General features: G+C 58.4%; 51 protein-coding genes (1 of these 51 running past the window's edge). 33 read left to right on the forward strand and 18 right to left on the reverse strand.

Features of this window, described 5'->3' with window-relative positions; genetic code table 11:
• The first annotated feature begins 150 nt into the window (after positions 1-150).
• The 3 genes from B0E48_RS16845 to B0E48_RS16855 are packed head-to-tail and all read left to right on the forward strand — an operon-like array spanning position 151 to position 5128.
• Entirely contained in the window at positions 151-558 is a 408-nt protein-coding gene (locus B0E48_RS16845) for a DUF6375 family protein (protein ID WP_056388798.1), read from the forward strand.
• Between the two features lie 11 nt (positions 559-569).
• The gene (locus B0E48_RS16850; protein ID WP_077519320.1) at positions 570-4598 is read left to right on the forward strand and encodes a hypothetical protein; all 4029 of its coding nucleotides are present in this window, start codon (positions 570-572) and stop codon (positions 4596-4598) included.
• The gene (locus B0E48_RS16855) at positions 4595-5128 is read left to right on the forward strand and encodes a GNAT family N-acetyltransferase (protein ID WP_139350345.1); all 534 of its coding nucleotides are present in this window, start codon (positions 4595-4597) and stop codon (positions 5126-5128) included. Before B0E48_RS16850 ends, B0E48_RS16855 begins: the two co-directional genes overlap by 4 nt.
• 191 nt (positions 5129-5319) lie before the next feature.
• Here the strand turns inward: B0E48_RS16855 and B0E48_RS16860 are convergent, their stop codons facing one another.
• From B0E48_RS16860 to B0E48_RS16885, 6 genes are all read right to left on the reverse strand, one after another.
• On the reverse strand, positions 5320-5631 hold the full coding sequence (locus B0E48_RS16860) for a hypothetical protein (protein WP_077519322.1): 312 nt from the start codon (positions 5629-5631) through the stop codon (positions 5320-5322).
• Entirely contained in the window at positions 5628-6254 is a 627-nt protein-coding gene (locus B0E48_RS16865; protein WP_077519323.1) for a hypothetical protein, read from the reverse strand. Before B0E48_RS16865 ends, B0E48_RS16860 begins: the two co-directional genes overlap by 4 nt.
• The gene (locus B0E48_RS16870) at positions 6254-6739 is read right to left on the reverse strand and encodes a JAB domain-containing protein (RefSeq protein ID WP_077439557.1); all 486 of its coding nucleotides are present in this window, start codon (positions 6737-6739) and stop codon (positions 6254-6256) included. The genes B0E48_RS16865 and B0E48_RS16870 overlap by 1 nt, the downstream gene beginning before the upstream one ends.
• Before the next feature lie 134 nt (positions 6740-6873).
• A complete protein-coding gene (locus tag B0E48_RS16875; RefSeq protein ID WP_077439558.1) occupies positions 6874-7074 on the reverse strand; it encodes a hypothetical protein in 201 nt (66 codons plus the stop codon).
• Positions 7075-7504: 430 nt separating this feature from the next.
• The gene (locus B0E48_RS16880; RefSeq protein WP_254424007.1) at positions 7505-8860 is read right to left on the reverse strand and encodes a divalent metal cation transporter; all 1356 of its coding nucleotides are present in this window, start codon (positions 8858-8860) and stop codon (positions 7505-7507) included.
• A gap of 45 nt (positions 8861-8905) precedes the next feature.
• Positions 8906-9496: a universal stress protein gene (locus B0E48_RS16885; RefSeq protein WP_254424008.1), complete on the reverse strand. Its 591-nt coding sequence runs from the start codon at positions 9494-9496 to the stop codon at positions 8906-8908.
• 328 nt (positions 9497-9824) lie between these two features.
• Here B0E48_RS16885 and B0E48_RS17680 point away from each other — a divergent pair, with 328 nt between their 5' ends.
• The 3 genes from B0E48_RS17680 to B0E48_RS16895 are packed head-to-tail and all read left to right on the forward strand — an operon-like array spanning position 9825 to position 11380.
• Entirely contained in the window at positions 9825-10010 is a 186-nt protein-coding gene (locus tag B0E48_RS17680; RefSeq protein ID WP_139350346.1) for a hypothetical protein, read from the forward strand.
• A gap of 32 nt (positions 10011-10042) precedes the next feature.
• Positions 10043-10480, forward strand: coding sequence for a universal stress protein (locus tag B0E48_RS16890; RefSeq protein ID WP_077439560.1), 438 nt, complete (start codon positions 10043-10045; stop codon positions 10478-10480).
• Between the two features lie 21 nt (positions 10481-10501).
• A complete protein-coding gene (locus tag B0E48_RS16895; RefSeq protein ID WP_077439561.1) occupies positions 10502-11380 on the forward strand; it encodes a universal stress protein in 879 nt (292 codons plus the stop codon).
• A gap of 233 nt (positions 11381-11613) precedes the next feature.
• Here the strand turns inward: B0E48_RS16895 and B0E48_RS16900 are convergent, their stop codons facing one another.
• Together B0E48_RS16900 and B0E48_RS16905 are read right to left on the reverse strand one after the other, a co-directional pair.
• Positions 11614-12498: a universal stress protein gene (locus B0E48_RS16900; protein ID WP_077439562.1), complete on the reverse strand. Its 885-nt coding sequence runs from the start codon at positions 12496-12498 to the stop codon at positions 11614-11616.
• A gap of 33 nt (positions 12499-12531) precedes the next feature.
• Entirely contained in the window at positions 12532-13080 is a 549-nt protein-coding gene (locus B0E48_RS16905) for a GNAT family N-acetyltransferase (protein WP_077439563.1), read from the reverse strand.
• Between the two features lie 223 nt (positions 13081-13303).
• Between B0E48_RS16905 and B0E48_RS16910 the strand changes: the two genes are divergently transcribed.
• Positions 13304-14107: a universal stress protein gene (locus tag B0E48_RS16910; RefSeq protein WP_077439564.1), complete on the forward strand. Its 804-nt coding sequence runs from the start codon at positions 13304-13306 to the stop codon at positions 14105-14107.
• Between the two features lie 158 nt (positions 14108-14265).
• Here B0E48_RS16910 and B0E48_RS16915 read toward each other — a convergent pair whose 3' ends face one another.
• Positions 14266-14697 (reverse strand): CBS domain-containing protein, encoded by a 432-nt coding sequence (locus B0E48_RS16915; protein WP_168170400.1) that lies wholly within the window; start codon positions 14695-14697, stop codon positions 14266-14268.
• Between the two features lie 87 nt (positions 14698-14784).
• On the opposite strand from B0E48_RS16915, the gene B0E48_RS16920 reads away from it, so the two are divergent.
• Positions 14785-15633 carry a helix-turn-helix domain-containing protein gene (locus tag B0E48_RS16920; RefSeq protein WP_139350347.1) on the forward strand — a complete coding sequence of 283 codons (849 nt, stop codon included), beginning with the start codon at positions 14785-14787 and terminating at the stop codon, positions 15631-15633.
• 6 nt (positions 15634-15639) lie between these two features.
• Here the strand turns inward: B0E48_RS16920 and B0E48_RS16925 are convergent, their stop codons facing one another.
• Positions 15640-17673, reverse strand: coding sequence for a PAS domain-containing hybrid sensor histidine kinase/response regulator (locus B0E48_RS16925; RefSeq protein ID WP_077439567.1), 2034 nt, complete (start codon positions 17671-17673; stop codon positions 15640-15642).
• 9 nt (positions 17674-17682) lie between these two features.
• Positions 17683-18438 carry a response regulator transcription factor gene (locus B0E48_RS16930; protein ID WP_254424009.1) on the reverse strand — a complete coding sequence of 252 codons (756 nt, stop codon included), beginning with the start codon at positions 18436-18438 and terminating at the stop codon, positions 17683-17685.
• Positions 18439-18606: 168 nt separating this feature from the next.
• Here B0E48_RS16930 and B0E48_RS16935 point away from each other — a divergent pair, with 168 nt between their 5' ends.
• The 6 genes from B0E48_RS16935 to B0E48_RS16960 all read left to right on the forward strand — a co-directional run bounded on the left by B0E48_RS16935 (position 18607) and on the right by B0E48_RS16960 (position 24305).
• The gene (locus tag B0E48_RS16935) at positions 18607-19302 is read left to right on the forward strand and encodes an ABC transporter ATP-binding protein (RefSeq protein ID WP_077439569.1); all 696 of its coding nucleotides are present in this window, start codon (positions 18607-18609) and stop codon (positions 19300-19302) included.
• A complete protein-coding gene (locus B0E48_RS16940; protein ID WP_077439570.1) occupies positions 19299-20384 on the forward strand; it encodes a biotin/lipoyl-binding protein in 1086 nt (361 codons plus the stop codon). Before B0E48_RS16935 ends, B0E48_RS16940 begins: the two co-directional genes overlap by 4 nt.
• The gene (locus B0E48_RS16945) at positions 20362-21867 is read left to right on the forward strand and encodes an efflux transporter outer membrane subunit (protein ID WP_077439571.1); all 1506 of its coding nucleotides are present in this window, start codon (positions 20362-20364) and stop codon (positions 21865-21867) included. The genes B0E48_RS16940 and B0E48_RS16945 overlap by 23 nt, the downstream gene beginning before the upstream one ends.
• Positions 21864-23006, forward strand: a complete 1143-nt coding sequence (locus B0E48_RS16950) for an ABC transporter permease (RefSeq protein ID WP_077439572.1) — start codon at positions 21864-21866, stop codon at positions 23004-23006. The genes B0E48_RS16945 and B0E48_RS16950 overlap by 4 nt, the downstream gene beginning before the upstream one ends.
• A gap of 132 nt (positions 23007-23138) precedes the next feature.
• The gene (phbB, locus tag B0E48_RS16955; RefSeq protein ID WP_077439573.1) at positions 23139-23885 is read left to right on the forward strand and encodes an acetoacetyl-CoA reductase; all 747 of its coding nucleotides are present in this window, start codon (positions 23139-23141) and stop codon (positions 23883-23885) included.
• 87 nt (positions 23886-23972) lie between these two features.
• Complete coding sequence (locus B0E48_RS16960; RefSeq protein ID WP_077439574.1) at positions 23973-24305, forward strand: hypothetical protein; 333 nt, start codon at positions 23973-23975, stop codon at positions 24303-24305.
• A gap of 75 nt (positions 24306-24380) precedes the next feature.
• On the opposite strand, the gene B0E48_RS16965 is transcribed toward B0E48_RS16960, so the two are convergent.
• The 4 genes from B0E48_RS16965 to B0E48_RS16980 form a co-directional block, all read right to left on the reverse strand.
• Positions 24381-25580 carry an acetate/propionate family kinase gene (locus B0E48_RS16965; protein WP_077439575.1) on the reverse strand — a complete coding sequence of 400 codons (1200 nt, stop codon included), beginning with the start codon at positions 25578-25580 and terminating at the stop codon, positions 24381-24383.
• 3 nt (positions 25581-25583) lie between these two features.
• On the reverse strand, positions 25584-27011 hold the full coding sequence (locus B0E48_RS16970; protein WP_077439576.1) for a bifunctional enoyl-CoA hydratase/phosphate acetyltransferase: 1428 nt from the start codon (positions 27009-27011) through the stop codon (positions 25584-25586).
• 99 nt (positions 27012-27110) lie between these two features.
• Positions 27111-27938 (reverse strand): universal stress protein, encoded by an 828-nt coding sequence (locus tag B0E48_RS16975; RefSeq protein ID WP_077439577.1) that lies wholly within the window; start codon positions 27936-27938, stop codon positions 27111-27113.
• Between the two features lie 178 nt (positions 27939-28116).
• Complete coding sequence (locus B0E48_RS16980; RefSeq protein WP_254424010.1) at positions 28117-29505, reverse strand: cytochrome C; 1389 nt, start codon at positions 29503-29505, stop codon at positions 28117-28119.
• Between the two features lie 229 nt (positions 29506-29734).
• Here B0E48_RS16980 and B0E48_RS16985 point away from each other — a divergent pair, with 229 nt between their 5' ends.
• A complete protein-coding gene (locus B0E48_RS16985; RefSeq protein ID WP_077439578.1) occupies positions 29735-30067 on the forward strand; it encodes a high-potential iron-sulfur protein in 333 nt (110 codons plus the stop codon).
• A 66-nt stretch (positions 30068-30133) separates the two neighbouring features.
• Here B0E48_RS16985 and B0E48_RS16990 read toward each other — a convergent pair whose 3' ends face one another.
• Entirely contained in the window at positions 30134-32506 is a 2373-nt protein-coding gene (locus B0E48_RS16990) for a phosphoketolase family protein (RefSeq protein ID WP_077439579.1), read from the reverse strand.
• 288 nt (positions 32507-32794) lie between these two features.
• On the opposite strand from B0E48_RS16990, the gene B0E48_RS16995 reads away from it, so the two are divergent.
• The 5 genes from B0E48_RS16995 (at position 32795) to B0E48_RS17015 (ending at position 38760) form a co-directional block, all read left to right on the forward strand.
• Entirely contained in the window at positions 32795-33445 is a 651-nt protein-coding gene (locus B0E48_RS16995) for a BON domain-containing protein (protein ID WP_077439580.1), read from the forward strand.
• Positions 33446-33628: 183 nt separating this feature from the next.
• Positions 33629-35173: a thymidine phosphorylase family protein gene (locus tag B0E48_RS17000; RefSeq protein WP_077445423.1), complete on the forward strand. Its 1545-nt coding sequence runs from the start codon at positions 33629-33631 to the stop codon at positions 35171-35173.
• The gene (locus B0E48_RS17005; protein ID WP_077445422.1) at positions 35170-36090 is read left to right on the forward strand and encodes a ribose-phosphate diphosphokinase; all 921 of its coding nucleotides are present in this window, start codon (positions 35170-35172) and stop codon (positions 36088-36090) included. Before B0E48_RS17000 ends, B0E48_RS17005 begins: the two co-directional genes overlap by 4 nt.
• The gene (locus B0E48_RS17010; RefSeq protein ID WP_077445420.1) at positions 36087-37514 is read left to right on the forward strand and encodes an MBL fold metallo-hydrolase; all 1428 of its coding nucleotides are present in this window, start codon (positions 36087-36089) and stop codon (positions 37512-37514) included. The genes B0E48_RS17005 and B0E48_RS17010 overlap by 4 nt, the downstream gene beginning before the upstream one ends.
• A 208-nt stretch (positions 37515-37722) precedes the next feature.
• Positions 37723-38760, forward strand: coding sequence for a zinc-dependent alcohol dehydrogenase family protein (locus tag B0E48_RS17015; protein WP_077439584.1), 1038 nt, complete (start codon positions 37723-37725; stop codon positions 38758-38760).
• Positions 38761-39475: 715 nt separating this feature from the next.
• Here B0E48_RS17015 and B0E48_RS17020 read toward each other — a convergent pair.
• Both B0E48_RS17020 and B0E48_RS17025 read right to left on the reverse strand, forming a co-directional pair.
• Positions 39476-40042, reverse strand: a complete 567-nt coding sequence (locus B0E48_RS17020; protein ID WP_254424011.1) for a TlpA disulfide reductase family protein — start codon at positions 40040-40042, stop codon at positions 39476-39478.
• 63 nt (positions 40043-40105) lie between these two features.
• Entirely contained in the window at positions 40106-41176 is a 1071-nt protein-coding gene (locus tag B0E48_RS17025) for a transporter (protein ID WP_139350353.1), read from the reverse strand.
• A gap of 569 nt (positions 41177-41745) precedes the next feature.
• Here B0E48_RS17025 and B0E48_RS17030 point away from each other — a divergent pair.
• From B0E48_RS17030 to B0E48_RS17090, 13 genes are all read left to right on the forward strand, one after another.
• Positions 41746-43077, forward strand: a complete 1332-nt coding sequence (locus B0E48_RS17030) for an NAD(P)/FAD-dependent oxidoreductase (protein WP_254424012.1) — start codon at positions 41746-41748, stop codon at positions 43075-43077.
• A gap of 62 nt (positions 43078-43139) precedes the next feature.
• On the forward strand, positions 43140-43442 hold the full coding sequence (locus B0E48_RS17035; RefSeq protein ID WP_077439587.1) for a high-potential iron-sulfur protein: 303 nt from the start codon (positions 43140-43142) through the stop codon (positions 43440-43442).
• 68 nt (positions 43443-43510) lie between these two features.
• A complete protein-coding gene (locus B0E48_RS17040; RefSeq protein ID WP_077439891.1) occupies positions 43511-44578 on the forward strand; it encodes an FAD:protein FMN transferase in 1068 nt (355 codons plus the stop codon).
• Between the two features lies 1 nt (position 44579).
• A complete protein-coding gene (locus tag B0E48_RS17045; protein ID WP_254424013.1) occupies positions 44580-46796 on the forward strand; it encodes a NosR/NirI family protein in 2217 nt (738 codons plus the stop codon).
• Positions 46797-46843: 47 nt separating this feature from the next.
• A complete protein-coding gene (nosZ, locus tag B0E48_RS17050) occupies positions 46844-48820 on the forward strand; it encodes a TAT-dependent nitrous-oxide reductase (RefSeq protein ID WP_077445419.1) in 1977 nt (658 codons plus the stop codon).
• Between the two features lie 67 nt (positions 48821-48887).
• The gene (locus tag B0E48_RS17055) at positions 48888-50177 is read left to right on the forward strand and encodes a nitrous oxide reductase family maturation protein NosD (protein ID WP_077445417.1); all 1290 of its coding nucleotides are present in this window, start codon (positions 48888-48890) and stop codon (positions 50175-50177) included.
• Complete coding sequence (locus B0E48_RS17060) at positions 50170-51108, forward strand: ABC transporter ATP-binding protein (RefSeq protein WP_077439590.1); 939 nt, start codon at positions 50170-50172, stop codon at positions 51106-51108. The genes B0E48_RS17055 and B0E48_RS17060 overlap by 8 nt, the downstream gene beginning before the upstream one ends.
• Positions 51105-51938 (forward strand): ABC transporter permease subunit, encoded by an 834-nt coding sequence (locus tag B0E48_RS17065; RefSeq protein ID WP_077439591.1) that lies wholly within the window; start codon positions 51105-51107, stop codon positions 51936-51938. The genes B0E48_RS17060 and B0E48_RS17065 overlap by 4 nt, the downstream gene beginning before the upstream one ends.
• Before the next feature lie 2 nt (positions 51939-51940).
• Positions 51941-52669 carry a nitrous oxide reductase accessory protein NosL gene (locus B0E48_RS17070; protein WP_139350355.1) on the forward strand — a complete coding sequence of 243 codons (729 nt, stop codon included), beginning with the start codon at positions 51941-51943 and terminating at the stop codon, positions 52667-52669.
• Positions 52670-53769: 1100 nt separating this feature from the next.
• Positions 53770-55758 carry a pyridoxal-dependent decarboxylase gene (locus tag B0E48_RS17075; protein WP_077445415.1) on the forward strand — a complete coding sequence of 663 codons (1989 nt, stop codon included), beginning with the start codon at positions 53770-53772 and terminating at the stop codon, positions 55756-55758.
• Positions 55751-56869 (forward strand): PLP-dependent cysteine synthase family protein, encoded by a 1119-nt coding sequence (locus tag B0E48_RS17080; protein WP_077439594.1) that lies wholly within the window; start codon positions 55751-55753, stop codon positions 56867-56869. Before B0E48_RS17075 ends, B0E48_RS17080 begins: the two co-directional genes overlap by 8 nt.
• A gap of 67 nt (positions 56870-56936) precedes the next feature.
• Positions 56937-57185, forward strand: a complete 249-nt coding sequence (locus B0E48_RS17085; protein WP_139350349.1) for a hypothetical protein — start codon at positions 56937-56939, stop codon at positions 57183-57185.
• Positions 57182-57671, forward strand: the 5' end (the start) of a protein-coding gene (locus B0E48_RS17090; RefSeq protein WP_077439596.1) for a UbiD family decarboxylase. Its footprint extends 992 nt past the window's final position; only the first 490 of its 1482 coding nucleotides appear in the window; the start codon lies at positions 57182-57184; its stop codon lies off the right edge, out of view. Before B0E48_RS17085 ends, B0E48_RS17090 begins: the two co-directional genes overlap by 4 nt.

The following is a 57671-nucleotide window of genomic DNA, read 5'->3' on the forward strand; positions in this document are numbered from 1 at the left end:
CGCCGTGTCGGCTTCTTCTTGGACTCGAAACTCAGCGAGGCAAAGGAACGCTGCTTCATCGGCGATGGGCTTCCTGGGAACGGCTGGCTATGATGCCGCAGACGGGAAATAAATCAGAGTGTCCCTAGGCGAGATGAGTCGAGGTGTACATTGAAAATTTGGAACGCATATGGATCAGAGCACTCAATGAACTTGGTGTTGATAGGCACGTTCAAACAGGAGCGCGACGCCGATAATGTCAACACGTTCATTGACAAAATTGTCGAGCAGGCGGCTAAGGACGAGGCCTACGATATTTCGAGGTCAGCGCCAGAGGATCAGCGATTCTCGGACGATATGCTTTCGTTGCTTCGTGCCAATAGGGCTTATTCGCTATCACCCACTGATCTCGAACAGTTTGCGTTGGACCATAGCATCGACAGAGACGGCAATCGAATAACAGTTCGGACTGAAGAAGCTGATCTATCGGCTTTCATCAAGGTGTTCGTCGAAGCAGGCGCGCGGGTAGAAATCTTCTCCGCACATGACTACCCGGAAGACAAATCCAAACAGGATTGAGGCGGAACCTGATGCCCGCAGTGAATTGGGAAGCATTCGCTCGCCTGCCAGGCGCTGCGGACGTCAACTTCGAGAAGCTCTGCCGCGCAGTCATGCGGCGACACTACGGGCAATTTGGAGATTTCCAAGAGCTCGCCAACCAAGCCGGAGTTGAGTTCCACCTCAAGTTGCACACGGCCTGCGATTTAGGTGACCCACCGCGCTGGTTCGGTTGGCAGTGCAAGTGGTACGGGATCAGCAATGGCCAAAACCTTGGAAAGACTAGGCGCGACAAGATTGTCGACGGATTGAACAAGTCCAAAAAGTATCTTCCAGGACTAACAGACTGGGTCTTATGGACGAAGCACACGCTGACGAAAGCTGACCAGGAGTGGTATTACGGGCTTGCATCAGCCTATCCAGGTGTAAAGCTCGCATTGAATACGTCGGACGACGTCGAGCTACTGTTGTCGGGTGTGGCCACCAATCTACGGGAATCATACTTCGGTGAGCTCGTAATCACTCCTCAAACGCTTGCCGACCAGTACAAGGTCGCGGCCGCGCCATTTCGACATCGATACCAGCCCGAAGTGCACCATGTTGTTCCAACTGAGGAAGCCCTACTGCGGTGTCAGCTTAGCCATACAGTGTGGAGTAGCCTTTCTCACCTAGTCGACCGGTTGAACGCTCAAGCAGGTGAGATCAATGCAGATTTCGGAAGTGTTCCGACGAAACTGCATCCGGGTCTGAGCGAATTGCTTACGCAGAGCGCAGCTGCGGCTAGTGTTTTGAAGGATGTTCACGATGCCATTCGTCTCGGCGACATTGCGGCTATAAAGCAGTTGTCCGCAGAAGGCATTGACAACCCCCAAAGGCATCGTCAGCTTGTTGCAAGACTGCGATCTGCACGATCCCCATGTGCTCTTGTTGGCGCGAACCTGCTTGCAGACATCTATGCAGCAGATTCGGAGCTTGCTGCGCTGCGAGACTTGGTTGAGATTCGCGCAGCGGCCGTCCTTGCGCCTGCAGGTGCCGGAAAGTCTGAGCTATCACTGAGATTGACTTGTCCTACTGCAGAGCTGTTCGGTGGTGTCGTCCTATTTGGAAAGGACTTGCACGCCGGGCAGGATCTTGATGATCTAGTACGTAGTTTCAAGATTGGAGGAAAGGCCGCTCCGAGCTTCGAGCAATTTGTTGAAGCGGTCGATGCTGCTGGAGAGAGGGCCGGAAAACGACTGCCGGTGGTGATTGACGGCCTGAACGAGGCCGAGGATCCGAGAGATTGGAAAGAGCCGCTGTTCAGGGCCGACGAGATCCTGAAGCGCTTTCCCCACGTCCTGCTCATAGTGACCCTTCGAGACCAGTTTTCTGGCGACTGCCTTCCCGAAGGCATGTCCTCCTTCGCAATGAATGGGTTTGAAGACAATCCAAGGGCGGCGATTGCCAAATATTTTGAGCACTACAAGATCGATGCCACTGACGAAGATCTACCTCTGGAATTCCTCCAGCATCCACTTACGCTTCGCATCTATTGCGAGGTCGCAAATCCAGATCGTAAGCACCTTGTCGGCGTAGAAGCGCTTCCTCGCTCAATGAGCGCGCTTTTCAGCGAGTACTTCCGGCGACTGGTTGTACGAATTGCAGATCGGTCGCCTTCCTCTAGGCGTCTCTATCAGGACGAAGTGCAGGATGCCCTTCGCAAGCTTGGCGAGCTGCTGTGGGAGCGAAAGACTCGTGGAATCGAGCAGCAATTTGCCCGCGAGACTATCAAAGACGCTGGTTCTTGGAACGAAAGTCTACTAAGGAGCTTGGAATCGGAGGGCGTGCTCGTACGATTGTCAAATGGCACCGGGCGATTTGGGGTTGCGTTCACTTACGACTTGATGGCTGGTCACGTAATCGCGGAGTATCTCCTCCACCGTGATGACATCGACGAATGGCTCTGTTCCCCAGCGAATATCTTGAAGTTGTCATCCGGTGGCCTGGATTCTCACCCGCTCGCCACGGACATCTTTGGTGCTATGGCCGGGCTGTTTCCAGTTCGTAAGCGCGGGCGTCAGCTATGGCAGGTGCTGCCTACAAGTCTTGTTTCTAGCGCGCTGCTTCTTTCTGCGAAAGGGGACCCGGCCCATATCAACCGGGAGACTGTTGACCGGTTCCATGACGAAATGATCACTTCATCCGGGTTCGCTCATGCTGCGTACCCGTTGCTTCGAATGACGCGCGCGGCCAGTGCTCACCCATTTGATGCAGATTTCTCGGATGGGGTACTTCGCCGCATGACCAATTCGGCGCGCGATCTGTCGTGGTCCGAGTGGCTGCGTAAGAATGAGGAGATTTGCAGAAAGGATGTGATCGATCTCGATGTGAAGTGGGCGCGCGGCGGCGTAGATCGCAAGGAGTTGGCGCGGGCTCGTTGGGTCATGTGGATGTTGACAACAACCTCAAGGTACCTACGTGACCTTTCAACGAAAGCACTACATACGTTCGCCCTAGTGATGCCAGATGGCTTTTACGAGCTTGCGCTGGAGTCCAGCACAATTTCGGATCCTTACGTGCCGGAACGAATGTTCGCGGCGGCCTACGGAGCGGCATTGTCTACGTGGTCGGATGAGTCAAACGCGACTACCAGATCAATACTGCCGACAGTAGCCAGAAATATTTTCAGTTCGTACTTTTCTGATCACGCGGCGACGCCTACTCGGCATGCACTGCTGCGTCAGTACTGCTTGGGCATCATCACGTTAGCTAGGAGGATTGATTCCTCCTGCATTTCTCACGAAGAGGCAAATTATCTCAAGCCGCCATTCAGCCATCTGCCGTCTCCGTTTGACAAGCTGCCGCGTACAAGTGCGAAGAGAATTGATGCAGCAGATCAAGCGGCCATATCTATGGATTTTGGCAACTACACGCTCGGCAGGCTGGTAGCCAACCGATCCAACTATGACTTCGAAAACACAGAGTATGTAGGGGTTAGGAAAGCGATCGTGGTCAGAATGCTTCAGTTGGGCTACGACCCGGAGTTGTTTCGAGAAGTCGACAAGACTATGCGGTCCTCCTCACGCCATGACGAAGAAGGCACGAAAGTCGACAGGTACGGCAAGAAGTACGGATGGATTGCCTACTTCGAGATGTGGGGGGTGAGGAGCGACAAAAACCTCCTGTCCGAATGGCGTGGCGACGAACGAACCGTAGACGCAGATATTGATCCGACCTTTCTCGGCGCGGTCAAATCGTGGGACCCAGTGCTTCCCGAACTGTTCGTGGGGTCGCCGCAGGACATTGCCCAGTGGATTGTTGACGGCCCCGTGCCGGACTACGGCAGCTTGCTGCAACCAAGCGTCGTCGACGACGTGGTGGGGAACTGGGTGCTGCTTGAGGGGTTCTTGGAAGAAACCGCAAAAACAGACTATCGAAATGTTTTTACCTTTATGCGAGGCATGTTGGTTGAGCGGGATCAGGTCAGCAAACTCAGGAAGGTCTTCGATTCCATGGAGTATCCGGGCAACGATGCCATCGCGAAGGTTCGCGAGCAGTACTACAAGTACGCCGGAGAGATGCCATTCGAATCGGTGCCAGGCGTCCCACCGCCGGTGTCCGATTCAGAGCAAGAGGTGGTCTCTTCGGATCGATGGACCGGAATTGGTGTACCTGTCGAAGTGCCTGTACACGTCTACTCCTGGGAGAGTTATCACAGCAAGTTGAACCATGGGAGTGGCGCATTTTTCCCCTCACCAGCGATCTGCCAGGCAACGGGATTGGGTTTTCGACCGTATCATTGGGATCTCTACGAGCAAGAGGGAGTTGGTTCGCTCTATCGCCGACTCAAAGGTCGAGACGAGTCGGTGCGAGGGCACATCGCTTACGTGCGAGCGGATCTGCTTGACCAGTACTTGGAGGCGTCGAACAAGGCGTTGGTTTGGCTGATCTGGGGCGAGCGAGGGGAGCACTACCGTGGCCGATCAGGGATCGACCGTGATCTGCATCATGTGTACGACAAGCACAAACACATTCACAAGTATTCCGAGATCCGAATACCGAGGAAATCTCGGGCCAAGTGAATCTAAGCGGCCGTACCTTTGACATGCATGCCAGAAACGCAATTGTGATAGCCGAGAAACCGTCCGCGTTCGATTCGAAGGCGATCGATGAGTTCGTTGCGCTTGTGCTGGTTGGCGGCGAAGTGCTGGCTCAAGGACTCAGGGATCGCGTGCTTCAGGCGGAAAGCATCGCGTTGCTCAAGAAGGACGACCAATTGTTGGGGGTCGCTGGCCTGAAGCGACCCACACGGAGTCATCGTGCGCAAGTCTTCGAGCGATCCCGCACAGTGCTTGATGCGAAGGAATTTCTACTTGAGCTCGGGTGGGTCTACGTCGTTCCTATCGCAAGGGGACAGGGGCATTCCTTGCCCCTGTGCAGTGCAGTAGTCGATGCCGCTACAGGGAGTGGCGTCTTCGCAACGTCTCGCGTCGAGAATCACGGTATGCACCGGACCTTAGCCCAGTTGGGCTTTGATCGCGTTGGCAGAGAATGGCCATCGCAGCAGAATCAAGGCAACTTGGCGCTATTTGTGCGTCCGGATGGCGCGTAACCGTGGGAAAGTCATTCGAGATGGTTAGTGGAGAAGCAGTTTCCTCAAGCTACATACACTGAGTGACCGCTTCTGGCCGAACTGAGACATTCCTGGCATGTCAAACGAGATGACGGCACCACCGGAATGGACATCCGCATCAGGGGCGACGCGAAAGAGGGCGTCGGCCACCCGGAGATAGCCGACGCCACTCAGGGCTCGTCTCGCGCCAGGATTCGACCGAGTCCTGCAAGTACCACTTCGTCTACCTTCTCCCGTGTGAAGTACTCGCATCGTTCGCGCCAGGAGTCTTCGTCCCACTCACAAGACGCGACACGATCGTCATACAACGCCTCGAACTCTGCCGCCCAATTCTTCGCGAGGTTGTGGAACTCGTAACTGTCGTTGGGCCGGAAGCGGGCGAGCGCCATGTTCCATGCGATCTCCACGACCGTCTCGATGAGCTTGCCGTGCATGTGGAGCGTGGCCCTGTTCTCGGCCAGCCGTTCGCTGCAGTTCTTCATGTGCGTGCCTCCCGTGTGCGCAGGTAGTCGTGAACGCGATAGAGCCGCTCGATCCCGGGCGTGTTGTCCTCAATCCACTCCTCAGGCCTTCCGTTTCCTCGTGCGCTCTCCATCAGGCCGGTCTCATCCAGTTCACCATGGGTGTCGAGCACATACGCTTCAATCAAGGTTTGAAGTTGGTTGTGATCCCAGCACGTCACGTCACCCCACGTTCTCCAGTCGGGCGAGTAGAAGGAGATGAAGCCGCTGCGGGACGTGTGGCGCTCACCGGCCACCTGGGCGAGTGAGGCCGTCGATGTCTCGCGCATCATCCGCTGTGCATCTTCCAGCGGCAGTTCGATAAACAGGCGATCTGTCTCGAAGTTGTAGAACTTTGGGGAATCCATCGACTCGAAACGCGCGTGGTGGATCCCAGCTTCCTCGCAAAAGCATTCCGAAAACTCCTTGGCGTACGCGCAGTGGACTGCCGACCAACAGCAGGCGCTGCTTAAGCGATCGGTCAAACCCTGATTCGGATGACCCTGGTCGTTTGAGAACATCGCCGTCATGGCGTAGTCCAGCTCAGCATCGTGCTGGGAACCGTAGAACCCAGCAAAGGGTAGGGCAGCAGTGAGCATCTGCATCACATCAGCCCTCTGCCGGCCATGCTGACGCACTCGGCACCCACAACAATGTGGTCAAGAATCCGCACGCCAATTAGCCGCAAAGCATCCCGAAGCTCGTGGGTAATTGCACGGTCCGCCGCACTGGGCTCGGCAACGCCGCTGGGGTGGTTGTGCGCAAAAATGGCGGCGCTGGCATTGATGCTCAACGCGGCCCGCACGACTTCCCGGGGATAGATGTTGGCGCCATCGACGGTGCCGGTAAAGAGCTTCTGACAGTCGAGAATGCGATGGCGGTTGTCCAGCCACAGGACGTGAAACTCCTCGTGAAAAAGAGCACCCAAGCGCATGCGAAGAAAGTCGTTGGCATCGGTTGGATTGCCGATGCTGCCTTGACGTTCAAGCCTTCCTTTCAGGATGCCTTCGGCCGCGGCGAGAACGTCCTGCTCTGTCGTTTCGTCAGTGAGCTTGTAGCGAGTGTAGGTCAATGATCGAACAACTTTCATAAGGTGCTCCTTGTGATGTGCACAAACGCATAGAGCCCGGCCGTGAGGCCGGGCTCTATGCGAAGTCGTCAGGAAAGATGAAAAGAAATGGGGGCCCGAGCCCGGTTGGCTCGATGCGGCTGGCTTTTGGGGCGCTACGTCAAAACCGGATCAGTGCGATTGGCATCAAATACATGGCCGCAGGCCTGGCAACGAAAGTTGTCGGGTAGGGCTTGGTCAATCGGCGCACCGATTGCCGAACCTGCTACACAGCCCGCTGCGCCGCCGAGCAGGCCGCCGAGGATCGCGCTAGCAATGACACCCAGCGGATCATCGTTTTCCTTTGCGTCCGTCATCGCGCTGGAGGCACCTTGGATAGCACCAGCGATGCCGCCGATGGCGGCTGCCGTGGTTTGCGCGCGACGTCGAGGGACGACGAACGCGGTGTGGCACTGGGGGCATGGTGGCGTCATATGTGAGCCACTCCGTTCGGCAACGCCACGGCGTCACCGTTATGGTTGCTCTTAGCCAACAAAAAGCCGATCGAAAATACGATCGCGAATGCAAGAAGACATTCGAGTACTGGATAGTTGTACATCACGATTTCTCCCATGGAGTTGGTGCAAGACTGACGGCGTCAGCTCATACGCGAGAGCTCCTGCTGCTCTCTATGGGGTGATGTAGGGCTGAAATTATTTTCGATCGACCGAGCGCCCACGATTCACTGACTAACAGAGTTGTGTGCGAATGGAAGTTGGGCCAATCCGACCTCTGTTGAGTGATGATCTAACTGGCGATCAACATCCATATGGCTGCAACGCCCATAAAGACGGTAGAGATCCAGCCGATCCTGATGATGAGCCTTGGGGCGGTAAACGTGCCCATGACCGATTTCCTTGAAGCCAGCAGAATAACCACCACCATCAGTGGTACGGCAACGACGCCATTAATCACAGCGCTCCAGAACAGGGCCTTCATCGGCGGAATGGACGAGTACTGAATGACCAGGGCCGCAAGTACACTGACGGCGATCACGCCGTAGAACCCACGTGCATCCTTGGCCTTGCGTTCCAGGCCCCATTGCCAGCCCATCGCTTCGCAAAGAGCATAGCTGGCGGAGCCTGCGAGAACCGGCACGCCGATCAGGCCGACTCCGAGGATGCCGAGTGCAAACAGAAGATAGGCAAGATCGCCGGCGAGTGGTCGAAGCGCGCTTGCCGCTTGTGCGGCAGTCGTGATGTCGGTGATGCCTGCGACATGCAACGTGACCGCCGTGGCAAGAATGATGAAATAGGCAGCGATGTCCGAATAGAACATGCCATTCCAGGTATCCCACTTGATGCGGGTTAATTCTGACGCCGCGGCACCGGGATCTTGCGTCAACGGTCGCGCTTCGCCTTTCAGGCGCATGTCCTCGACTTCTTCGGACGCTTGCCAGAAGAAAAGATAGGGGCTGATGGTTGTGCCGAAAATGGCGACTGCCATGGTAGCGGTGTCCGTGTTCGGCACGAAATGCGGCCAAAGCGTGTGCCAGATGACTTCTTTCCATGGCACGTGGACGGTAAAGAGCACGGCAGCGTATGCAAGCAACGAAAGCGTCAACCATTTCAGATAAAACACATAGCGGTGGTACGGCACGATGATCTGTAGAGCGAGCATGCCGACAACAAAGCCGACCGTCATGACGTGCCGGTCGACCGTGGTGACCAGTTCTGCCGCCTCACCCATCGCGGCAATGTCCGCGGCGATATTGAGCGTGTTTGCGATCAGCAGCAGCACTACAACAGCTTTGAGCACATAAGGCGGAAACGTCGTTTTGATGTTCGCGGCCAGACCTTTGCCAGTCACGCGTCCGATCCGAGCGCACATGGATTGAATGGCCGCCATCATCGGGAATGCTAGTGGCATGGTCCACAACATGTTGAGACCAAACTGTGCGCCGGCCTGTGAATAAGTAGCGATGCCACTCGGATCGTCATCGGCGACACCGGTGATCAGTCCGGGGCCAACATGTGCCAACGGGTGCTGCTTCAGGCGATGCCACAAGGTTTTGTACAAGGACGTGCCGCCAGGATCGACAGCGGGGGTGCTTTCCGATGCGACGTCTTTCCGTATGACCGGCTTGAGCGGTGCTTGGTCCACGCGGGTGTTAGGATCCCATCGAAAAGGCATGCTCTTGCCCTTAGGTTACCGGCAAACCAGTACTGGGATCTTGCTTTGCAGCAGTACCTTTTGCGTTTCGCTACCCAGCATCAACCGATTCAAGCCATGCCAGCCATGGGTGGCCATGACGATGAGGTCGCAATGATGCTCGTTGACGGCGTCCAGAATAGCTTGATGGGGGCGCTCGCCAAAGGCGTAGTGGCACTCGCAGGGCACTTGTGCAGCCTTGGCCAGTGCTTTGGCCTCGTCCAGGTAGCGTGAAGCGGTTTGAACTGCTTGCTGGCTAAAACTCAGCTCTGTAGCAGCAAGAAGTTCAGTCATGTAGGCGAAGGAGTTGAATGGTGGCACGACGTGCAGCGCTAGCACTTTGGCGTCAAATGTCTTCGCCAGTTCGAGGCCCATACTGAAGGCTCGCAGCGAGAGATCCGATCCGTCGATCGGAAGCAGCAAGTGCCGGAATAGCGACTTCGGTTGCGCTTCGGTGGATTCCCGGTGCATGGCGGTTGCGGCGAACATGGGTAGAGCCTCCAGAGTCTTAGGGATGCCGCGCCTACGCTCAGGCACGTCGAGTTTCATGATGCCCGGTGCAATTGCCGCGATATTGATCGTGGTCAAGTCGTTGAGTAATCCCGTGCCGCGTCGAAAAAGAGGAAATGGTGATGATCAGTTGATCAACATCAAGATGAGCCGTGCCTGCTTGCCTAAGCTGTCAGCGAGTTGATTGAAAAAGGAGCACCGCTTTGAACTTGCTGAAGCATCGGGTACTCGCAAAACGTACCGTCGTAAAGATTGAGCGTTTTTGTGGGCAGCTTCGTGCAGGTACGAGCGATTTCTTTTGTCTGAAAAGCGATGGACACGCGCTCAAACGGATGCCGGTAAGAAACGATGACGTGTCATGTGACAGTTCGCATGCCGTTGCACCAATATCCAAGCGAGGTGTGCGATGAAAAGCCAATCAACTGCGCCAGCGTTTTCGATGCTCTCGACCGGTCTTTTGCTTATTGCTGTAGCCAGCGCCCTGATCAGCGTAGTTAGAGGCAACGAATTCACCTGGACAGCGACGGACTGGATCGGCGGCATCTGTTCGGTGGCACTGGTGCTCAGCCTGATCAACGACGCACGCAAGTAATCCAACGGTCCACCCAGCCTCGGAGGTGCGCGATGTTCAAGAATATCCTCCTGCCCATCGACGGATCGGATCAGTCGCTACGGGCTGCCCGCCTTGGCATCGCAATGGCCAAACAGATCGCCGCGCGCGTCCATGCCTTTCACGTATTGGCGCCACTGGCGGCCGTTTCCTATTTTTCCGATCTGATTCGGCACGCTTCAGATGACTATCACGAGGAAGCGATCGGTCGCGCGCAGCAGCAGCTTGAGGCGATCCACGTACTGGCCAGGGAGGCCGATGTGCCGTTTAAAGGCAACTACGCATTCGACGAACGCCCCTATAGCGCCATCATTGGTGCGGCCCGAAAGTACGATTGCGATCTGATCGTGATGGGGACGCATGGTCGCACGGGATGGGACCATCTGGTACTCGGTAGCGAAACCAACAAGGTGCTGAGCTGCGCCGAAATTCCGTTGCTTGTTTGTCGCTGATGTCAGAAAAGGAGAGACGTTATGGCTGAACTGCTAGAGATGCCCATTTCCGATCATGATAAATCGCACGTGCGAGGCGCGATGACGATCCCAAATATCGTGGCTTTTCTGACGGCGAGTACTCCCTGGAGCTCAGCGGCGGTGATGGGCGCTTCGTTGGCTTCACGCTATGGGTCCGTGCTGACAGGCTGCTACGTCGACCCCATGTTGCGCGATTTCAGTGTGTTGGATGTCGAGTCGACGATGCACGCACTGGGATGCGACGATGTTCTTTTCAGTACACCGACTGCAGCCGACTTCACGCTTTTTGCTAACCAGAACGGCGTCGCCAAGACGAACTGGGCTGCCGTGCAAGCCGATGTTGGAAGCGCCATCACGCAGCTCGCCGCCTGGCACGATCTGGCGGTTGTTGAAAGCGACATGATGGAAGCGAACGAGTTGCTGACCTTTCTGACCCATCTTTTATGGGCCTGCCGATTGCCTTGTGTCCTCCTGCCAAAGCTATGCACAGTCTCGTCGTCCTTCGAACGCATTGTCATCGGCTGGAACGGAAGCCCTCAAGCTACCCGCGCCATTCACGCAGCGATGCCATTTCTGCTGGATGCCAAAGAGGTCTGGATCCTGGATGGGACAGACGAGGATGGCGATCACAATGCTGACCTACCCAAGTTCGATCCCTATCGGTTTCTCGCGCAACATGGTGTAACGGCGCATCAGCGTCGAATTGATGGTGACGTGGCGATCGTCGGTGGCGCTTTGATATGGGAGGCGCAACAGCTTCGTGCCGATTTGTTTGTGCTTGGCGCATTCAGCCATTCACGTCTTCGTGAACGGGTAGCGGGCGGTGTGTTCAGGTGCATGCTCGAGAACGCGAAGATACCGATGTTGCTGCAGCACTGAGCGCTTACCGACATCAACGCTTCCTCCCTCCCGCATGGCCATGGCCGCCAATAAATGCCCGAGATGGCGATCCATTCGCGAGGGTGTGAACCGGGTTTCTTGATGCTTTTGTAGGCCGTGACGCTAGTGCAAAGAATCGGCGTAATCGACATTGTGTCGATTACGCCGGGAAGGCGTGCCACGTAGGCGGCCGTGTCGACTGCATATTTGGCGAAGGCACCATTCTGCTTGAATCAGTGTTGCATAAAGACGGGAATGTCGGCGTTCGCCATGACATACCGGGTTGCGCCGCCGAGCACGCGTTCACGGATACGTGAATGCCCATAAGCCCCCATCACCAGAAGGTCTGCACGCACTTCGTGCGCCTTTTGCAGAAGGCACTTGCCGGCTTCAATGGACGGCACGTTGATGTAATGTGGCTTTGCGGCAATGCCGTGATGCATCAGGTAGACGATGGGATCCGGTTCCGTCACGCCGACCTGGTCGGCGTAAGGCGTACGCACTTCACCGTTGACCAGGATCACCTGTTTGGCGAGCTGAAGCAACGGCAACGCGCTATGCAGAGCGCGGGTGCCTTCGACGGTGCCGTTCCAGCCAATCACGATGCGATCAAAGCTAACAGTATCGTCCCAGTGTGGAGGCAACACGAGGCAAGGTGCACGGCTGCTCAACATGCCTTCACCGAGAATATCGAACACGCCTGTCTCACCGACCATGTCGCGTTCGATGATAGCCAGGTCATGCCATGCACCGAGCTTGCGCAGCGTAGGCGCAATCGCCGTATGCGTCACGACCCATGAGGTATGTTGCGCGCCGAGCTCCTTGGCGAAGGCATGAAAGGCGGCGGACTCGTCGGGATAGTTGTACTCGCCATCGGTCAACAAGCTTATCACTGTGGGATCGGATTCATAAGCGCGCTGTTCGCGCAGGCTGGGAGGTACATAGCAGCCGGTGACATTCGCATTCCACCGTGCCGCGAGATCAATGGCGCTCAGGAGTGCCGCACTCCACGGACCGGTGGATGTGACAAGGGCGAGGATGTCGTGGAATTGCGACGCGGGGTGCTTTGCCGCGTTCGACTTGGCATAGGAAGTTTCATGAGATTTGTTGGCGAGCATGGCGATGTCTCCAGCAGGGGAATGCACGGGCTTTCACAGGGTCAGCGAGTACACCGCCGATCGCGGGTCGTCCGGATGCGATTCGCGCTTGAATCCGAGATACTTGGCGAGTTCACGCATCTGTTCGTTGTTGACGTCGTCGATCGAAAACATCCGGGTCAGCTTTTGCTTGCGCGCGACGTCGATAAGATGGCGCATCAGAACGACCGCCAAGCCGCGATTGCGCCAGTCGTCGGCCACCGTGATGGCGCATTCGCATTGCTGGCCGTCGCCGGTGGTCGAATAACGGCTTATGCCGACTTCGCGCAGATGACCGTTGTCGTGCGCCATCGCTATGAAAGCCATGTCGTGGACGTAGTCCACATGCATCAAATGGTCGAGCAGGGCCTTGTCGGGCTCCTTGAAGTCACCCAGGAAGCGGAAGCGTCGTGCCTCGGGTGAAAGCCGCTGAATGAACTCTTCTTCCATGGCGCGATCCTTCGACTGTAGTGGCCGCACCAGCACTCGCGTTCCGTCACGCAGGGGTTCGATCCAGTGATCACCTTCAAGAGCGGCCTGGGGTTGTTTTGTAGTGGAAGACATGGCGAAGACCTCGCGACTTGGTAGGAAGCCCTTTGCTAGGGGCCACACTTATCTTTTAGCGGGCTGGCGCTTGTAAGCACTTGACGACGGTCAAGTGAAACAGGAATCGCACCTATGGATCCCGCTTATCGGTGTCGCGTCGACAACGGTTGACCCAGATCAAGACGCATTACCAGCGCCTGGATGAATGTTGGTATGTCGATCCTGCTTAAGGTGAGCCGTTATGTTCGAGATCCTCGTCAACACTGAAGAGATGAGCAACGACAATCCCGTAGTGCGAACGGGCTTGGCACTGGCAAGCCGCCATAATGCCTATGCGACGGGGCTCAATATCGTCGAGGTCTTTCCGTCTTCCATGTACATGCCCGATGTTATGGCTGTGCTGGATGCGGAGGAGGTTGAAGCCAAGCAATGCGATGCCTGGTGGATGAACCTATGCCGCGAACACGGTGTTCAAGGTGGCTGGGAGGTGATCCGCGGTGTGTACGTACCGATACTGGCGCGGCGTTCGTGCATGGCGGATATCACGGTTAGCCGCTTGCCGAATCGTGAGGCCGGCTACCCCTCGGGCATGGACTATGTGACGCGTGTGTTGCTTTCAGCCGCCTCACCGATGTTGCTCGTTCCGCCCAAGTGGGAGGGAAACTTCCGTCAGGAAAGAATCGTGGTGGCCTGGAACAGCACGCAGGAATCCATGCGCGCATTGCGCGCCGCCGTGCCATTCCTTCGTGAGGCCGAAATGGTGTGCTTGATCGATGGTTCGAGCGACGAGTTGCCTGGTTTCGCGCCGCCGCCGCTCCCGGTGCGTGATTGGCTCACGAGGCAAGGCATCAAGTTGCATTCGACTCAGCCGTTTCCGTCGACGGCCAAGGCCGGTGAAGCGCTGCTCAATGAGGCGTATGCCATGCATGCGGACCTGCTGGTGATGGGCGCCTGGGGTCACTCGCGGATGACTGAGCTGATTCTCGGTGGCACGACGCGCCATATACTCGAACACGCCCAATTGCCGGTGCTCATGGCGCATTGATTGCGTTCGCAATTCGAGCGAAAGCCGCGCGCAGCAAGGGAGTATCCACGTAACGCGCAACCTTCGCCGGAACCGTGTGGTGCCTTGGCATCGGTGCTGAGCATGGCGCATGGCGCGTTATGCAGGCGAATACTCTCCAACGCGTGGTGAGAAACGACTTAGTCGAGTTCACGTTCGTCCGTGAGTGCGCGCGAGGCGCGCTGCATCAGTTCGGCCAGCGCAGCCATCACATCATCCAGGCACACGATGCCAATCAACTGGCCTTCGTCGTCCACAATCGGCACGCGCCGGACGTGGCTGCCCAGCATCATGCCGACGAGCTCATCGATTGTCGCGTCTGCGTGACACGTCACCAGCGGCAGCGATTGAATGTCGTGCAAGTTTTTTTCATCGCCTAGGTCTTTGGCCAGAAAACGGATGGCCAGATCACGGTCGGTCACGATACCGCTGGGAAGTACACCTGCCAGGGTGTTCTTCATCGTCACCACGCAACCCACATCGTGCTGGCGCATGGTGCGGGCGGCTTCGTTGATGGTGGACGATTCGTTCAATTGGATGACGCGGGAAGTCCCGATATCGGCGGCGCGCATGGCGGTCTCCAAGCTGAAATACGCCATCAATCCTAGGCCGGCCCGATAGGGGTGGCTTGACGCGCATCAAGCGTCGATCGAGTCGGAGTGCTGTTACACACCGTTACAAACCGTTGCCGAGTCGAACTAATGCCGTTACGGGCAGCACCTAGAGTCACCCCCGTAGTCGAGATGAACTGCAGCTCGGGGGTACGTGTCATGACATTGCTAGCAACAGACGTTCGCACCACACCGGTAGGCAAGCCTTACGCGTCCATGGCTTTGGCAGCCACCTGCAACGATCTGGGGATCGACATCGAAGCGATTCGCAAACACGTTCCGGTCCGCCGCTGCAAACATGCCGCCGGACAGGGCATTTATCACGCCGGCCAGCCGTTCCAGGCGATCTATCTGGTACATGCCGGTTCCTACAAGACCTGCGAACTGGCTGAGGATGGGCGTGAACAGGTGACCGGATTCCGCATGCGCGGCGACCTCATCGGTGTGGAGTCGATTGGCTTGAACACCTATTCCAGCGATGCGATCGCCTTGGAAGACAGCGAAGCCTGGGAACTGCCATATCCGGCGGTGTTGCGGGCCTGTCTGCACATGCCGGAGCTGCAATCACGCCTGACTTCAGCATTGGCGGCGGAAATTCGTTGCGACCGTTCATGGATGCTGATGCTGGGCACGCTGGCCGCCGAACGCCGCGTTGCCGCCTTTCTGCTCGACGTGGCTGCACGCTATGCACGCCTGGGCTATAGCGCGAAGCATTTCATCTTGCGCATGAGCCGTATCGACATGGCCAGTTTCCTGGCCCTGAAGCATGAAACCGTAAGCCGGGCACTGTCGCGCCTACACGATCAAAGCTACATCGACGTGCAGCGCCGCGAAGTACGGGTGTTGGATGTCGATGGGCTGCGCTCGATGGCCGGGATAAGCACCGCGCTGAACTGAGCGATATCAGGTACTGACGTCCCGATCCAGCACACGACGCATGGCCGCACCAAGCTGTTCGCGGCGATAGGGTTTGCGTAGAAGTTCGAAGGCGCCGGAAGCAGAGGTATCGATATCCATTGCGGCGTATTCGTACCCGGAAGTGAAAAGCACGGGAAGATGTGGATACCGCTCCCGTGCCAGCGCTGCAAGTTCGAAACCCGTCATGTCTCCGCCCAGCACGATATCCGTAAAGAGCAGATCGATTTCCGGATGTTCCGCCAATCGCTCAAGTGCGGTGGTGGCGTCGTTGGCCTCGAAAGTCGGGTGGCCCAGCGTGCGCAGAAAAGCGATAGCCACGCGCCGTACTTCCGATTCGTCTTCCACCACCAGTACTGTTTCGTGGCCCTGGCGCGACGTCATGACCAATGGTTCTTCGGTATGGGCTGAGACAGCAACAGGCAGATAAAGCTCAACGCGCGTGCCGAAACCTAGCTGGCTCTCGATATTGAGGTGTCCACCTGACTGTTTTACGAAGCCGTATACCATGCTGAGGCCGAGTCCGCTGCCTTTGCCGGCTTCTTTGGTCGTGAAAAAAGGCTCCAGCACATGCGCCAGGATTTCCGGCGGCATACCCACACCGTTATCCGATACCGCAAAGACTACATACGAGCCAGGCTGTAGCTTGGCATCTTCCTCGACACTGACGACGTTATGAGAGCGTGCCGTGATGCCGAGGCGTCCACCGCGCGGCATCGCATCGCGCGCGTTGAGTGCCAGATTGATCAATGCCGCTTCCAGTTCTCCCGAATCCGCGTATACCGCAGGCGTAGTTTTGGCGCACTCGGCGGTCACCACGATACGTTCGCCCAACGTACGGCCCAGCATGTCGCTCAGATCGGCCAGCAATTGCACTGTTTGGACGGCATGCGGCAACAGATGCTGGCGGCGTGAGAAGGTAAGCAGTTTGCGGGTGAGTGCCGCACCGCGCTCGACGGCGCGTGAAGCGCTTTCGACGGTTTCCCGCGTTGCCTGATCGTCCGGCATGTCGGCCTCCAGCAGCTGCAGGTTGCCGGAAATCACCGTCAGCAGATTGTTGAAATCATGCGCAATGCCGCCAGTGAGCTGACCGAGCGCATCGAGGCGCTGCGCATGTGCCAGCTGTTCTTCACTGCGTTCACGCTGAATGGATGCGGCCAGAATGTTCGCGACTGATTGTAGAAAATTCAGTCGATCCCGGTCGAAATAGCCCTTCTGGTGAGCCAGCGCCAACAGCAGCCCCAAGGGTCCATGCCTATCGGGCAAAAACACGAGAGCGGCGTCTTGGTAATCGCCGCTCAAGGAAGGGCATATGCGGCGAAGGCTTTCGATGACGGCGCCTTGCGCGGGTGGTTGATCATCGACATCCGGCGTCGCGCTACGTGTCATGGCATGCAGCGCGGGATCGCCCGACAAGCTCTCCAGCACGGCTTGAGGCAGACCCATCGAGGCGGGGACTTGCAAGCGGACATGGCGCGGGTCGGTCAGCAGAATCGCCATTGCGGGAATATCGAGGGTAGTTGCCACTAACTCGGGCATTTCGCCGATGGCTTGTTTGTGATGCGTGGCCTCAAGCAGACGCCGACCCATCTGGGCCATGGCAGCGTCAAAGCGGGCGCGTTCCAGGGCCTGGCGTGCACGCTGCGTTTCGGAGATATCGCGGATCGATGCCGCATACAGCGTTCCCATCGATGCAGCGACCGGGCTCAAGCCGATTTCCACGGGAAAGGATTGGCCGTCAGCGCGTACGCCGGTCAGCTCGTAGCCGGCGCCCATCGGACGCTCGCGCGGGTTGGACATGTAATGGGTGCGATGTGCGATGTGCGCTTGCCGCAGCGCCGCCGGCAGCAGCGCTTCCACCTTCAAACCGGCAAGCGTACCTGCTCCATAGCCGAACAGGCGCTCCGCATGCGCATTGGTCAGCACGATGACACCCTGCCGATCGACCACGATCATCGCGTCCGGTGCCATCTCGAATAATGAACGGAACAGGTTCGCGTCCGGAGCTTGCTTGCTGAACATGGCGCTGCCTTATACCCGCTGGACCGTCGACGAAAACAGATAGCCCGTGCCACGGATCGACTTGATCCGTTGAGGACGGGCGGGATCGGGCTCAATCTTGCGGCGCAGGCGGCCGATCTGCACGTCGATCGAACGATCAAACGGTCCCGCATCACGGCCATGGATATGCGTCATCAACTGGTCGCGGGTAAGGACCTGATTGGCGTGTTCCACGAAAACCCCGAGCAACGTGAATTCGCCGCTGGTCAGCAGAATCGGTTCGCCTTGCGGTCCGGACAAGGTGTGCGATCGCGGATCGAGCACATAGCCATCGAACGACAGACGCCAGGGATGGCCTGCTTTGACGTCTGATGCCTTGGCTGGCGGTGCAGTGCGACGTAGGACGCTGCGCACGCGTGCCAGCAACTCGCGCAGATCAAACGGTTTGGTGACGTAGTCGTCCGCGCCTAGTTCCAGGCCCACGACGCGATCCACCGACTCGCCGCGTCCGGTCACGATAATCACCGGGCCATGCCAATGCTCACGCAGATGGCGGGTGAGGGTGAAGCCATCTTCGCCAGGCAACCCCAGATCGAGCATGACGATATCCACGGCTTCGCTGTCCAGAACGCGGCGCATCTGGGCACCGTCACCGGCCGTGCTGACACGAAAGCCATGGCTGCCGAAGTAGCGGCTGAGGATCTGGGCAATCTCGGTATCGTCATCAACGACCAGCAGATGTGTCGGCGCCATCGCAGACGACGCAGGACTAAGCGACATGGCCATCTGAAACTCCGATCCCCCGTGGTGCCTGATTCAACGGAACACTCCGACCAGAGCATACGCTAGCGCCGGTTGGCTTGCAGTAGCTGCCTGATGCACGCGGCAACTTGAATGCGAATTCAATTGACTTCGCTCAAATGGGCCAGGGCCGCGGCTGCCTAAAGTTACGCCATGGAAAACGCGGCCATTCAAGCTACCGGTCTGACCAAGTCGTTCGGCGAAGGGGCTGCCGCGACGCTGGCCGTGCGCGGGGCGACCTTTGAAGCGCATTACGGCGAGATGCTTTTCATCGTTGGTCCGTCAGGCAGCGGTAAGACGACTTTGCTCAGCATGATCTCGGGCATCCTGCGCCCCAGCTCAGGTACCGTGAAAGTCAAGGGTGCCAACCTGTGGCAGCTCAGCGCCAACGATCTTGCTGAATTCCGGCTACGAACGATCGGCTTCGTATTTCAGGACTTCCATCTGTTTCCCAAGCTCACCACGGCTGAAAACGTGGCGATTCCGCTGGTGCTGCGCAGGGAAGACTGGAATGCGTCGCTGAGTAAGGGTGAGCGGATGCTGGCCATTGTCGGCCTGAAGGATCGTGGGCAATTGCCGCCGGTCAAGCTGAGTGGCGGTGAGCAGCAGCGTGTCGCCATCGCTCGTGCGCTGGTTGGTGATCCGGAATTGCTGATACTCGATGAGCCAACCGCGTCGCTTGATGGCGATACCGGCCGCATGATCGTGCAGTTCGTGCGTGAGCACGTACTCAATCCCACCCGTTGTGTCCTGATTGTCACCCATGACGCGCGGATTCTCGAATTCGCGGACCGTGTCGTGCACATGGAAGACGGATGCATCACGGCTGGGACGGAGAAAGCCTTATGAGAAACCGGATCATTTTCCTGGTGGCCGCCCTGGGTGCGTTGATAGCGATCGCCAGCGCCTACTTCTACGGCCGGGAGCAGGCGGCTCAACCACCCGTGTTCAGTCCGGCCACCAACTCCTACGCGAATGGCATCTACGCCAACGGCATCGTGGAAAGCTCTCAGGGCAGCGGCGAGAACATCAATATCTACCCGGATGTGTCCGGGCGCATCACGCAGATCCAAGTGCACGAAGGCGATCACGTCGCCGCTGGACAGCCCTTGCTGGTGATCGACAACTCGGTGCAGCTGGCTCTGGCCGAGCAACAGAAGCGTCAGGGCGACGCAGCGCTTGCCACTCTGCAGGAACTGCAAGCGCAGCCGCGCAGGGAAACGCTGGCGGTCGCCACCGCGCAGGTTGCGCAGGCCGAGGCCAGTCAGAAAACAGCCAGCGATACCTTCGAGAAGCAGCGTCTTTCCTATGCGATCGACCCGCGCTCAGTCAGCAAGGACACCCTCGACAACGATAAAGATGCACTGGAAGTTGCCAAGGCCAATCTCGGCTTTGCACGCCGCCAATACGAACTGACCAAGGCCGGCGCGTGGAGCTACGACATCCGCAACCAGCAGATGCAATACAACGCCCTGGAACAGGCCTACCAAGCCTCCGATGCGCTGCTGCAGAAATACACGATACGCGCGCAGGCCGACGGCATCGTGCTGGCCATGAATACGGCACTGGGCAGCTATGTATCGGCGCAAGGCGCGTACGACGCCTATACCCAGGGTTACGACCCGATCATCGTGATGGGCGGACCGCAAGGTTATCTGTCCGTGCGCTGCTTCATCGACGAAATTTTGGTCGACCGCCTGCCGTCGCTGGCGCATATAAAGGCGGAGATGTCGGTACGCGGTAGCAACCTGAAAATTCCGCTCGAATTCGTGCGCATGCAGCCGTATGTGACACCCAAGATCGAGCTTTCCGACCAGCGCCTGGAGCGCGTGGACCTGCGCGTGCTGCCGATCATCTTCCGCTTCAAGAAACCCGCCGATGCGGCCATCTATCCGGGGCAACTGGTCGATGTCTACGTGGCTAAAAAATAGTATCGCCGCGGCGGTTACCGTGCTGCTGTTGGGCGCCTGCACTGTCGGGCCGGATTTCACGAAGCCGTCCGCGCCCGCTGTCGCGCGTTACTTGCCGAGCGGCGACCTACCGGGGGACGTGACGGCGATCGGGCAGACCCAGCATTTCGATCTGTCGCAGTCACCTGACGCGGATTGGTGGCACCTGTTTGGCTCATCCGAGCTCGATCAATGGGTCAGTACGGCTATCGCCGGCAATCCGAGCCTGCAGTCGGCTCAGGCCAGTCTGCGCGAAAGCCAGGACAACCTGCGCGCAGGGCAAGGCATTTTCTTCCCCCAATTGGGTGTGGGTGCCGATGCTACGCGTGAGCGAACATCTCCTTCCATGCTCGGCCAGCATGGCATCGGCGGTATCTTCAATCTCTTCACCCTCAGCGCTACCGTCAGCTATGCGCTGGATCTGTTCGGCAGCGAGCGCAGGACGGTAGAGGGCCTGCACGCCGCAGTAGACATGCATCGATACACCATGGAAGGCACCTATCTGACCTTGACCGGCAATGTGGTGAATACTGCGATCGCACGCCAGGCCTATGCCGACGAAATCGACGTGATGCATGGGTTGGTATCGTTGCAGACGCAGCAACTCGGGCTGGTCGATACACGCATACAGTCCGGTGCCGAGGTTTACAGCGACTTGCTCACCTTGCGCAGCGCACGTGCATCGAACCTGGCGCAACTGGCATCGCTGGAACTGAAGCGCGATCAGGCTGATCACTTGCTGCACGCTTTATTGGGGCAAAGCGCCGGCGAGTCGCAGCTTCCCGCCATTCGCTTCGAAGCGCTGCATCTGCCCGCCAGCTTACCGGTCAGCCTGCCTTCCGATCTGGTGCATCAGCGACCGGACATTCTTGCCGCCGAAGCCCAGTTGCATGAGGCCAGCGCCGAAATCGGCGTTGCTACGGCCGCGATGTTTCCGAGCATCACGCTGGGCGGTGATGACGGATCAGCCGCCAATACTACCGGCGCGCTCGGCAAGAGCCAGGGCCGTTACTGGAGCGCAGGGGCAGATATCAGCATGCCGGTTTTCCAGGGTGGCACGCGCTGGTACAACCGCAAGGCGGCGATCGACGCCTACCAGAAATCGCTGCAGGACTATCGCGGCACCGTGCTCACCGCGTTCGAGCAGGTCGCCGACGTGCTCAAGGCGTTGCAGCACGATGCGGAAGCGATGCAGGCCAATGACGAGGCCGCCCGCGATGCTGCGCAGGCATTGAGCCTGATCCAGGCCAACTATACGGCTGGCCTGGTGAACTATGTGGATGTGCTGATCGCCGATGAACAGTACCGGCAGAGCAAGATGGCTTATGTGCAGGCGCTGGCCCAGCGCTATCAGGATGCCGTCGCACTTTATGTGGCGCTCGGCGGCGGCTGGTGGAAGGCGCCGCATACCGAGGCGATGCCTGCATCGACACATGCCGCGCAGGCGAGCAGGGTGCAGCCATGAAATACGCGGGTATCTTCAAGCTCGCCTATAAATTGCTGGTCAACGACCGCGGCAAGTTCTCGGCCTTGCTGCTGGGCATCACCTTCGCGGTGTTCCTGATGGTGATGATGACCTCACTGTTCGCCGGCATCCTTTCGCGTTCGGCGTCCACGGTTACCAATGTGGGCGCTTCGATATGGGTCATGGATCCTGCCGTGCAGACGGTTGCCAGCAGCATCCCGATGCCCGATTACCTGCTCGATGCAGTGCGCAGCATCGACGGTGTGCACTATGCCGTGCCGCTGTACTCCGGCGGCGCCCTTGTCAAATTGCGCAACGGCACTTATCAGGCGGTGACGGTGATGGGCCTGGACGACACCAGCCTGGTTGGCCGCCCCAGGCTGGAGCAGGGCAATGTCGAGGACATCTACGCCGACAACGGGTTTTTCGTGGTCGACGATGCCGAGTACGGCAAGTTGGGCAGTCCGGGGCTGGGACAGGAATTCGAGCTCAATGACAATCGCGGCGTGGTGGTCGGCATCGCCAAGGTGAATTCCTTCGGCCTGTTCGGCATACCGACGCTCTACACCACCTACAGCCGCGCCATCGAATACATCCCCAGTACGCGTTTCACGATTTCCTACATCCTGGTCGAGCCGAAGAGCCCTGGCGATATTCCGGAAATCAAGAAGGAGGTCGCGCAGTTGGGCTATCTGGCATTGACCAAGGACGAGTTCGACCAGCGTATTGCGGACTTCTACAAATACCAGACCGGCATCGGCACCAATATCATGCTGATGACGATCATCAGTTTCATCGTCGGCCTGTCGATCTCGGCGCAGACCTTCTACACCTTCGTGCTGGAAAACCTGGACAAGTTCGGTGCGTTGAAGGCCATCGGCGCCAAAGGCTACGAACTGACCTACATGATCCTGTTCCAGGTGACCTTCACCAGCCTTACCGGTTATGGCCTGGGTATCGGACTGTGCACGTTGTTGATTGCTGTAGCCAAGGCTCGGCTGCCTGACTATGCGGCGCTGGTCACCATGGCCAACCTCGGGCTTGCGTTGGGCATGGTGGTGCTGATTGCTGCGGTCTCGAGCTACATCAGCATCCGCAAGGTGCTCAAGGTCGAGCCGTTCGATATCTTCCGTGGTTAGAACATCGACGCATTGCTTGACCTTGGTCAAGAAGAGCACTGCATCCCAATGGCATCGTCCACTCAATACGACGGAGTGCGATGTGACGATTTTTCAAGATGTTCAACAACGCGGCCGCTGGGGAGGCAGGTCATGACCACTAAGCATGTGGCCTTGGTGACTGGTGGCATGGGGGGCATTGGCGAAGCGATCGCCAAAGTCTTGCACGATGCCGGTGATACCGTGCTGGTGACGCATTCACCCTGCAATGATCGTGTCGGTGCGTGGCTGGACCATCAGGCTTCGTCGGGATACCAGTACAAGGCCTATCCGGTAGATGTCGCCGAATTTGCTTCATGCCAGCGCATGGCCGAGGCAATTGCGAAGGATGGCCACAAGGTAGACATCCTGATCAACAACGCCGGCATCACCCGCGATGGGCGGTTTTTGAAGATGAGCAAGGACGATTGGGAAGCCGTCATGCATACCAATCTCGATTCCATGTTCAACGTCACCAAGCAGTTCTGCGGCGGCATGGTGGAGCAGGGCTGGGGGCGCATCGTCAATATCGGTTCGATCAATGGCACCAGGGGGCAGTTTGGTCAATGCAATTACGCAGCGACCAAGGCTGGCATTCATGGCTTTTCCGAGTCACTGGCGCTGGAAGTCGCGCGCCACGGTGTCACTGTGAACACGGTATCGCCTGGCTATACCGCGACGCGTATGGTGTCGGCGGTGCCCAAGGAGGTGCTGGAGTCGAAGATCATTCCGCTGATTCCGGTGGGGCGACTGGGGCAGCCGGAGGAAATCGCGGCATTGGTGGGCTTTATCTGCAGTGATTCGGCGGCGTTCATGACAGGAAGCAATGTCGCGATGAACGGCGGTCAGCACATGTACTGAAAGCTGTGTTGCCGTCCGCATGTCGGCAAAGCCCATCGAACCGAAATAACCCATGGACGATATGCATCTATTACGAGGAAGCAAGTCATGAGCGCCATGCCCTTTGCACCGTTCGCCTTCCAACCACCCGAACTACTGGCCCTGATCGGTAGTCAGATCGGCCCCTTCGCGTCGCCCGTGCTTACCTGGACAGATCCCGTCGCCAATGCCACCAGCCTCATGACGCAATGGGTGATGCCTGCAGCCAACCCTTACGCGGAGTGCCTCAACGCATGGGCGACACTCACTTTGGCGATGTTTGGCATGGGCAACATGGTGTATTCCAGGCGTGAGGAACAGGGAGGATCGACAAGTCCCGTCACGCTGTCGCCATCGCGTTCCTTGGAACAGGGCAAGGCTGCATGCGCCAAGGCACGTTAGTTTGGCGAAAATAAAACGGGGAAACGGATATCAACCCAGCGAATGTCGGTGGTCAGCAGCCACCTCGATGACACTTCAAACAGGTGACCGCGCGTTTTGCAGTACATGCGCAGTGTGAGAAGCGATCATCGCTTCCTCATCGGTGGGGACGATGAACACCGGCACACGGCTGTTCGAAGTGCTGATCTGTGCTGCATGGCGACTGTTGGCCTCTGCATCACACTCGATCCCCAGCCAGCCGAGCCTGGCACAGACTGCGGCGCGTATCGGCGCCGCGTGCTCGCCGATGCCGGCGCTGAAGACCAGGGCATCGATGCCGCCGAGGGTGGATATCAGCGCACCAGTTTCCCGTGCGATGCGGAAGACGAAAAGATCAATGGCTTCACGCGCGCAGGCATCGTCACTGGTCAGAAGCATGCGCATGTCACTGCTGATGCCAGACACGCCCAACAGCCCGCTGTCGTGATAGAGCATGTGTTCGACATCGGTCGCCGAGAGGCCGTGGGCCTGTTGCAGATAGAGCACTGCACCGGGATCCAGGTTGCCGCAGCGCGTGCCCATCACTAGTCCATCGAGCGTGGTGAATCCCATCGTAGTGTCGACGCTTTGACCGTTGTGCATAGCACACAGGCTGGCCCCATTGCCCAGATGCGCCGCGATCACCCGACCGGCCGCCAATCCTGGAGCCTGCTCACGCAAACGGCCAGCGATATATTCGTAGGAGAGCCCATGGAATCCATAGCGCCGCACGCCTTCTGCCGCGTACCTGCGCGGCAACGCCAGTCGTGCGGCGTCCGCCGACAGGCCATGGTGAAACGCGGTATCGAAGCACCCCACCTGCGGAAGCTCGGGGCGCAATTGCGCAATCGCGCGGACCGCCGCGAGGTTGTGCGGTTGATGCAAGGGGGCGAGTGGCGTCAGCTTCGTCAGGTCGGCGACTACCTGCGCATCCAGATAGACCGGCCGGTTATAGGTACTGCCGCCGTGGACAATACGATGCCCGACCGCGCATAGCGCCTCCTGCCCCAGATGCGTGGTAATCCACGCAAGCAGCGGCGTGAGCAGCGCCTCGTGCTCCAGCGTGGCGCTCGATGTCCAGCGGTACTCGCTCAACACGGTGCCATCCGTGGCCCGGGCGATGAAATGTGGCGCGACGCCAATGCTTTCGATCTGGCCGTGCGATACCTGTTGCAGTGCCACGCCGGCGTCGAGCTTATACAGCGCGAACTTGATGCTGGAGGACCCCGCGTTGAGCGTGAGGATAGCCTTGGGCATCGCTCAGTGCTCGGCTGCTGCAGGCGTCCCGGCACGCGCACGGGCGACGAGTACCGCCACCGCGCAGGAGGCGATGCGTGCACGCGGCGTATCGGCGCGGCTGGTGAGGATGATCGGCACACGGGCACCCATCACTACACCGGCGGCGTCGGCACCGGCCAGAAAGGTCAATTGCTTGGCCAGCATGTTGCCCGATTCCAGGTCGGGCACGACCAAGATATCAGCGTTACCGGCCACGGGCGAAACAATGCCCTTCTGGCGTGCCGCATCACTGTCGACCGCGTTGTCGAAGGCCAGCGGGCCATCGACGATACCGCCTTCGATCTGCCCGCGCTCGGCCATCTTGCAGAGCGCGGCTGCATCGACCGTCGAGGGGATCGCGGGATTGACGGTTTCCACCGCCGAAAGGACGGCCACACGCGGCGTTGCAATACCCAAGATCTGGGCTAGGTCGATGGCGTTCTGGATGATGTCGCGCTTGTCGGCCAGCGACGGTGCGATGTTGATCGCGGCGTCGGTGATCAGCAGCAGACGCGCGTAATCGGGGACATCCATCAAGTAGATATGACTGAGCCGGCGCGCCGTACGCAATCCGGTATCGGCGGCGACCACCGCGTGCATCAGTTCATCGGTATGCAGGGCGCCTTTCATCAGCAATCCAGCCTCACCATTGCGTACCAGGGCCACCGCTTGCATCGCGGCGGCATGACTGTGCGGCGCATCGATCAGTCGATAGCTGCCGATCTCCAGACCGCCACGCTCGGCGGCCGCGTGGATTTTCGCCGCGGGGCCGACCAGGATCGGCACGATAAGCCCCGCCTTTGCCGCCTCGATCGCTGCGATGAGTGATACGTCATCGCAGGGATGGGCAATGGCGGTTGGCACGGGAGTGCCACCGGCGGCACGTGCGATCAGCGCATGGAAACGCTCATGGTCGATGACGCGTACTTCTGGCAACGTGTCGTATGCAAAGCAAATCTTCTCGGTAGGTGCGAGTACGACGGCCGTGCCGAGGATCACGTCCTGATCATGCTGGTTGCTGCAGCGGCAGTCGAACGTGATGCGATGCTTTGCCGGATCCTTTTCCCTGGCGACGACGCTGACGGTGATCGTGTCACCCAGGCTGACAGGTGCACGGAAGTGCAGATCCTGCGAAAGGTAGATCGTGCCCGGCCCAGGAAGCTGGGTGCCGAGTACGGTGGAGACCAGCGCGCCACCCCACATGCCGTGGGCGATCACATGGTGAAACATATCCGTGCGCGCGTAGGCAGGGTCCATCTCGGCCGGGTTCACGTCGCCCGACATTGCCGCGAACAATTCGATGTCACGCTGGGTAAGCGTGCGCTTCAGACTGGCGCTGTCGCCGATGGCAATCTCGTCGAAAGTGCGGTTCTCGATCAGCGGCCGCACCAGGGAAGTCGAAGCGTTCATCAGTAGGTGACCTCAACCCCTGAGCAAGTTAATTCTGAGAGGCCATCGAGGCTACACTATTGATCGGCATCAAGTTGGCCTCTTGATGTGCTAGATCCATCAATGCCGCATGAACACAGGAATGTCGGCGTGATTGAGCACGTGGCGGGTGGCACCGCCGAAGATCCATTCGCTGAAACGGGTGCGGCCATAGGCACCCATAACAAGCATGTTGGCTCCAACCGCTTTCGCGGAAGCGAGCAGTGCTGCACCAGCGTCTTCGTCATTGGCCATCAGAGGCTTCTCCTCGGCGCGAATGCCATGACGCTGCAGATAGTCGGACAGCTCGAACTCCGGCTTCCAGCCAATCTCGCTTATGGCATCCCGCGATGCCCCACGTAATACCACCACCCGCTTGGCGCGTGCCAGGAACGGTTGCGCTGCATGAATGGAACGGATCGCTTCGGGCGACCCGTTCCAGGCCAGAGCAATGCAGTCAAGCGATAACGACGGGGCCTTCGTCGATGGGGCAATGAGGCAGGGCAGCCTGCTTTTCAGTATGACCTGGCCAAGCAGTGGGGTGCTTTCCAGCGGCCACTCAGTTGTGCGGTCGATCACGAGCAAGTCGTGCCAATTACCGATGTTTTCCAAGACGTGCGGTACATCTCCTTCGGCCACTTGCCAGGCTGCTTTTTGCACGCCGAGCTTTGCCGCCCAATTGATGAACGACGTCCGCGCTGCGCACGCGCTCTGCTCCAATCGACGGGTGTTTTCGATGGTGTACGTCAGAAAGTCGGCCGCCACATAGGTAGGCGCTATCGGCAATGGCGCGGGGTAGATATAGATGCCTGTCAGTGCAGCGTCGAAGGAGGCGGCAAGACGTGCCGCGTACTCCAGGCCCGGCGACCATGATTCGAAACTATTGGCATAGGCCAGAATGTCTCTCATGTCTGCTCTCCTCGCTGGGTGTAAATAGCCTGATGAGCGGGCAACGCCTCACGCTTGATGTCGATCCATCGGAAAACGTGTCCGCTCCGACTCGGCCAGAATCAAGGCGTCTGGTTCACGATGAGGCATTTCCGGCCTGTGTTCGCCTGTTGCACGGCGCTCCATGGTGGTCAATCACTCAGAATGCCAGCCACGTAAATAGATAGAGCGTGTTGTTGTCAGTCGCCCTTCGGCCTGCGCCATCCACGTTGTAAACAAGCCCGCTGAAGCGCGTGTAGAAGGTGTACTGGAGGCCGAAGCGGACATTGACGAAAGGCTCGGCCCAGGAGCTGGCTTGGCCATACGGGTTCCAGTTCAACTCGACAACGCCACCGTTGGTATTGGGGCTGCCGTTGTTGCCGTACAGCGTGACGTCACGACTGCCATCGTTGGTGAACGCACCGAGCGTTGCACCCCAGGTGTTCTTGTACCAGTAGCTGCCGTTGATATTGATGGCATGCATGGTGTTGTCCAGATTGGACGACCCTCCCGCCGCATAGGTGGCATCCAGTCGCTGGTGCTCCCCCAGGTAGAGCGCATTGACCGTGAAGAGGTGATTGCCGCCGTTCAAGAACTGGTAGCTTGCATCAATACCAAGGTCACGAAACTTGTCTGTCGGACCGGAGATCGCTACGGCGTCACCAACAGCATTGGTACCAGGCAAGCCACGCCGCGCGTCCAAGGCAAAGCCACCCAGTTCGAGATTTCCTTTGGGAAGGTTCCAGGTGTAGGCAACACGTGCATAAGGCGTAATGCCGGCCAGGCGCCCATTGAAATCGCCATTGACGGTGCGCAGGAAGGACGGTGACAGCGAGCGATAGGCGCCCGCTTCGACATACAACGCACTATCGATCTGCGCATACCCGTTTATGCCCACCACTTGCTGTGCAAGGCCGCCCATCAAGATCGGCGCCGCAGGTGCACCGGGCGCCAAGTCCGGTGCCGTATAGGGAAACTGCCAGGCAGGCGCGGTGTTGAACACATCCGTAAGGCTCGGATTGTTGTTGAGCGACACGCCCCAGATTGTGGTGTGACTACCCGTGGTCAACGTGCGTGCATAACGCACGTCGGAGTTGTCCCATCCGAGCAGGCCGCCGTTCTGCGAATAGGTTGCCTGCGCGAGCGCACCGAGGTGGTCGGTGAGCGGACCTGCGAAAAAGAGCGATGCCTGTTGAAGCTCGGTGTTGTCATTCGTGCCAAAGCCGCTTGCAGGGGGTGCAGTCTGAGCCTTTTGCGTATGTGTGAACGACTCGATCAGCATCGTCGACAGGGGCACCTTGGCGTCATTGCCCACTTTCAGGGTGTAGCCGAGCAACTTGAACTGGCGCCCAAACGGGGTCAGCTGCGGTCCGAAGCCTCCCACATGGCAGGCCACACAGGGCTGATGCGTCTGCCTGGCAAAAGCAGGCACGGCACGGACGCGTGTCGAAAAGAAAATCAGCACCACAAGCACACAAAGACCAAACGCCAGCATGATGCGGCCGGTTCGGCCAAATGAATCACGAAGGGATGTGCTATCGACGGCCATGTTCTTCCCCGATGCGGTTACATTTCAGTGCAATACGGTGTGTCCGGAGCGCCGAGCACGGTGTGGAAGCAGTTGCATGAAAGTCTGCCGCGACCAAAGGCGAGACGTTTGATCTAGATCAATCAAGTACGGGCGCAACGCAAATATCGTGGCCATCAAGCCCATCGCAAATGTGCGCCAGCCCCGTGCACGCGAGCCCCGATCAACCGAGTACTGATGGAGAACACCCATGACATATCGTGAGAGAAATCTGGAGTCCCGCCGTCAATTTCTGAAGATGACGGTGGTCATGTCCGCAACGGCCGCCCTGACGAGCATCACAGGGCTTGTGCGCGCTTCCGACTTGCTGCACGTAACCGATTCCGACCCTACCGCTAAGGCGCTTGGTTATGTCGAGGATGCAAGTACAACCAAGAACACCCTGTATAAGGCCGGGAGCACTTGCGCCAACTGCCAGTTCTACTCAGGTGCAGCAGACGGCTATGGCCCCTGCCAGTTGTTCCCGGGCAAGGCCGTCAATGCGAAAGGCTGGTGCAGTTCGTATACACAGAAGAAAGCTTGATACGAACCGCATGTGATGTGCACATCAGCATGGGATGTGCACATCAATTTGGCTACAGAAAAGCGATTAACGCGCGGGGCCATGTGCCGGCCAATGCCACGCAGCCACCTCGGGCATATCTTCGCCATGCTCGCTGATATAGAGCTTGTGCCGTTCCATGATTGCCCAGTACCGCTCGGTAGCCTGTTGGACATAAGGACCGAAGCGGTGCACGCGCGTGATGGCATCCAACGCTAGCTGATAACGGTCGAGATTGTTCAATACCACCATGTCGAACGGCGTGGTGGTGGTGCCTTCGTCCTTGTAGCCGCGCACATGGATATTGTCATGATTGCGCCGACGATAAGTCAGCTTGTGAATCAGTGATGGGTAGCCGTGGAAGGCAAAAATCACCGGCCTGTCCGTGGTGAACAACGCGTCGAAATCGCGCTCCGACAGTCCGTGCGGATGTTCGGATTGCGGCTGCAGCACCATCAGATCCACGACGTTGACGACGCGGATCCGGATGTCCGGAATGAAGCCGCGCAGCAGGGTCACGGCGGCCAGGCATTCGAGCGTCGGCACATCTCCCGCGCAGGCCATCACGACATCTGGGTTGCCACCATCGTTGCTCGCCCATTCCCATACGCCGGCGCCGGCGGCGCAGTGCTTCGCGGCGTCGTCGATATCCAGCCACTGCCATTCCGGTTGCTTTCCGGCCACGATCAGGTTGATGTAGTTGCGGCTGCGCAGGCAATGATCGGCCACCGATAACAGGCAGTTGGCGTCTGGCGGCAGGTAGATGCGCACCACTTCCGACTTCTTGTTCGCAACGATATCGATGAAGCCGGGATCCTGGTGCGAGGAGCCGTTATGGTCCTGCCGCCATACATGCGAAGTAAGTAGGTAGTTCAATGACGCTACGGGTGAACGCCACGGAATGTGGCGCGCGACCTTCAGCCACTTGGCATGCTGGTTGAACATCGAATCGATGATGTGAATAAATGCTTCGTAGCAGGAAAAGAAACCATGGCGGCCGCTGAGCAGGTAGGCTTCCAGCCAACCCTCGCATAGATGCTCGCTCAGAACTTCCATGACACGGCCATCGGCGCTGAGATGGTCATCGACCGGATCGATGTCGGCCATCCATTCCTTGCCTGTAACTTCATAAACCGCATCCAACCGGTTGGATGCGGTTTCGTCCGGCCCGAACAGGCGGAAATTCCGGCTGTCCAGGTTGAGACGCATGACTTCGCGCAGAAAGCCGCCGAGCACACGTGTCGCCTCGGCTTCGACGGAACCCGGCGCGTTGACAGCTACCGCATGATCGCGAAAATGCGGCATCACCAACGGCTCCAGCAGTTCCCCGCCATTGGCGTGCGGATTGGAGCCCATGCGGCGGTGTCCGGTCGGTGCGATTGCGGCCAGCTCGTGGCGGAACTGGCCGGTGCCATCGAAGAGTTCTTCCGTGCGATAGCTCTTCATCCAGGCTTCGAGCTGAGCGACGTGCTCGGGTTTGTCGAACTGCGCAATCGGCACCTGGTGCGCACGCCAGGTGCCTTCGACCGGCAGGCCGTCGACGGTCTTGGGCCCGGTCCAGCCTTTTGGAGTGCGGAAGATCAGCATCGGCCAGCGCGGGCGCTGGATCGTTCCGCTTTTCGCGCGTGCTGCCTGCTGAATGCTCTGGATCCTGGCGAGGATCTCATCGAGCGTGGCGGCAAGATCCTGATGAACGGCGGCTGGGTCGCTGCCTTCGACGAAATAGGGCTCGTAGCCATAGCCGCGGAACAGGTTCACCAATTCCTCACGGCTGATGCGCGCGAGAATGGTCGGATTCGCGATCTTGAAACCGTTCAGATGAAGAATCGGCAGCACTGCACCGTCGCGCGCGGGATTGAGAAACTTGTTCGAATGCCAGCTGGTCGCCAGCGCTCCGGTTTCCGCTTCGCCGTCGCCCACCACGCAGGCGACGATCAGATCCGGATTGTCGAACGCCGCACCGAACGCGTGCGCAAGCGAGTAGCCCAGTTCGCCACCTTCATGGATCGAGCCGGGCGTATCCGGGGAAACATGGCTGGGCACGCCGTACGGCCAGGAGAATTGGCGGAACAGTCGTCGCATACCATCGCGGTTACGCTCGATCGCCGGATAGCGTTCGGTATACGAGCCTTCCAGATAGGTCTGTGCCACCAGTCCTGGTCCACCATGGCCTGGGCCGGTGATGAAGATCATGTTGAGATCGTTTTGCTTGATCAGCCGGTTTATATGCACGTACAGCATGTTCAGGCCCGGCGTGGTGCCCCAATGACCGAGCAGGCGCGGCTTGATGTGTTCGCGCTTCAACGGCGTTTCCAGCAACGGATTGTCGCGCAGATAGATCTGGCCAACGGACAGGTAATTGGCGGCGCGCCAATAGGCGTCCATTTTCTGCAGTTGTTTGGCGGACAAGGGGTTTGGCATAGGGCCTCCCGGTTAGATGGGTTGTGTGGTGATCACCACGCGTCACTGCCATCTTTTAAGCCCTATGGGCGAGGGGCGGTTTGATTTGCGTCAAGGGGAGGCGTGCCTTTCGTACCCGTAATCTGCTGCGCACGCGGCGCCGTTGGAATGTGCTGCAAGGTTGATCTAGATCAACACGCGGACATGTCCCATTTCTAAAGTGACTACGCATCGATTGCGACCTTCCACTTCGCATCGACCTGCTTGTGCCTGCAATGCATTCACTGATCAAATATTTGAGGAAAGCTCATGAAAAATGATCGTCAACTTCAAGAAGACATCCTGAACGAGCTCGACTGGGAGCCCTCGGTGGAAACCAGTCGCATCGGCGTGGAGGTATCGGGAGGGGTCGCTACCTTGTCGGGTCATGTCGACAGCTATTCGCAGAAATGGGCCGCTGAGCGGGCAGCGCAGCGCGTCGCGGGCATCAAGAGCATTGCGGTCGAACTCGACGTGGTTTTGCCAGGCCCACATCAGCGCAGCGATACGGAAATTGCTTGGGCGGCCGCCCAAGCCATCGATTGGAATGCTTCGATTCCAAAGGATACGGTCAAGCTTGTAGTCGAAAATGGTTGGGTCACGCTCTCTGGCGAAGTCGAATGGGCTTTCGTTCGAAACGCTGCAGAAGCCAGTGTTCGCAACCTGTATGGCGTTAAGGGCGTAGTCAACAAGATCATCATGCGCCCGCGAATCGAGCCACGTGGTGTCAAGACCAAGATTGAAGCAGCGCTGTATCGTCGCGCTCATTTCGATGCTACCGCCATCACGGTTGGCGTGGAGGAGGGAACGGTGACGTTGACGGGTGAGGTCGATTCGTTGGCCGAGCGCAGTGCGGTCGAATGGGCTGCCTGGAGTGCGCCTGGCGTACAGAATGTTATCGATCATCTGGTCGTCGCTTAGTCACTTCCTTTGTTTGGAGAAGGAGATCGCTTCGATGCGATCTCTTTTTTTTTCGCTCTATTGCCATGCTTAAGCTGCATCACCTCGGGCTTCAGGCAGCCTTCAATTGATGAAGGTCAAGTCGACCACCCCTGAAGCGGCGTAAACATTCCCGGAACACGATTATTACCTGCCTGAATATCCATGTCCGCTCAAACAACAGGGGTCGAAACGTTTCCCGGGGCGCGCCTTGAAGCTGGTCACATACGCCGGCTTGGCATCGACACCGGGCATGAGCATGTCGTGTACCTCAATAAGGATTCGCCCGTTTGCCGCAGTGAGGGATTCGGCGCGCATTCTCGTCTTGAGCTCCGCGTGGGTACGCAGCGAGTGCTGGCGACATTGAACATCGTTCAGGACGGCTTGCTAGGCGCGGATGAGGTCGGGTTATCCGAGTCGGCATGGCTTTCCTTGCAGCCTGGCGCCGACGAGCGCGTGATCATTGCTCATCCGCCGAGCGTGGACTCATTGGCTTCGGTTCGGGCGAAGATCTACGGCCAGGAACTGGATGAGTCTGCACTGCACGGAATCATCCAGGACATCGTCGGCAATCGTTATTCCACCATTGAAATGGCGGCCTTCATCACCGCCGGCGGCGGCAATCGCCTGAGTATCAAAGAAGTCATCGCGCTGACGAAAGCCATGGTGCAGACCGGCACACAGCTGCATTGGCGGCAACCCCTGGTTGTCGACAAGCACTGCATCGGCGGGCTCGCAGGCAATCGCACCACACCCATCGTGGTGGCAATCGCGGCAGAACTGGGGCTTACGATACCCAAGACGTCTTCGCGTGCGATTACCTCGGCGGCAGGTACCGCCGATACCATGGCAATGCTGGCGCCGGTCGATCTGAACGAAACGCAGATACGCCGCGTCGTGGAAACCTGCGGCGGCTGCATCGCCTGGGGCGGCGCCATGAATCTGGCTCCCGCTGACGACAGGCTGATCCGCATCGAGCGTGCACTGGACGTCGACAGCGCCGGACAGCTGGTTGCGTCCGTGCTGTCGAAAAAAATAGCGGCAGGCTCCACCCACGTGGTGATCGATGTCCCGGTCGGGCCGACCGCCAAGGTGCGCGATCAAGCGGAAGCAGAGTCGCTGGCTACATTGCTGCAGCGAGTGGCGGCCGCGTTCGGCTTGCAGCTGCGCGTGTTGATCAGCGATGGTAGCCAACCGATAGGGCGCGGCATCGGCCCTGCGCTGGAAGCGCACGATGTCCTGGCGGTGCTGCGCAACGAACCGCATGCCCCGGCTGATCTGCGTGTTCATGCCCTGACTGTCGCCGCCGCCGTATTGGAGCTGGGTGACATTGCGAGCGCCGGCTCCTCGCTTGCGATGGCGACAGCCTGCCTGGAGACGGGCAGGGCGTGGCAGCGCTTCCAAGCCATTTGCGCCGCGCAGGGCGGTATGCGTACACCGGGGAAGGCCGCTTATCAGCAAGTTGTTCCGGCCGCGCAGCCAGGGCGTGTGAGTGCGATCGACAATCGCCGCTTGTCCCGCGTCGCCAAGCTGGCCGGTGCGCCTGCCGCACCGCTAGCCGGGCTGACGCTCGACGCGCATCTCAGTGAAGTGGTGGTGGCCGGGCAACCACTTTTCACGATCCACGCGCAAAGTCCCGGTGAGCTGGCTTACGCGATGGAATACATATCCCGGCATCCCTGCATCGTTTACGTCGAGGCGTCCACATGAACTCGCTCTATGCCATGCCCGGCAATGAGGCTTTTGCCGAATTGTTGTCGCTGCATACGGGTTATCAACGCCGGCAGCTGTTGCTGCACCATTTCCCGGATAGCGAAACGCTGGTTCGAATGGCACCACCAACCCCGGGCGGCGACGCCGTGATCGTATGCACGCTGGATCGCCCGGATCCCAAGGCACTCCCTTTGATGATGGCGGCAGCGACCGCGCGCGAACTGGGTGCGGCGCGCGTCGGCCTGGTAGCCCCTTATCTGGCCTATATGCGCCAGGACAAGCGCTTCCATCCTGGCGAAGCCATTTCCGCCAAGATCTTCGCTGATTGGCTGGGTCACACCTTCGATTGGTTGGTCACGGTGGACCCGCATCTGCATCGCTACGCGACGCTTGCCGAGGTATATCCGAACGCTGCGCACGTCGTGCATGTGGCATCGCAACTGGCTGTCTGGATCGATGCCCACGTAACAATGCCGCTGATCGTCGGGCCAGATCAGGAAAGTGCGCAGTGGGTGACGGCGGTGTCGAACCTGCTGTGTGCACCGAGCGTGGTGGCGCACAAGGAACGCCATGGCGATCGCGATGTGGAAATCCTTCTGCCTGAGATGGACAAGTGGCGGGATCACACGCCGGTCTTGGTTGACGACATCATCGCCAGCGGCGAGACCATGGTTCAGACGCTGCGCTGCCTGCATGCAAGGACATCCTTGCCGCCTGTGTGCGTAGCCGTGCATGGCGTATTCGCCGAGGGTGCACTTGAAGGTCTGCTCGCTGAGGGAGCCGGGCTGGTTGTCACCAGCAACAGCGTCATCACCGACACGACGCAGATCGACATCAGCAAGCCGGTCGCCGAAGCGATGGTCAGCCTGTGTGAGGCTAACCCGACCGAGACAGCGAGGAGGACACCAGCATGAGTACCGAAAAGATCATCTATAGTTGCCACGGGGCGGCCAGGGAGGTTACTGGCTCATGTCATCTTCTGCGTTGTGGCGATCGGCACGTGCTGATCGACTGCGGCCTTTTCCAAGGCGGCCGCGAGCAGGAACGGGCCAATTTCGAGCCTTTCGGATTCGATCCCGCCAGCATCGACGTTCTGCTGCTGACCCACGCGCACCTCGACCATTGCGGGAGAATCCCCAAACTGATTCGTGAGGGATTTCACGGACGTATCCTGGCTACAGCGGCGACTCGTGACCTCGCTCGCGTCGTAATGTTGGATGCAGCGGGCCTGCAGGAAGAGGATGCGCGTCGTGCGCAACGTAGCGGGCGGCGGCGCGATGAAGCATACAGCGAGCCTCTCTATACCTTGGACGATGCATTGCATGCCATGGACTATTTTGCCGATCCGGTGGCCTACGACATGGACGTGCCTGTTATCGACGGTGTCCGCGCACGTTTTCAGGATGCCGGTCATATTCTTGGTTCGGCGTCCATCCTGGTCACCATCGAGCAGGGGGCGCAGCCACTGCGCATACTTTTCTCCGGTGACCTGGGGAACCCAGGACGGCCCATCTTGCGCAATCCGGTTCCCGCACCTGAAGCGAATTACGTGGTGATGGAGACCACGTATGGTGATCGGCCGCATCGCGCGCTTCCCGATTCTGTCGATGAACTGTATCGCGCGATACAACAGACATTGGCACGCGGAGGCAATGTCATCATCCCCACGTTTGCACTGGAGCGCGCTCAGGAAGTTCTCTATTACCTTCATCGAGGCATCCAGGGAGGCCAGGTTCCCGCGCATACGCCGGTATTTATGGACTCCCCGATGGCCATCTCGGCCACTGAAATATTCCGTCGCCATGCTGAGTGCTTTGACGATGATTTTCGCAAGGAGCTGGAGCAAAGCGATCCTTTTGCCATGCCGAATCTTCATTTTTGCCGGGACACTGCGGAATCGATGGCGATCAATCATATTGAAGGCGGTGCCATCATCCTGGCAGGCTCAGGCATGTGTACTGGCGGCCGAGTGCTTCATCATCTGAAGAACAACCTTTGGCGCCAGCGCAGCAGTGTGGTTTTCGTCGGCTACGCTGCGAATGGGAGTTTGGCCAGACGGATCGTCGATGGCGCGAAAAGCGTGCGCATCTTCCACGAAGAAATAAACGTGAATGCGCAGATCTGGACCATCAATGGATTTTCGGCACATGCCGATCAATCTGCGCTGCTGGATTGGCTCGGCAACACAAGTCGCAAACGCGTGCTGCTCGTCCATGGAGAGTACGAGCGAGGTATGCGGGCTATGGAGACATGCCTCGAAAAACTGGGTTTCGCCTGCCAGATCCCGCAGGCGCAAGAGGCTGTGGTACTGGCTGAATCGATAACGGAACTTACATAGGGGCATATGCCTGCTTCTTGATCGCGATCAAGATGTTGTCGTTTCGATGTTGCCATTGTGTGTTCGCAGCCATACGGCTGACACGGTCGAGCCTGTTCACTGATGCCGAAGTCAGGCAACTCGAGTCGACTGGGCCATCGCGCACCGGGCCCGAGGCTTTTCAGTGCTTCGCGTCCACTGCCGGCACAACGAACTTACGAGGTTCATTATGAAAGCGCTTGTTTACCTGGAGCCGGGGAAGAAGGCTCTCGAAGATCGCCCGATACCGGAGATTACTGCACCCACGGACGCCATCATCAAAATCCTCAAGACGACGATCTGCGGAACGGATCTGCACATCCTCAAAGGCGATGTGCCTACCTGCGCGCCAGGCCGGATACTCGGTCACGAAGGCGTCGGCGTTGTCTCAAAGGTCGGTTCCGCTGTCACCGCTTTCAAGCCAGGCGACCATGTGATCATCTCGTGTATCTCGTCGTGCGGGAAATGTGATTACTGCCGCAAGGGGATGTACTCGCACTGCGTCAATGGGGGCTGGATCCTCGGCAACACGATCGACGGCACGCAGGCCGAATACGTTCGCATTCCCTACGCCGACACCAGCCTTTACCACATTCCCGTCGACGCTGACGAAGAGGCCTTGGTGATGTTGAGCGACATTCTGCCCACTGGCTTCGAATGCGGCGTGCTCAACGGCAAGGTGCAGCCGGGATCAACCATCGCGATCGTGGGTGCCGGACCCATCGGATTGGCAGCGCTGCTGACGTCCCAGTTCTATTCGCCAGCGGGAATCATCATGGTCGATCTGGACGACAACCGCCTGGAAGTGTCCCGGCGATTTGGTGCCACCGCGACTATCAACAGCGCCGATGGCAAGGCGGTCGAGAAAGTGCTGCAGCTGACGAACGGCCGGGGCGTCGATACCGCGATCGAGGCCGTTGGCGTCCCACCCACCTTCGAGCTGTGCGAAGAGATCGTGGCACCTGGTGGCATCATCGCCAACATCGGCGTGCATGGCACCAAGGTAGATCTTCATCTGGAGCGTTTGTGGGATCGGAACATCGCGATCACCACGCGGCTCGTCGATACCGTGACAACACCGATGCTTCTTAAAACCGTGCAATCTCGGAAGATCGACCCGACGCGGCTGATCACACACCGATTCACTCTCGCCAAGATCATTGATGCATACGAAGCATTTGGCCACGCCGCGGAGACCCATGCGCTCAAGGTCATCATCGAGGCATAGGGTTGGTTTTTTGGTGCGTATGGGGATCCCGGTTACTTCTTCCAGGCTATACGCGGACATCACGATCGGATTACAGGTCTGCTCCATTGTCGTTTTTGCATCGGTGGTACCACATGCAAGGTCAGCACCCTCCGCAGAATTCGGTCAGGACGTGATCATCCAAAACCAGGGCAGCGGTTTCAAGGCAGGAGAGTTGCGTCATGAGATCGTGCCCGCTCTTTGGGCACGTGTGCGACCCTGATACATCTGCCAAATCTCGCGAACTGTTGGTGCCTGCACCAGATTTTGCCATCTCGTAAACGCAAAATCGCGGGAAGCGCAACGCGTTATCATGGTCTTGACCGTCTCGCAGACAGCACGCCCGCGTTGTTCGCAGAGACGATACGGACGAATCACGAAGGGCCGATTTCTCCACCTTAGGCCGCCACAAATACAGGGATAAGGTCACATCCATCAACCTGTGCATGGCCGGAATCTGGTGCGGCTTGAGCAGTGACGGCAGGCGTCGCAACAACACGTTGGTGCGACCTGTGTGGACCTTGGTAAATGAATACCTATTGATTGCGAGATCGAAAGCTGCCACCAGCACCGAGCCGAGGGGTGGCATTCGCGACCACAGCGAACTCCAAGGCCATCATGTCAACCTATATTTACGGCTCTACTCAGACAAGCCGGCGATAATTTGTTTCCGAGCCTATAAATGAGTTTCTTAGTCTCAATATTCTTGATTCAACAGTGGAGTAATCACTTGTTCGAGACGTATGACTGTCCATGCTGCTGAGTCGTCTTTCCAGCCATCGTCGACTAATCGCCCCTTTCGATCGATGGTGAAGCTGACTGGCAGACGCCAGATGCGACCGTAGCCTTGCACATGTGGGTCGCCGAGTAGACCCACTGGAAAGCTCAGGGTGCCCGCCGCGGCGCGGACCTGGTCGAGTTCATCCGGTGTGTTGAGGCTGAAGCCGAGTACGACCAAACCTTGCTGCGCATGGTCCCGTGCATAACGCGAGAGCAGTGGTAACTCCTCCCTGCACGGTTGGCACCACGTTGCCCAGAAAGTCACGATCACCACTTTGCCGCGCAGATCGTGAGTATCAATCTGCTTGCCGTCGAGTGTGGTTAGTGTGATCGGAGGCGCCGTCTGGCCAATGACAAGTGTGTTTGCCTGTGTAGGTGAGAAAGTTGAAAGTGCCAGTGCCAACGCAGTCGCGAGCACGATGCGAGGCCAAAACACCTTTGTGGTGAATATCGGTACTCGCACAGCAGGGCGATCCTCAAACAAGATGCGAACCGCTATGTGGCGGCACTCCGAATCTAACTGGTACGCACGTTACGATTTGCATAGTCACAACGCCAAGCTGATTCCCATCGTGCCGGTCCAGCCCGGAAACAGCTGGTAGCCCGCCAAATGGCTGTAGACCGGGACCTGCACGAAGGCGTAGAGCTCCAACTTTTTAGTGATGCTCGCACTGATGCCCGGGCTGAGGTAAGCCACCGTGCCGGCAGTGTCAGGCTGGTCGGCTAGCGCACCCTGATCCGCACTCTTGTGCAGCAGGTTGATCTGCAATTGAGGGACCCAGTTTGCGTGCGCCTCATAGCGCACACCAAAGCTCATGGTGGCCAGGTTGCCGGGCCGATAGTTGCCACCAGCGGAGCTGAGCTCTTCGGAAATCGCTGCTTGAAACTGACCGTCTATGAAGGCGTCAAAGTTCTGACTGATCGGTTGGAAGTAGTAACCGCCGACGATCAGATCGGTGCTTCCAGTGCCCGCCTGCAAGCTTGTATCAAGGGATTGGCCGACGCCGGGACCATTCTTGAACAGCACGGGAGTACCGACGAAGCGGCCATCGGCGGTCTGACCACCGTAGTTGCCGGTCGGTAGCTTGACGCCGAACTGGATGCCGAGATTGTGTGTTGGCAAGAATCCTTGATAGCTGCCAAGTAGCTTCATGTCGCCCAAGCCGGATACGCTGGCATTGCTTAGCTGATCGGGTGCACTTTCAGCGGATGTGTAAGGCTGAAGTTGAGTGCCGTACGTGGAGTGGTCGCGCGTTACGTAGGGAATCAACAGCGAGACTCCCCAATCCGCATTAAAGCGATAGTCCACGGAAAGGTTCACATACTGGTTGGCCGTGCCGTGCTCGATTTCACCGCCGCCAAGCGAGGGATCGGAGGGTTGATTGACCACTTGCTCGAGGTTTGCCCTGTGGCTACCGGTGCGAAGCTCATCCTGATCGATATAGGTGTAGTCGACGTTGATACGCCAGCCCGACTCCGATGAGTAACCGGTCGCAGCGTCTGTGCTCAAAGTGCAGCCGCACGTCGCACATGCCTCTGCGGTGAGCGGTATACCACTTAGCATCAGTACCCCAAGGGCGACAACCAATGGTTTGGTAATTAGTGGCATGAATGGCATCACGGTCTGATCCAAAGGACGGCGTCAATTTTCATGGGGTGATCACGGGTTCCAGCAGATCTATGGTCATAGCGCAAATAAACCTCGGCTAAGCGTTGACATTTCCGTGCAACCTCCTTGTCAATCCAGCGAGGATGCGTTTTCTCAATCTGAAAATTGGATTATGTGATCCCTTGATTGCTACTACCTGGCCAGCGCCAGTGGGAAGGTCAGTGGCTAGTGAGCAGCAGCAAGGGGGCTTCAGGTGGTACTCCTTGTGCGGTCTGCAAGCATTCTGGTGAGTGTCATCACCAAGACTCTTGACCGACGTCATATTCAGTTGCGAAAACGTCGGCACTGCGACCCAATGCCACATCTCTCGCACATGAATACATGGATGGAAAATACGAACTGTTTCCACCGCGGTAACTGTGGAGTTGCCGCTCAGATCGCTTATTGCATATCTTCAGCGAGGAAATCCGCGCGCGTGGTCAAATAGCGATCTGATTGGCGCGGCGGCGCTAGCTGTTCCTCGAGCATTTTGGCGAGTTTTTGTTCACGTCGCCGTCATTGGCGAAATGGAAAGCTCCTTGAGCTTGGCCGCCCGCATTGGATGGTCGGAAACCACTTGTTGTCAACGGTATATGGCTTCGCTGCCGTATCGCGTGGTCGTGCCCGAAATAAATCCTTTGGTGTGGCATTCGGTCACGGGCCGAGAACGGTTGAAATTGATCGATATCAAGAACAGACGCGTCGTGGTCGCGCAGACTTCTACCCACGTGATGAATTCGCAAGAGGTGTGTATTTCAGTGTGCGAAAGGTCGATTTGTACAGATGCGGTTATCGTTGGAGCCGGCCCCGTAGGGTTATTCCAGGTGTTCGAGCTTGGCCTGCTCGGGGTCAGCGCGCACATCATCGACTCGATGCCACAGGTTGGTGGTCAATGCATCGAGTTGTACCCCGACAAACCGATTTACGACATCCCGGCGGTACCGGTGTGCAGTGCACGTGAGTTGATCGAGCGGCTTCAGGCACAAATTCGACCGTTCGCCCCGCAATTCCACTTGGGCGAGACGTTGACCACGGTCGATCGCTTGGAAAGTGGGCGCTTCAAGGTAACCACCAGTGCTGGGACCACGTTCAACACCGGAGCACTGATAATAGCTGGCGGTCTCGGGGCATTTGCGCCTCGCAAGCTCGCATTGCCTGACATCGAAGGTGTGGAGGGTCACGCGGTCCACTACAAGGTTATCGACGCCAGCAAATTTGATGGTAAGGACATTGTGATTGCCGGCGGCGGTGACGCAGCACTGGATTGGTCACTGGCACTGGTCGATCGTGCCAATAGCATCGTGCTGGTGCATCGTTCGACCAAGTTTCGGGCGGCACCCGCCCACGTCAAACGCATGCAGGAACTGTGCGACGCCGGTCGCATGCAATTCTTCGAAGGCGACATCGTGGGACTGGATGCGCCGGAAGGCGAGCTGAAGTGGGTACGTGTACGGGCACGCAGTGGTGTGGTGCAACGGATCGAGTCTGAGCAATTGCTGGTCTTCTGGGGATTGCATCCGGCACTCGGGCCGATCGCGGAGTGGGGCTTGCAACTCGATCACCAGCAGATCGTGGTCGATACGGCCACGTTCCAAACATCGAAAGGCGGCATCTATGCAGTTGGCGACGTGAGCACCTATCCCGGCAAGAAGAAACTGATTCTTTCTGGTTTTCACGAGGCGGCGTTGTGCGCCTTCGCCGTAAAGGAACACCTCAATCCTGGTGAGAAGGTGCATCTGCAGTACACCACGACCAGCCCAATTATGCACAAGCGCCTAGGCGTTGTGGTTGGTGCCGATGGCGCACCCATCGTGCCCGCGGCCAGTCCGGCCAGCGCCGGCTTGACCACCGATGTCGCCAGCAATACGTGAAATGCGTGCCAGCACGCGGTATGCGTGTGTGAAATGAAGCGACACAGTCCCAGGAGAAACCCATGAAAGAGAACAGCAATGAATTCGATGCTAGCCGTCGCACCCTGCTGAAGAGCGGCCTGACCATGGCGGCAATCGGGGCCGTGGCAGCCACCGGTCTGCTGAAATCCGCACCGGCGCATGCACAAGCCTTGGCCCCCCAGGCCACGATGATGTACCAGTCCACACCGCACGGTAAGGATCAATGCGACAACTGCATCCACTACGTCCCGGGCAAGACGCCAAAGTCCAACGGAACCTGCAAAGTTGTTGCAGGAAGTATTAGCCCCACCGCATGGTGCGTCGCCTATGCGCGTAAAGCCTAAAGCAGCGCGTCAAATGCTTTCCTGAAGATACTGTCTGGTTCGTTTTGCAGCCACTGGAGGCTGACGTCATGCATGTCCCGGAAAAAGCTGACGAGCCTCGGTCGCCCGGTCGCCGAAAACTCCTCAAGGCCTTCGTCGGTGTGGCAGCGGCCGGAGGATTGGTCGGAGGATCAGGCTGGTTCGTGCTCAAACGGGGACGGAACCTGTTCGAGGTGCGTCGTGAGCAGACGCTTATGCAGACTTCGGTAGCAATCACCTGCCTGGCCGACGACGTTGACAAGGCGGGCGTCGCCATTGACGCCGCGTTTCAGCGAATGGCCAGTACTGTTGCGGTGCTGACGCGCTTCGACCCGGCCGGTCCGGTGGCGCGCCTGAACCGTGATGGCCGTCTGGAGAATTTGCCGCCGGAACTCAGGGACGTTTTGCATCGCTCATTGGCGATTTCAGCGGTGACTGACGGTGACTTCGATATCAGCGTGTTGCCCGTCCTGGAGTACTTCGAATCGATGCGCCAGCCCGCCGTACTCGATGCGGGTGATCGTGTACAGATAGGGGAGCGAGATCATCTGATCAATTATCGCCGAATCGCGCTGGATGCGCAGGGCGTACGGTTCACCCATCCGGGTATGTCCGTCACATTGGACGGGCTGGCGAAGGGGTACGTCATCGACCAGGGGATTGCCTCGTTGAGAGAGTCGGGTATCGAAGACGCCCTGGTGGATGCAGGTGGCGATCTGCGTGCGATCTCCGGTAGCGATTTCAACCGTCAGTGGCACATCGGCATCGTTGATCCCGGCGACATCAACAAGGTTGCAGCCGTCGTGACAATACGCAATGCCGCACTTGGCACGTCCGGCAATTACCGGATCTTCTATTCGTCCGACAAGACGCTTTTCCATGTGATCAATCCACATACGGGTTATTCCCCACTGAATTACTCCAGCGTCACGGTCATGGCGGAGACCTCGGTGGATGCCGATGCAATGAGCGTCGCCGCCGCTTCGATGCCGGTGCCGCGGTTGCGCGAAGTGATGGCCTCGCAGAACGATCAATGGCTGGTCTTCTCCAGGGACGGTAGCAGGAGCTGGCGTTCGAAGGATCTCCCGCAAGTTTCGGGCAATCCGGAGGTGGTCTGACGTGCGCACACGGCCACCCGAAAGCCCTGGTCTTTCCGGGGTATTGCACACGGCCAAACTCGCCAGGAGGCTGCTCCTGCTTTGTGTGACCTGCCTGCTGATGCTTGTTTCCATGGAAGCCATCGCAGGCGTCGATCAGAAATTTCCCGAAGTGCGTGGCTACTTTCCCAGCGCAACCCGATTCGCGGATATCTCCGGAAAGCCGCCGGCAGCACCGGTCTACGACGGTGACAAGGTTATCGGCTACGTGTTCGAGTCGGTGATGGTAGCGCCGGTTCCGGCGTATTCCGGTGATCCAATCAATATCCTCGTGGCGATTGACCAGACTGGCAAGATCCTCGGCACCAAGGTTCTCGAGCAGCATGAGCCGATCCTACTGGTCGGCATTCCGGTGCAGCGACTTTACGATTTCGTTGAGCGTTATGTCGGCCACAGCGTCAAGGACAAGATCGTCGTCGGTGGAAGCGATGTTCCCGGGACTACAAAAATTGATGCGATCAGCAGCGCCACCGTCACCTCGATGGTGGTCAATGAGACGATCATGAATGCAGCGCTGGAAGTAGCCGTGTCGCGGCATCTGGTGACCGGTATGCCGGCCACCGAAAATGCGCTGGCCACCATCCGGGCCGACTATCTCAAGAAGGCTAATTGGCAGCAGCTGACGGGGAACGGGGCTTTCCGCCAGCTGAACATCACTCGAGGGACGGTCATCGATGCCTTCAAGGGGCAGCCCGAGAGCGGCTTGGTCGACGATCCGACCGCACCATCACCGGGTCATGAGAACGACACCTTCATTGACCTCTATTACGCCGACATCACCCCGCCGACTGTAGGCAGAAACCTGCTCGGCGACGCCACCTACAAAGCGATGATGCAGAACCTCAGTCCCGGCGATGAAGCGATTGCGGTCGTCGCCAACGGTGTCTATTCGTACAAGGGATTGGGCTACGTGCGCGGCGGCATCTATGACCGGCTGCATATTGTCCAAGACAGCAAGTTGTTCCTTTTCAAGGATACTGATTACGTGGCGCTCGACAACCCGGAACTGGCCGGGATGCCGAGCTTTAACGAGAACGGCATTTTCATCCTGCACCATGGACAGGGGTTCAATGCCGGTGGCCCATGGACGCTGCAGCTGCTGGTCAGGCGGCAGATCGGGCCGCTGAAAAGCATCTACAGCACGTTTAGCGGGGGCTACCAGATCCCTGCCGACTACGTCATCCAGCCGAAGGTCAACAGCAGTCCGATTCCTGATGACGCTCCATTGTGGGTGAAGGTCTGGTACGGCAAGCGCTTCGAGATTGCCGTGCTGGTAGCCGGACTGCTCTTCCTGTCGCTGATCCTGATTTTCCAGGACTGGGTGGTCAAGCGTCCAAAGCTGCTGGAACGCGTCCGTGTCGGCTTTCTGATCTACACCGTCGTGTTCATCGGCTGGTACGGCCTGGCGCAGCTTTCGGTGGTGAACATCCTGACCTTCGTCAATGCGGTGATCCACGGCTTCCACTGGTCCATCTTCCTGATGGATCCCCTGATCTTCATCCTGTGGACCTTCGTGGCGGTGTCCCTGCTATTGGTGGGGCGGGGCGTGTATTGCGGCTGGCTGTGCCCGTTTGGCGCCATGCAGGTGCTGATCAACAAGGTGGCGTTGAAGTTCAAGGTGCCGCAACTGGAACCACCACCGTATGTGCATGAGCGGTTGTGGGCGATCAAGTACATCATCTTGCTGTTCCTCTTTGGCCTGTCGCTGCAGTCGGTGGGTCTGTCCGAGCGCTTCGCGGAGGTCGAGCCGTTCAAGACTGCGGTCAATCTGCACTTCATGCGCTCCTGGGGCTTTGTTCTTTACGCGGTGATCCTGCTCGTCGCGGCAGCGTTCATCAACAAGTTCTTCTGCCGCTACATCTGTCCGCTAGGTGCCGGCCTTGCTGTTTCAGGGCGCTGGCGCCTGTTCGAGTGGCTGCGTCGGCGCAAGGAGTGCGGACATCCCTGCCAGATCTGCGCCAACGAGTGCGAGGTCAGGGCGATCAGTCCGCTGGGTCCGATCAACTACAACGAGTGTCACTACTGCCTGGACTGCCAGGTGACCTACGAAGACGACCACAAGTGCCCACCTCTGGTCGAACATCGAAAGAGAAAAGAGAAGGCGTCACGCCCGTTGCCAACGCGTGTCGTCACCACAGATGCAGGAGACACTGATGCACAGGCAGAAAGACCTAGGTAGGCCAGCAATCTGGTTGGGATGCCACTAATTTTTGAGGAGCGATAGCAATGAGCGACAAGACAAACGAACAGAATCCGGAATTGAAAGCCGGCCAGTTCAGAGCGCTGACGGAAGAGGAGATTGCCTCGCTTCCTGGTTCGCCGGGGAACCTTGGCCGCCGTGGTTTCATGAAAATGGGCGCACTGGCGGGTCTTGCCGGCGTCGGTGGCACGCTGCTAGCCGGATGCGGCCGCGCGTCGACGGGCGAACAGCCCGTGTCGAGTAAGGCCCCCGCCCCTGCAGCCACGGGCATGCCGGAGGATCACGTTGCGCCGGGCAAACTGGACGAATACTACGGTTTCTGGAGCGGCGGCCAGTCCGGCGAAATGCGTATTCTGGGCCTGCCGTCGATGCGTGAACTGATGCGCATCCCGGTGTTTAACACCGACTTCGCCATCGGCTGGGGCATCACCAACGAGAGCAAGCGGGTATTAGGCGAGAACTTTCCCCGAGGTGGTGACCTTCATCATCCGCATATGAGTCAGACGAACGGTCATTACGACGGGCGCTACCTGTTCATGAACGACAAAACGGGCTGTCGTATCGCACGCATCCGCTGTGATGTGATGCGCACCGACAAGATCACCAGCATTCCCAATGTAGCGGACGTCCACGGCCTGCGCGTGCAGCGTGAGCCACGCACCGGTTACGTGTTCGCCAACTCGGAATTCAGAGTTCCCAGTCCCAACGACGGCCGTGACCTGGACGATCCGAAGAAATACCAGTGCGTTTTCACGGCGGTGAACGGCGACACCATGGAAGTGGCATGGCAGGTCATCGTCGATGGGAACCTGGACAATACCGATTGCGATTACGACGGCAAATACGTGGCCTCGACCTGCTACAACAGCGAGGGGGCCGTGGATCTTGCAGGCATGATGCAGGGCGAGCGCGACTGGGCCGTCGTGTTCAACATCAAGCGCATAGAGGCGGCAGTCAAGGCCGGCAAATTCAAGACCATCGGCACGTCCAAGGTGCCAGTGGTGGACGGACGCCATGGTTCGGAACTGACCATGTACATCCCGGTCCCGAAGAACCCGCACGGCCTCAATTCCAGCCCGGACGGCAAGTATTTCGCTGCCGCCGGCAAGTTGTCGCCGACGGTCACCCTGATGGCGTGGAGCAAGGTCGACGACTACTTTGCCGGCAAGCTCAAAGATCCGCGTGATGCTGTGGTGGCCGAGCCACAACTGGGCCTAGGGCCATTGCATACGGCTTACGACGGTCGTGGCAATGCGTACACCACGCTGTTCATCGATAGCCAGATCGTAAAATGGAACATCCAGGACGCGATCGACGCCTATGCGGGCAAGAAGGTCAACTACCTGCGCCAGAAGCTCGATGTCGCCTACCAGCCTGGCCACAACCACACGTCGCTGGGCGAAACGCGCGATGCGGATGGCAAGTGGCTGGTATCGCTGAACAAGTTCTCGAAGGATCGTTTCCTGGCGGTCGGCCCACTGCATCCGGACAACGATCAATTGATCGACATTTCCGGCGACCAGATGGTGCTGGTGGCGGATGCACCGGTCTTCTCGGAGCCCCATGATGCCGTGATCATTCCGAGCCGACTCATGGCGGGCAAGATCAAGCGCATTTGGGATCGCAAGGACCCGTTCTTTGCCGAAACCGTCGCCCAGGCGACGAAGCACGGCATCGTTTTGGAGAAGGACAGCAAGGTCATCCGCGAGGGCAAGAAGGTCTTTGTCTACATGACCAGCTCTGCGCCGACGTTCGGTCTGAACAGCTTCACGGTGAAGAAAGGCGACGAAGTGACTGTGGTGGACACAAACATCGACGACATCGAGGATCTGACCCACGGATTCTGTCTCAGCAACTATGGCATCAACATGGAGATCAGCCCGCAGGAGACTTCGTCCGTCACCTTCATCGCTGACAAGCCAGGAGTCTACTGGTACTACTGCACGTTCTTCTGCCATGCGCTGCACTTGGAGATGAGAGGCCGGATGTTGGTGGAAGCGTGATGAACGGCTGGATCCGCCGGAGCCTGTGTTCTGGCGGGTCAGCCTCATCCTCAGCTCGAGGTGTCCGTTGAACTTCCGCAGCCTTTGGCCTCTGCTCTTTCTCCTGCTTGCTGCATCTGGTCTCTGCCTGGCGGCGCAAGCGCCGTATTCCCTTGAGAAGACAATCGCCGAGGCGACGGCGGGGACGGTGGTTAACGTACCCGCGGGTGTTCACCATGTGCACCTGCACCTGAACAAGTCGATATCGCTCGTGGGCAGCCCCGGAGCAGTGCTTGATGGTGATGGTTCAGGCGATGTGATACGCGTGTCAGCATCTCATGTGCGTATCAATGACCTGACGATCCGCCACTCCGGTACGGACCTGACCGCGATGAATGCCGGTATCTACATTGACCGTGCGGTGGATGATGTGGGCGTCTCAAACAACAGGATCGAGAACGTGCTGTTCGGTGTCTATCTGGACGGTGCCAACCATGTGGTGGTTAACGCCAACACCATCGTTGGCGTGCCGCAATTGCGCGTGTCGGATCGGGGTGACGGGATTCACCTGTGGAATGACACCGGGTGCACGATTTCCGGGAATGACGTGAGCAAGACCCGGGACGGCATCTACGTCTACGTTAGCCCGGACAACAAGATCGAAAACAACCGGATCCATGACGTGCGCTACGGCGTCCACTACATGTATTCCAAACGGAATTTGTTAGAGGGAAACATTAGCTCCGGCAACACCGCAGGCTTCGCCTTGATGGCATCCGATCATCTGCGAGTCATCGGCAATCAGGCGTATGACGACATGTCTTACGGGTTCCTGCTCAACTACATCAATTACAGCGAGATTCGCGGCAACGAGGTGCGCAACATCCAGGGACAATTCGATACCGATGGTCAGGTCGTCGACGGTGCCGAGGGCAAGGCAATCTTCGTGTACCTCTCCCAGGGCAATACGATCACGGACAACCTGCTGGAGCGTTCGCGTATCGGCATCCATGTCACCGCAGGTTCTGACCAGAACAATATCTACGGCAATGCCTTCGTCGACAACCAGACCCAGGTCATGTATGTGCAGAACAATTCGGAGGAATGGTCACAGCACCACCGAGGTAATTACTGGAGCAACTATTTGGGCTGGGATCTCAACGGTGATGGCATCGGTGATGTCCCTTACCGGCCTAACGATGGCGTCGATGTACTGCTGTGGAGATATCCGAGCGCACGGGTATTGATGTCGAGCCCCTCGATCCTGCTGATGCGTTATGTGCAGCACGCGTTTCCAGTGTTCACTCCGCCCAGTGTGCAGGACAGCTTTCCTCTGATGAGGATTCCCGAAAACTTGAGAGCGCGAGCAAATGATTAACGCTATTGATATTTCCGCTCTCGGCAAGCAATACAAGGGCGTCGCTGCCTTGGCCGGTGTCTCGGCGACCGTGCCAATGGGTAAGGTGGTTGGTTTGCTGGGCCACAACGGCGCCGGGAAATCGACCCTGATTAAGCTGATCCTGGGACTCATCGCACCGACCAGCGGTCACGTTGAGGTGTTGGGTCAATCCCCATGGGGGAGCAACGCGGTCTCGCTGCGTCGTCGCATCGGCTATCTTCCCGAGAGCGTGGCGTTCTACGGAAACCTCACCGGAAATGAGGTGATCAACTACCTCGCGAGCCTGAAGCGTGCATCGCGGGAACAGGCGAGTAAGCTGCTAGAGCGCGTCGGCATCGCGTATGCCAGGGATCGCCGGGTCTCCACCTATTCCAAGGGAATGAGACAGCGTCTGGGCCTAGCGCAGGCGCTGCTGGCAACTCCCGAACTCGTCGTGCTGGATGAACCCACCGGGGGACTCGATCCGCAGGCTACGCGCGAGCTCTATGACATAGTCGGCGAGTTGCGTGCCGAAGGGCACAGCGTGCTGGTGTCGTCACACGTGCTGGCTGAGCTTGAGCCGCACATCGACAGCGCTCTGATCTTGCGCCAGGGCCAGCTGCTCGCGGCGGGCAGCGTTGGCGATCTTCGCCGGCAGTCAGGGTTGCCCGACATCGTCGTGGTGCAGCTGAAAGACGCTGCCGATCCGGTCGCCTTTGCTCGGGGACTGGATACATTCGCGCTGACACACGATGTGCGGTTCGACGGCCTGTTCGAGATCCAGATCGCCGAAGGGGGCAAGCTGGCCCTGCTGCAACGGCTTGTAACAGACCCTGCTGTCGAGGACATTGTGGTCAAAGAGGCATCGCTGGCGCGCCTGTATGACTATCTTGGCGCAGGCACAAAACAGCAGGGGAAGCAAAAGCCATGAGCAGCATCCTGATCATTGCCAGGAAGGAGTTTCGCGACGACTTCCGCAATCGCTGGACGATTGCCGTGGCGTTGCTGTTCGCCGTGCTGGCCCTAAGCATTGCCTACTTTGGAGGCGCCGCGGCCGGCAAGATAGGCTTTACCTCGTTCGACGCGACTTTGGCCAGCCTGACCACGCTGGCGGCCTTCGTGATTCCGTTGATCGGCCTGTTGATCGCCTATGACATGGTGGTTGGCGAACAGGACAACGGCACTCTGTTACTGGTACTCAGCTACCCGATATCGAGAGTCGAACTGGTCGCAGGCAAGTTCGTGGGTCACTGCTGTGCGCTGGCGACGGCTACCCTGGTGGGGTTCGGCGTGGCGGTGGTGATCATTCAGATCATGCAGCCCGAGGCGCGAACCTCAGGGGCCTGGCTCAACATGGGGAATTTCGTGCTCAGCGCTTCAATGCTCGGGGCAAGCTTCGTCGCATTGGCCAGCGTGATCAGCGTGATCACCCACGACAAGGCGCGTGCGGCAGGCTTGGCCCTGGTGACTTGGTTGGGCACGGTGATCATTTTTGACCTCTGCCTGCTGGCCATCCTGGTCTTCAGCGGCGGCAACGAGTGGGAGCAATCTCTCTTCCCACATTTGCTCTACCTGAATCCGATCGACGTCTTTCGGCTGATCAACCTGACCACGCTCGGATCGGGCAGCGGCAACGAGCTGTTCATGGGAATGACGGCGACCCACGTGTATCGCCCTTGGGTGCTCTACCTGGTCATGTTGCTGTGGATTGTCATTCCGTTTGAGCTGGCGCAGTTTCTGTTTCGTCGAAAGGAGGTATGAAAATGCACACGTCGCGCCCGCGCTGCAAGGGGAAGGGCGGGGCCCTCGAGTTCTTGTTGGTAGCCTTTGTTGTCCTTTCATTGGCTGCTTGTGAGAGCAGGCAAGCGCCAGCACCACAGGTCGCGGTGGACATCCATAAAGGCGATGTCTGCGCGGTCTGTGGGATGTACATCGAGGCCGGCCCCGGGCCGCGTGGGGAGGCCTATGTTCAGGGTGACAAGTTCCCCCTGAAATTCGGCTCAACCCGTGATTTCTTTGCCTATATCCTGCAACCGGAAAACATGACAAGGCTGCAGCATCTGCTGGTGCAAGACAGCGCCCGAATCAATTGGCAGCACCCCTCCAACGAGGCCAATACGTTTGTCGATGCGCGTAAGGCCTACTACGTGGCTTGGCAACCACTGAGTGGCTTGATGGGACCAACGTTTGCATCGTTTGCCTCCAGGCAGGATGCCGAGGCATTCGTTAGCAAGCACGGCGGAGAAGTATTGCGATTTCCCGACGTGACTCCCGAGCTGACCTCGATGCTTGGGTATAGCTGCCCGACTCAAGGCTCACCGGAATTTGCCTTGGCCAAAGCTTGTATTAGGCCACCTCATTCTGCTGATTCGCCGTGGGCTAAGCAGGAAGAACTCCCTGATCTGCTGCGCATGTCGAACTCTGCTCCGCATGAGATTGATTCAGGGCAGCGAAAGAGGCAGCTCCCTCTGCTTGACGGGAAATCGCACTGACATAGAAGGTACCTCTGTTGCGTGCGAACGCTAGGCTGATGCAATGGCGGCAGTATTCTGCCTGGTTACCGTCGGCTCGCTGACGTCAAATGCCTATTAGATTGGCGAGTGGCCTATTCGCGAATTCTTTCAATCTTGAACATTTGGCATCGAATCATCCTTGTAGTCGTGGTTGTGTTGGTTTTTGATGCAAGCAAGTTGAGCCGTATGGGCCGGATTTGGGGTCAGCTATTCGGAGGCTTAAGAAAAACATGAATGGTGAGGAAGGGCGGGATCTTGGGGCGCAAGACCAGTTGGCGGCATAGGCTCTGTCTGAAAGCAGTGTTGGACAAGACAATCGTGGAAGCATCAGCAAGCCTTAGGGGTGTCTGATGTTTGTTGCCAATATTGGCAAACTGATTTTTCTTGTGTTGATTGCGCTGATCGTTCTTGGCCCCGAAAGCGGCCCATCGCAGCGCACGCCGTAGGTGAGGCTATGCGTCGAACGCGGGCGGCTGGAATAGCGTTCGTGCCGAGCCCTGGTGAACCTATTCTAACGAAGCTTCGCCGTACGTTACGCGGATGCAGTTCGAGAAGCACCGGCAAGCCGATCCGACCAAACAAGCCGCCACTGATCACGATTATGAGGTGGAAAATTTAGGAGCAAGGTCAACCAGCAGCAGACCCTAGAGGTACTCGATTCAGCGAAAGTCACTTGGGATCGTTGACCACATCGAGTGCACGTTTGGTCAAGCGGTGTGTTCGCTAGCGACAGTCAGGCGAATCTGACGATCTTCACGCAAGTGAGATGCCGTCGTCAGTCGGTATCGCACAAGTTGCGCTGCGGTTGAAATTCCAAAGATATTGCTGTGGTTTGATCTGCATCAATGGGACTACGCCCTGTGTGGACCAGGATATGCACATTCTCTGAGATGTGCGATGAGCAGTGAAAATGTGAAAATTCACGTCATAGGCCATAGTGTGCTGACAGCGTTGGGTTGGGTTCCGCTCGAGCTATCTCGTGTGGATCGCGCGCGTGCGGATTTGCTCACTCAGCAGAAAGGTAAGGTCACGGTCGAATATTGCGATCTGACTTCTGGCAGGACATGCGAGAGGCTCCTATGAGCGCAGCACAGCCGTTCTCGGCATTGGAGTCACGCGACCACACGCTGGATGCTTGCTTTCTTGGTCCCTATGGTGAGAACGACGCACTTCTGGAAAGGTTGATCGTCGAGTTCCTGCGCGACCACGTGTATTGGCGGCGCAATTTTCATCCGGAGGATCCACCGGCTATTGCCACCGGCGCAGCCCAACACCCCGACTACCTCGCTTTTGAATCGCGCATGCGTCGCGAGCTCCATCTTTTGTCCGCGGCACTGAAGAAATCAGTGCCGTTCCACAGCCCTCGTTACATCGGGCATATGGCTTCGGACCTTCTGTTACCAGGGCTGGCAGCACAGATACTGACGCTGCCGTACAACCCCAATAACGTCAGCGAGGACGCTGCGCCGGTCACGGTTGATATGGAGGTGCAGGTTGGACTTCAACTGGCACGCATGCTCGGTTATCCGCACGATCCGGTGCAGCCGGCCTGTGCCTTCGGGCATCTGACCTCGGGCGGTACGTTGGCGAACTACCAGGCGCTGCGACTCGCACTTGCGCTAAAGGCATTCCCGGTTGCGCTTCGTGCGGCGCGTGTGCCGCAACTTGAATTGCCACCAGATGATTGGAGCGCCTTCAATCTTTCTCATGCTGATGGCATCGCAGTTCTGGAAGCGTGGCAAACCTGGCTGGCGGCGCAGCCGCCGACCGAGCGGGCGCACTGGCTGAAACGAGTGGACGATGAGCGCGTCGAACAACGCGGTCTGGTCGGCTTCTTCGCCGCGCACCCGCAGCTGCGCGTGCCACTAGTGCTGGCGCCGGTAACCGCGCACTACTCATGGAGCAAGGGGCTGAAGCTCCTAGGCCTCGGGCGCGACCAATTGGAGCTTCTGCCGACCCGAGGCATGCGGTTGGATCCTTCTGCATTGCGGGGCACCCTGGAACGCTGCGTCCGCATCCGGCAGCCGGTGCTGATGTGCGTGGCAGTGTTAGGCAGCACAGAGTACGGCACGATTGATCCGATAGATGAGGTTCTAGCTGCACGCACGGAAGCTCAAGCACATGGGCTCGGCTTTTCGGTACATGTGGATGCAGCTTGGGGTGGCTACTTGGCCACGTTGTTCCGTAACGAGAATGGCACCCTGCGCGGGCGAGAAGAGGTAGCCACTGAGTACGTACAGTTCCCAACGCCAGCGGTGCATGCGGCATTTGCCGCACTGGGCGACACTGACTCGGCTACAGTAGATCCGCACAAGCTTGGTTACTTACCCTACGGCACGGGCGCCTTCATTTGCCGTGACCATCGCGCGATGGCGTTGCTGGCCGAGCGCGCTGACTACGTGTTCCATACCAGCACGCCCAGCGACTACCTGGCTCGTTACCGTAGCCTCGGCCAGTTCATTCCAGAAGGTTCCAAGGCTGGCGCGGCGGCGGCCGCGGCGTATGTGACCCACAAGGTACTGCCGCTGGATCACCGCCATTTCGGCCGCTTGCCGCGCGCCACCATACGTGCCGCCGAGGCGTTCTACGCACGTGCGCAGCGGTTTGCACTGGATCTGGCTGACTGCGTGCACGCGCTGGTGCCGTTCGCGCCGGACAGTAACTTGGTCTGTCTTGCGCTCAATCCGCGCGGCAACACATCGCTGGCTGGTGCCAATGCATTCGTCGGTGCGCTGCACGACACCTTGCGCTGTGATCCAGGCCAGCCGCTGCAATTGAAGGAATTCTTCGGCTCGGTAACCAGTCTGCGGCCGGAGGAGCTGGGGCTGGTGGAGACGGCACGCATTCTCAATGCCTTGGGGTTGGATCTGGCTACTCTCAATCATGACGGCGAAAACAGACGCCTGCTGATACTGCGTCATACGCTGATGAACCCGTACCTGATCGATCATGAGAACGGCATCAGTTATATCGATCGCTACTTTGAATTCCTCGGCCGGCGCGTGCAGTCGCTGACCGTTACTGACGCCTCTCGCCCGACGTTGATCAGGAAGGCGGGCATTGGATAGGATCCTGAAATTGGTCAATCCACAACGCGAGTTCGAACGATGCTGGGTGCACAACGCGCTGGCGAAGCTGGCGCAGGAGTCGGCCCGCTCGGCCGACACGCATCTACTCAAGCTTAACTTCCCCGGCTTTCACGGAATCGACTTCTACTTTAAGGACGAAGCCGCGCACCCCTCCGGTAGCCTCAAGCACCGGTTGGCACGCTCGCTGTTCCTGTACGCACTGTGCAATGGCCGACTGTGCGAAGGGCAAACCGTGGTCGATGCCTCCTCTGGCAGCACTGCAATTTCGGAAGCATGGTTCGCGCGATTGCTTGGACTACCGTTCATCGCAGTGATGCCAGAGGGTACTGCGCCAGGCAAGATCCGCGACGTGCATGCGCTCGGAGGCGAGTGCGACCTCGTCAATGACCCGTCGCAGGTACATGAGCGGGCGATTGCGCACGCGAAGCGCGGCGCCTGTCATCTTGACCAGTTCGGCCTGGCCGAGCGGGCTACCGACTGGCGTGGCAACAACAATATCGCAGAATCGATCATCGGCCAGCTCGTTTTGGAGCCCAGACCGGTGCCAGCGTGGATCGTCTGTGGTGCCGGAACTGGTGGTACCTCCGCCACCATCGGGCGCTACCTGCGCTACCGTCGGCTCTATACGCAGCTGTGCGTAGCCGAGCCGACGGGCAGTGGCTTTGTGCATGGCTGGCGCAGCCGGGATCCCAACGTCAGGGCAAGCCAGCCGACGTTGATCGAAGGCATTGGCCGGCCACGGGTAGAGCCAGGATTTTTGTTTGATTTGGTCGATCGGGTGATCGAGGTACCCGATGCCGCCTCGATCGCCGCCGCTTGGCTTCTGGAGGAGCTGTTTGGCCATCGCTACGGAGGCTCGTCCGGTACAAATTTGGTTGCTTGCCTGAAGCTTGCCGCATCGATGAGGGCCCACGGCGAACATGGCAGCATTGTCAGCCTGCTGTGCGACCGTGGTGAACGTTACGCGCAGACGCTGTTCGATCGAAAGTGGCTGGCCGCACGTGGTATCGATATTTCGACGTGGGACGCCGCACTGCGCTCTACCCTGCAAGATGGCCGCTGGCGCATCCCGGGCAATGGCGCGATATGAAACGCAATCAATACGTCTACATGCTGCCTGCCGTCATATGCCGCCGCGCCGATTCGAGAAAGCCGACATGTCGTTAGCCAACTTAGGCTTTGGCCGCTTCGGCAGGACCCTGTGCGATCTGCTCATCTACGATGTGCAGGATGGGCGTGCCTATGATTCCTGTATGGCGCTGCCTGCTAGGCCTGCCGAGGCCTCCGCAGCCGAGGAGGAGCGCGTGCGCTTGCTGGCCGAGCTGGAATTGATCCATCAGCAAATCATAGATCATGCCAGTGATGAGAGTCTGGCCATTCCCCAGCCACCGCAGGCATCGCCGTGAGCTTTCACAACCTGCGTAGCTTTCTCTCGCGACTGGAGGGAGATCGACAGCTAATCCGTGTGAATGAAGCGATTGATCCGTACCTGGAATCAACCGCGCTTAGCGAGCGCGCACTACGCGAAGGTGGCCCGGCATTGTTGATGGAGCGGCCGCTGGGTGCTTCGCACGCGCTGCTTGGCAATCTGTTTGGCCATCGCTCAAGGATCGAGACAGCGTTGGCCGGAAGGCCATTAGCATCCCTGCGTGAATTGGGGCAGCTTCTGGCTTCGATCAAGGAGCCGCGCTGGCCATCCAGTCTGCGCCAAGCCCTGGCGACATGGCCGGAGCTGGCGCAACTAGCCCACGTCGCACCTCAGTACGTGCATGAGGCTGCCTTCGAGTACGAAGGTGTAGAAGGCGGCGACATCGACCTCTCGCGCCTGCCAATCCAGCATTGCTGGCCCGGGGATGCAGGGAAGCTGATCACGTTCGGCCTAGTGGTCACCC

Source organism: Rhodanobacter sp. C03, from assembly GCF_002001175.1.
GTDB lineage: Bacteria > Pseudomonadota > Gammaproteobacteria > Xanthomonadales > Rhodanobacteraceae > Rhodanobacter.

Bases quoted from the DNA above. Each gene is read 5' to 3' on its own strand.
- B0E48_RS16850 (WP_077519320.1), top strand. From the start codon at position 570: ATGCCCGCAGTGAATTGGGAAGCATTCGCTCGCCTGCCAGGCGCTGCG.
- B0E48_RS16860 (WP_077519322.1), bottom strand. From the start codon at position 5,631: ATGAAGAACTGCAGCGAACGGCTGGCCGAGAACAGGGCCACGCTCCAC.
- B0E48_RS16865 (WP_077519323.1), bottom strand. From the start codon at position 6,254: ATGCAGATGCTCACTGCTGCCCTACCCTTTGCTGGGTTCTACGGTTCC.
- B0E48_RS16870 (WP_077439557.1), bottom strand. From the start codon at position 6,739: ATGAAAGTTGTTCGATCATTGACCTACACTCGCTACAAGCTCACTGAC.
- B0E48_RS16875 (WP_077439558.1), bottom strand. From the start codon at position 7,074: ATGACGGACGCAAAGGAAAACGATGATCCGCTGGGTGTCATTGCTAGC.
- B0E48_RS17680 (WP_139350346.1), top strand. From the start codon at position 9,825: ATGAAAAGCCAATCAACTGCGCCAGCGTTTTCGATGCTCTCGACCGGT.
- B0E48_RS16890 (WP_077439560.1), top strand. From the start codon at position 10,043: ATGTTCAAGAATATCCTCCTGCCCATCGACGGATCGGATCAGTCGCTA.
- B0E48_RS16895 (WP_077439561.1), top strand. From the start codon at position 10,502: ATGGCTGAACTGCTAGAGATGCCCATTTCCGATCATGATAAATCGCAC.
- B0E48_RS16900 (WP_077439562.1), bottom strand. From the start codon at position 12,498: ATGCTCGCCAACAAATCTCATGAAACTTCCTATGCCAAGTCGAACGCG.
- B0E48_RS16905 (WP_077439563.1), bottom strand. From the start codon at position 13,080: ATGTCTTCCACTACAAAACAACCCCAGGCCGCTCTTGAAGGTGATCAC.
- B0E48_RS16910 (WP_077439564.1), top strand. From the start codon at position 13,304: ATGTTCGAGATCCTCGTCAACACTGAAGAGATGAGCAACGACAATCCC.
- B0E48_RS16915 (WP_168170400.1), bottom strand. From the start codon at position 14,697: ATGCGCGCCGCCGATATCGGGACTTCCCGCGTCATCCAATTGAACGAA.
- B0E48_RS16925 (WP_077439567.1), bottom strand. From the start codon at position 17,673: ATGTTCAGCAAGCAAGCTCCGGACGCGAACCTGTTCCGTTCATTATTC.
- B0E48_RS16930 (WP_254424009.1), bottom strand. From the start codon at position 18,438: ATGGCCATGTCGCTTAGTCCTGCGTCGTCTGCGATGGCGCCGACACAT.
- B0E48_RS16935 (WP_077439569.1), top strand. From the start codon at position 18,607: ATGGAAAACGCGGCCATTCAAGCTACCGGTCTGACCAAGTCGTTCGGC.
- B0E48_RS16940 (WP_077439570.1), top strand. From the start codon at position 19,299: ATGAGAAACCGGATCATTTTCCTGGTGGCCGCCCTGGGTGCGTTGATA.
- B0E48_RS16945 (WP_077439571.1), top strand. From the start codon at position 20,362: ATGTCTACGTGGCTAAAAAATAGTATCGCCGCGGCGGTTACCGTGCTG.
- B0E48_RS16950 (WP_077439572.1), top strand. From the start codon at position 21,864: ATGAAATACGCGGGTATCTTCAAGCTCGCCTATAAATTGCTGGTCAAC.
- phbB (WP_077439573.1), top strand. From the start codon at position 23,139: ATGACCACTAAGCATGTGGCCTTGGTGACTGGTGGCATGGGGGGCATT.
- B0E48_RS16960 (WP_077439574.1), top strand. From the start codon at position 23,973: ATGAGCGCCATGCCCTTTGCACCGTTCGCCTTCCAACCACCCGAACTA.
- B0E48_RS16965 (WP_077439575.1), bottom strand. From the start codon at position 25,580: ATGCCCAAGGCTATCCTCACGCTCAACGCGGGGTCCTCCAGCATCAAG.
- B0E48_RS16970 (WP_077439576.1), bottom strand. From the start codon at position 27,011: ATGAACGCTTCGACTTCCCTGGTGCGGCCGCTGATCGAGAACCGCACT.
- B0E48_RS16975 (WP_077439577.1), bottom strand. From the start codon at position 27,938: ATGAGAGACATTCTGGCCTATGCCAATAGTTTCGAATCATGGTCGCCG.
- B0E48_RS16980 (WP_254424010.1), bottom strand. From the start codon at position 29,505: ATGGCCGTCGATAGCACATCCCTTCGTGATTCATTTGGCCGAACCGGC.
- B0E48_RS16985 (WP_077439578.1), top strand. From the start codon at position 29,735: ATGACATATCGTGAGAGAAATCTGGAGTCCCGCCGTCAATTTCTGAAG.
- B0E48_RS16990 (WP_077439579.1), bottom strand. From the start codon at position 32,506: ATGCCAAACCCCTTGTCCGCCAAACAACTGCAGAAAATGGACGCCTAT.
- B0E48_RS16995 (WP_077439580.1), top strand. From the start codon at position 32,795: ATGAAAAATGATCGTCAACTTCAAGAAGACATCCTGAACGAGCTCGAC.
- B0E48_RS17000 (WP_077445423.1), top strand. From the start codon at position 33,629: ATGTCCGCTCAAACAACAGGGGTCGAAACGTTTCCCGGGGCGCGCCTT.
- B0E48_RS17005 (WP_077445422.1), top strand. From the start codon at position 35,170: ATGAACTCGCTCTATGCCATGCCCGGCAATGAGGCTTTTGCCGAATTG.
- B0E48_RS17010 (WP_077445420.1), top strand. From the start codon at position 36,087: ATGAGTACCGAAAAGATCATCTATAGTTGCCACGGGGCGGCCAGGGAG.
- B0E48_RS17015 (WP_077439584.1), top strand. From the start codon at position 37,723: ATGAAAGCGCTTGTTTACCTGGAGCCGGGGAAGAAGGCTCTCGAAGAT.
- B0E48_RS17025 (WP_139350353.1), bottom strand. From the start codon at position 41,176: ATGCCATTCATGCCACTAATTACCAAACCATTGGTTGTCGCCCTTGGG.
- B0E48_RS17035 (WP_077439587.1), top strand. From the start codon at position 43,140: ATGAAAGAGAACAGCAATGAATTCGATGCTAGCCGTCGCACCCTGCTG.
- B0E48_RS17040 (WP_077439891.1), top strand. From the start codon at position 43,511: ATGCATGTCCCGGAAAAAGCTGACGAGCCTCGGTCGCCCGGTCGCCGA.
- nosZ (WP_077445419.1), top strand. From the start codon at position 46,844: ATGAGCGACAAGACAAACGAACAGAATCCGGAATTGAAAGCCGGCCAG.
- B0E48_RS17060 (WP_077439590.1), top strand. From the start codon at position 50,170: ATGATTAACGCTATTGATATTTCCGCTCTCGGCAAGCAATACAAGGGC.
- B0E48_RS17065 (WP_077439591.1), top strand. From the start codon at position 51,105: ATGAGCAGCATCCTGATCATTGCCAGGAAGGAGTTTCGCGACGACTTC.
- B0E48_RS17070 (WP_139350355.1), top strand. From the start codon at position 51,941: ATGCACACGTCGCGCCCGCGCTGCAAGGGGAAGGGCGGGGCCCTCGAG.
- B0E48_RS17075 (WP_077445415.1), top strand. From the start codon at position 53,770: ATGAGCGCAGCACAGCCGTTCTCGGCATTGGAGTCACGCGACCACACG.
- B0E48_RS17085 (WP_139350349.1), top strand. From the start codon at position 56,937: ATGTCGTTAGCCAACTTAGGCTTTGGCCGCTTCGGCAGGACCCTGTGC.